The following is a 57,671-nucleotide window of genomic DNA, read 5'->3' on the forward strand; positions in this document are numbered from 1 at the left end:
GCGAAATTAGTATCGGATGCGTGCTTTTTGTCCGGGCTCAGAAAAATTGAAACTGTATTGGATGGAGAATCTCAGGAAGTATGGAGACCAAAGCATGTTTTTCATTATATTCAGTGGAAAGATATCAAACCGGAATTTGTCATTGATATTTCGGAGCATCTTAATACAAAGTTGGAAGCTTGTATGGCATACAAAACTCAGTTTTATGACCCAACGTCTAAAGAACCTGAGACTCCAATTACCACAAAAGACTTTTATGAGAGCTTAACTTACCGCGCTCAGGATTTAGGGCGATTATCGGGAGTTGCTTATGCTGAGGGGTTTACGTCTGAGAGATTAATTTCTTTGAAAAATTTTGATGGAATTGTTTGGTAGTTGAGGAAATTGTCCTATATTTGCACTCAGAAAACGGTGATTGTAGCTCAGTTGGTTAGAGCGTCGGATTGTGGTTCCGAAGGTCGTGGGTTCGAGACCCATCATTCACCCAAAGAAAGTACACTTTTTGAAAGTGTACTTTTTTATTTTGTACCTATTTCAGTACCCACTGAAAGTTTCTTTTTTCTACTTTTTTTTCAAATTTTTTCACGTATTACGTTTATAATCTTGGGCCAACGTATAAAAATGGTATTTGCAAAATAATAAGACAGCTATGAGAAATCTTAAAAAAAATATTCATCATAACATTCAATAGAAGCGGGCATTTAGCCCGTTTTTTTTATGCATAGATAGTTTTAGAGCATAAAAAAAGCATCTTTTTCAGATGCTTGTGTTTTTAGATATTCTTTTTTTAAACCTCGTCGTCAGAATCAATGGTGAAAGATCTGCTTTTGAAGTCTTTGTCATGTTTTTCTGAAATTACATCCTCACCCTTTTCATTAATGATGAAATCTGTGGACTCATTAAACATCTCCTGGAAACTCTTAAAATCTTCCTTGTAAAGGTAAATTTTATGCTTCTCGAATGTAGCTTCCCCATTCTCTCCGAAATTCTTCTTACTCTCAGTGATTGTAAGATAATAATCTCCTGCTTTCGTCTCGCGCACATCAAAGAAATAAGTTCTTCTCCCTGCTTTTAACACCTTCGTGAAAATCTCATTTTCATGGCGTTCCTTGTATTCACTCATTGTTAGATATTTTTTAATCTTGTTAAGAACAAATATAAAAGAATTCTTTTAATCACAAAATTTTTTTTATGATTTATTTAACAATTGAGAATGAAATGGCTATGCGGTTACAGAATTGGCAATTTCGGTCAGGTTGATAATCTGATGGGCTTTTTGTGCGCTAGACTCTCTGTGTGTGATAATTATGGAAGTTGCGTTACTGATTTTTTTATCAATATTTTCCAAAATATTCTGCTCCGTTTCAGTGTCTAAAGCGGACAAAGAATCGTCAAAAATAATGATATTAGGGTCCTTAATTAAGGCTCTTGCGATACAAATTCTTTGCTTTTGTCCCCCCGAAAGCATTACTCCGCGTTCACCCACAAGTGTTTTATATTGGTCTTTAAACTCTACAATATTTTTGTGAACATCTGCAATATTGGAATACTCTACTACTTTCTCGTGAGAAGGATGATCAATGGCAAAACCGATATTATTTTCAATAGAATCAGAGAATAAATAGCTCTCCTGAGGAATATATCCGATAAAGTTTCTGTAGTTCTCCAGATTATGGTCCTTCAGGTTTTTACCATCAATTAAAATTTCTCCTTCAGTAGGATCTATTAATCGGCATAATAACAAAGCAATTGTTGATTTTCCACTACCTGTTTTCCCCATAATAGCCAATGATTCCCCGGTTTTTACTTTGAAACTTAGATTGTCCAGAGCTTTGATTCCTGTATTTGGATATACGTAAGAAACATTTCTGAATTCTATATCTCCTTTGATCGGATAGTTTTCAAAATTAGTATTAATAATTTCTGATTTTTTATCCATAAATTCATTGATCCTCTGCATAGATGCTTCAGCTCTCTGGTTGACAGAAGTTACCCATCCTACCATAGAGAAAGGGAAAATCAGGGTGTTGATATACATGAAGAAATCGGCAATCTTACCAATGCTTAATTCTCCTGCAATATATTTTGTTCCTCCAATCCAGATAATGGCAACATTTAATAACCCGATGACAAAAAGAATAATGGTGAAGAAATAAGCTTCTGTTTTAGCAAGATCCAAAGCTTTATTTTGATAATCGGTAACTTTGATTCCGTAGTTTTTTTCAATGTATTTTTCTCTGGCGAAGAATTTTACCACACGGATTCCGGAAAAGCTATCCTGAACAAAAGTTGAGATCGCAGACTGGCTTTTCTGCATGATCTTCGACTTTTTGTTGATAATAGAACTTACCTTATAAATAGCAAAAGATAAAATAGGAAGTGGAAGTAAGGTCCACATTGTCATGGAAGCATCCGTTTTTACCATGTAAATAGCGGTAATCAGCACCAATACAATTAAGTTCGCTACATACATCACTCCGGGACCAAGATACATTCTTACGGCAACAACATCCTCACTTAATCTGTTCATTAAGTCTCCGATGGTAGTTTGTTTATAATCCGTTAAAGATAAATCCTGATAATGTCTGTAGATTTTATTTTTAAGCTCGTATTCTATCCTTCTGGATGCGACAATGATGGTTTGTCTCATCATAAAGGTGAAGAATCCGGTTAAGAGAGAACATCCTACAATAATTCCAACATAAATCAGAACCTGATTGTTAAAGCCAAGATTCCCACTTTTTGTAAGTTCATCCACAGATTTTCCTACAAACTGAACCTTATATATATTAAAGAAATTACTGGCAATGATAAATAGTACCCCCCAAAACAACAATATTTTGTGTTTCCAAAAATAGGGGTTTAAGGTTTTAAGCGCTTTCATATAGTTGCACAAAATTACAAAAATGTCATCACACTACGAATTTCATCAATTTTAAATTTTGTATCTTTGCACCCATAAAAAAGCTCTTTGAATGTTAGGAAGACGACAAATCCGTGAAAAAGTAGTACAGACCGTGTATTCTTACTACCAAAATCCTGTAAAATTTGATGTTTTAGAGAAAAACATGTTTGCCGGGATAGAGAAAATCTATTATCTATACATCTATCAGCTCAACTTTTTGGTGGGTTTGAAAGATTTGGCAGAAAATCAGATCGAAATTGGTAAGAATAAATTTCTTAAAACTGATGCTGATATTAATCCTAACCAAAAATTCATCAATAACCAGGTATTGCTTAAGCTGGAAGAAAATCCTGAAAGATTATTTTTTACAGGGCAGCACAAGCAGTTGAAATGGGATATGCATGATGATTTATTGGTAAAAACTTTCCAGAGAATTACTGCCGGGAAACGTTATCAGGATTTTATGAAAGAAGAAGGATATTCTTTTGAAGAAGATCAGAAATTTATAGGTAAATTATTTCTAAGATATATTGCTGAAAATGAAGATTTTCATGATTACTTAGGAGATAAGGAACTTTCATGGTACGATGATATCCATATTGCCAATTCAATGGTACAAAAAACAATCGGTTTCCTGAGAGAAGATGAAGAAAGCAGAACTTTGATCAAAATGATTAAAGATGAAGAAGATAAAACATTCGCTGCAAAATTGTTAAGAGATACCCTGAACAACTGGGAAAACAATGAAAAGAAACTGGAAGAAAGACTGGAAAACTGGGATTTGGAAAGAGTTTCTCTAATGGATAAAGTAATTTTATCTACAGCAATTGCAGAACTTGATAACTTTGCTTTCACACCTTCAAGAGTAATCATTAATGAATATATTGAAATTGCAAAAGTATTTGCTACAGACCGTTCCAATATCTTCATCAATGGTATTTTAGATAAATATTGTAAAGATCAAAATAGAATATAAAATGAAAAAGACGTTATCAATTATCGCCTTGTCAATTATAGGCTTTGGGTTAGTTTCATGTAAAAAAGAAAACAAAGAAACTCAAAGTGCTGAAACTGCAACTACTGATTCTGCAGCTGTTGTGGCTCCGCTAACTACTGATTCTGTAGCAGCACCTGTAACTGGTGAAGCAGCAGCTCCGGTTTCAAACGAACCATCTACTTCTGTAGCTTTATCTGAAAACAGCTTCGATTTTGGAAAAATCAAAAAAGGAGATAAAGTAGAGCACGTATATGAAATTACCAACACAGGTAAGAATCCATTAATCATTTCTGAAGTGAAGCCAGGATGCGGATGTACAGCTCCTGATTTTACAAAAGAGCCTATCATGCCTGGTAAAAAAGGAAAAGTTACTTTGCATTTCGATTCTTCAAGCTTCGACGGAAACGTTCAGAAGTATGCAGACGTTTTTGCTAACGTAGAAAAAGCTCCAATCAGATTAACGTTCACAGCGAACATTCAACCATAATATTTAAAATATGTTGACACTATTTTTACAGGCACAGGGTGGATCATCACCTATGATGCTGATCATGATGGGGGTAATGTTTGTAGGGTTTTATTTCCTGATGATCAGACCTCAGATGAAAAAACAAAAGCAGGAGAAAAACTTTCAGGAAAACCTTAAAGTGGGAACAAGAGTAGTTCTTACATCAGGTCTTCACGGAAGAATTGCTCAGGTTCAGGATGACGGTTTTGTTATCGAAACATTATCCGGAAAACTGAAATTTGAAAAAGCTGCAGTTTCAAGAGAAATGACAGAATCTCGTTTTGGAGATAAAGCAAAAGCTGCTGAGAAGGCAGATGATAAAAAAGAAACAGCAACTGAAGAAAAGAAATAATTCAGTCTGAAAATATTTAGCTGCGGCGGGTGAACAAAGTTCACCCGCCGCAATTTTTTTATACGGGTTTGAAAAATTGTGTCCATTTGTGAAAAACAATTAGGGAAATTAGTGTTTAATAAAAAATTATCTTTGCTTCATGAATCAAAACACAAACAAAACAGTTCTTATTCTGGGAGCCAATTCAGATGTTGCAAAGCAATGCATAAAACAATATGTGGATAAAGGGTTTTCCGTAATCGCAGCTTCCAGGAATACAACCTCTTTGAATGATTTCATTGATTCAAACAATCTGGACCGCTCCAAAGTTTCTGTTTTGTATTTTGATGCTGCAGATTTTAATTCTCATCAAAAATTTTATTCTGATCTTTCCATCAAACCTCATATTGTGGTTTATGCTGCCGGTTTTTTAGTAGACAATCAAAAGGCACTGACTGATTTCAAAGGAGCGAAACAAATGATGGAAGTTAATTATATGGGTGGAGTTTCTATCCTGAGTATTATTGCAATGGATAAAAGCAATACCAACCTGGAAAGAATAATCGGGCTCTCTTCCTTGTCCGGAGTAAGAGGGAGAAAAAGCAATTTTGTCTACGGAAGTACAAAGGCTGCGTTTACCCAGTTTCTGGCAGGATTGAGACAGGAACTAGCTTCCCGAAGAATTATTGTGAATGCTCTGGTTATTGGCTATATCAGAACAAAAATCAACGAAGGACTGGAACTGAATGAATCTCTGATCATGGAGCCGGATTATGTGGCGAAATTTATTGTCAACGCCGGAAATTCCTTTACCATTGTTCCGAATTTTAAATGGAAAATTATCTACCATATTCTTAGACTTTTACCGGAAAGTCTGGCTGCAAAATTACCTTAATTCTGCTGTTGAGAATATTTTTGAACAAAATCCTTGAAAGTATCATAATCAGAGCCAGTAAAACCTGATGTAGTAAAGATGAGAGTGATTTTGTTTTGCAGCAGGTTTAAAATAATATATTTTCCAATTATTTTATAACTTGTCTTATTCCAGTGGGAGCCTACTATATTGGTTGGTTTCTTAATCGTTACAGATTCTTCATTCAGAATTATAAAACTTGTTTTTTCCTGTATCTGTTTCAGATCATTGATGCGTTTTTCAATCAAATGGCTGGTTTGCTTTTTTGATACAAGGTATTGAATAATTACTAAACAGATATATCCGATACATAGAATCCCTAAGAATTTGAAAAGATAAGAAATGATACTCTCATTAAGCTCGCTGATAGGTAAAAAACCAATTAATAAAAAGAGTATTGCACAAATGGTTACTATTCTTAATTTGGAAAAATGTTTTCTCCATGTGTATTGAAAGAAAAATTTTTGACTTTCTCTTTCCCTGTTTTCGTTAAAAGTAACTTCAAGTTGAACAGAATTATTCATACGTTCTCATAAAAAGATTCTGATCAAAAATAAATAATTAATAAGAAGCTTATAAAATATTTTCTCTGAATAATTGAACTTCGGTATCGTTTTTGTAATTCTATGACCCAAAAATTATTTCTTCCTGCAAGATTCAATTTCTGAATGATTATTGAGTAAAGCAGAAATATTCTTTTCTGCTGTTAATCTATTTTTAAGGATAAAATATAATTTACTTTCACTCTACAGTGCAAGGTGAATTTCTTTTTTTCAATCCTGCAGAAGATGTCAATGTTTCATTGATATAAATAGTAAAACACATAGTATAAAATGGACGATTTAGAACTGAACAAGATTCAACAACACTGGGACACTTTAATTTCTTCAGCAATTTCATGGGCACCGAGAATTTTTACTGCAATCATTTCTGCATTATTGATTTATCTTATCGGATCATGGATGATCAGGATGATTAAAAAACTGGTGGAAAAAGGTTTCAAAAAAAGAAATATGGAAGCTTCGTTGCAGCATTTCCTTTTAAATATTATCAACTGGGGACTTAATATTCTGCTGTTTATTGTTGTTGTGACTCAACTTGGAGTACAAACATCTGCGTTTGTTGCAATGATTGGTGCCGCAGGTTTAGCGGTAGGTTTAGCTTTACAAGGTTCCTTAACAAATTTTGCTGGTGGAATCTTAATTCTACTATTAAAACCATTTAAGATTGGTGATTTTATTTCTACCAATTCAGGGGTTTCAGGGACTGTAGATGCTATTGATATTTTTCATACAAAACTAATCACCCCACAAAACCAACTGATCGTTATTCCTAACGGAGTAGTTTCAAATAACAGTATTACCAATTTTACCCAACTGGGGACAAGAAGAACATCACTGGATATCGGAATTGCCTATGATGCGGATCTTAGACAGACCAAAGATATTTTAATGAATGTCATTAAGAATAATCAATATGCTCTTGCAACGCCTGCTCCACAGGTGGTCGTTACGGAACTTGGAGACAGTGCTGTCAATGTATCTGTAAGAGTAAGTACTTCCACTGAAAATTTCTGGACGATGAACGAAGAACTAATCATCGGTTGTAAAGAAGCTCTCGATAAAGCAGGAATCGGAATTCCTTTTCCACAACGAGATATTCATGTTTACAATCAATAATTATATTTAATTTTTTTTAAGAAGCTCCTGCATTATTGTAATGTAGGAGTTTTTATTTAAAAAAAATGGTAATATTTTTACTTCTCTTTTTTAGAATATTCCTGAAGATAATCTAATAAAATTTTATATTCATTCTCCTTAAACTCAGGTTCTGTAAAAATGAAATTAATATTTTTATTAACCATATTTAAAATAAGGTATTGATCAACCATTTTATAATGAGTTTTATCCCAGACACAGTTGATTGTATTGAATGGATTTTTAACAGTAATGCTGTCCTTGTGAAGGGTTATAAAACTGATTTCCTCATGTTTTCTTCTAAGATTTTCAATTTGTTCTTCTATCAAATTGAAGGTTTTATTTCTGGTACTGAAATATTGATATAAAAGAAGGAAAATATATCCTATAAATAAGAAACTACCATATTTAAAAATAACGGAAACGGGACCAAGATTCAAAGATTTTAAAGGAAGAAATCCTAATGCGAGGAATAGTACAGCATATAGGATTGCTTTTTTGAGTTCAACGAAGTGCTTTTTCCAGGTATACTGAAAGAAAAATTTCTGATTTTCCCTCTCTACATTTTCTTTGAAATATAATTGTAATTTGATAGGCTCCTCCATGATTAAAAATTTTGCTGGCAAAAATAGAGAAATTAACCAATATTCTGTAGTAGCTCCAAAGCATTCATCATATCAATTCCATTACCCAAAACCGGTTTGAACAAGTCACCTTTCTTTTTAATTCTGTCAAGAGCATTATTAATATTAAAATCTGTTGGCTTCAGACCAGGCTTTAATTCATCCCAATCCAAAGGCATAGAAACTGATGCTCCCGGTTTGGGTCTAAGACTGTATGCGCTTGCCAAAGTTTGCCCGGTTCTGTTCTGCAGGTAATCAAGATAAATTTTTTTGTTATCCCTTTTTTGAAGACTTCTTTCTAAAGTGGTAATCTTGGGCTGTTTATCATTCACCTGCTTCATAAGAATATGAGCGAAATCTTTTACCTGGCCAAAATCATAATGAGTTCCCATAGGAATATAAATATGAATTCCCGTACTTCCCGAAGTTTTACAATAACCTTTTATTTTAATAGCTTTTAAAACTTCATTCACCTGAAGCGCTGTTTCAATCACCTCATCAAATGTGTTTTTTGAAGAAGGGTCAAGATCTAAAACCAGATAATCCGGATTCTCAAGATCCGGTAAAGAACTGTTCCATGGGTTCAGATCAATACAACCTAAATTATTCAGATAAGCTAAAGTAGCTTTGTCGTTGCAGTAAATATAATCGATGTATTTATCATTCGATTCAGAATAGACCTGTGTGGTTTTTATCCAGTCTGGAATGTGATCTCCGGCATCTTTCTGATAAAAACCTTGTTCCTCAATTCCATTGGGAAACCGATTGAGAGAAAGGGGGCGATTTTTTAAATAAGGGAGAATATAACGTGCTATAGACTGGTAATATTCAATGACATCTCCTTTTGTAATGCCATCTTTAGGGAAATAAACTTTATTCTGATTTGTCAGTTTTACGGGATGTTTATCCAAAGTGATCTCTTTTTCTTTCTCATTAATCTCTGCTTTTTTTAATACTGCTTTTGATTTCATTTCTTTAGATTTTTCGGTGAAGGATGATTCTTTAAGATCTTCCGGATTTTTATCTTCTCTGATTGTGATAAAAACAGGATGTCTGAAGATTCCGTCCAAAGTTATTTCTGAATATTTGATTTCACATACAAGGTCAGGTTTTACCCATGTTACCGGCATATTGGTCTTTGGAATATTTTCGAAAGGAGAAGATTTTATAATTAATTTCTGAAACCTTTTATAAAGCTCTTTCAAAGAAGTGTTATTAAATCCGGTACCCGTATGGCCACAATAAATAAGTTTTTCATTACTATATTTTCCTAAAATCAAGGCCCCGAAACTTTCCCGTGAACCTCTTGGCTCTGTGAACCCACAAATAATGACTTCCTCTGTCTTGGAAAATTTGATTTTAAGCCAGTCGCTGTTCCTGCTGTTTTCAAGATATAAACTGTCTGCCCGCTTTGCAATCATACCTTCCAGTTTCATTTTTTTCATCTGAGCAAAAAGTTCAATACCTTTTTCAGGAATATGATCACAATATTGAATACTGTCAGTTTCAATTAAAGCTTCTTTCAAAAGTTCTTTTCGCTGGATAAGAGGAATTTCTTCAGTAGAATGACCATTCAGCCATAAAAGGTCAAAAACCTGATAAACAAGAGCTGTACTGGGATTATCCCCGATTTGTTGTAAAAGCTGAAAATTAGGCTTTCCCTGTTCGTCGTAGGCTACAACTTCACCGTCAACGATCATATGATGTTTCTGTTTACCGAAGTCCTGAGTAATTTTGTCAAATTTTGATAAAAAAGAAACTCCGTTCCTGGAATAGAAAAGTGGAGTGTCACGGCTGAGGTCAGCAATAGCTCGGTAGCCATCCCATTTTATCTCAAAGATCCAGTCTTTATCATTAAAGGCTTTATCTGAAAGTTTGGCCAGCATAGGTTTGATAAAGGACTTTAATTTTTTCTCGTTTGTTAAAGAATTAAATTTCCTGAAGGGCTTTTCAGAGATTATAACTTCTTTTTTTCTTTTATTTTTAAGCTTTTTTTTTCCTCTAAAAATTGGGTGACCAATGATTTTGGTGAAGTGTTTTCTTCAGCATTGTAAGGACTTTCTGCAAATTCGTCATTATGTTTGATGAGCAACCATGAGTTGTCATCCGTATTTTTCATTTTAACCAAAGCGAATTCTCCTTTCAGTTTTTTGCCGTGTAAAATAAATTTTAAAGAACCTGCATGTAATTCCTTCAGAAGTTCTTTTTCATGTGAAAGTTTAGAATTTTCTTCCAAAGGTTCATAAGTTCCGCTGTCCCATACTTCCACTTGTCCGGCACCATAATTTCCTTCCGGGATATTTCCTTCAAAATCTTTATAATCGTATGGGTGATCTTCCACCATCATAGCAAGCCGTTTGTCTTTCGGATCTAATGACGGACCTTTCGGAACGGCCCAGCTTTTCAATACACCTTCCATTTCAAGCCGGAAGTCATAATGAAGCCTGGTAGCGGCATGTCTCTGGATCACAAAAATCAGTTTGTCTTTACTTTTTTTTGTTTCTCCTTTGGGTTCGCTGGTTTCATCAAACTTTCTTTTTTTATGATAATCTTTAAGAGCCATTATGATGCGGATTTGGATTTGGAATTGCTAAGACTTGCTTTTAACTGTGCCATCAGGTCAATCACTTTACCTTCTTTTGGAGGCTGAACTTTTTTGGCTTTTATACTTTTGCCTTTTGCTTTCTGTTTAATGATTTTCATCAGTGCATCAGAATAAGTGTCCTTATATAACGCAGGATCAAATTCCTGAGAAAGTTGTTCAATAAGATTGACGGCCATTTTAAGCTCTGCAGGTTTCGGAGCCTTTTGAGCGGGGATTTTTAAGTCTGTATAATTTCTTATTTCCTGATCAAATCTCAGACGGTTCAGGACCAGTATTTCTTTATTGTAAGGACGGATCATTCCGATGGCTTCAGTCTCACGGAGAACAAATGTTCCGATTCCTACCATGGATGTTTTTTCAAGCGCTTTCAGTAAAAGTCTGTAGGCGCTTTCTCCATTTTTCTGAGGTTCCAGATAATAAGGGGTTTCAAAATACACACTATCTACTTCCTCTTCTTTGACAAATTGGTCAATGGAAAGTATTTTTGTCTTTTCGGGGCTTGCTGTTTCGTAATCCTCTTCATCAAGAACGATATATTTTTCGTCCATGAGATAACCTTTGACGATGTTTTCCCATTTAACTTCTTTTCCAGTATTTTCATTTACTCTCTTAAATCGGATATTGGAAAAATCAGATTTGTCAAGCATATCGAGATCTAATTTTGTGGTTTCTGTTGCTGAGTAAATTTTAACAGGAATGTTTACTAAACCGAAGCCAATGGCGCCGTTCCAAATTGCTTTCATTGTCTTACGTTTTTAAAAATCAAGCAATTAACATGCCGTTGAAAGCCTGTGTGGTACCTTTAAGTAGGTTTGTTGCCAAATGACAATTGTTTTTAGCAATCACTTTCATATCTTTATATTTCCGCAATCCGTGGATAAAACAGAAATATGGAAGAGCTTTTTACTTATATCAAAAAATTCGGAATACTGAATCCTCAGGAGGAACTTTTGATTGCTGAAGGAATTCAGGAAATCAAGATAAAGAAGGGAGAACCTTTTGTAGAGGCCGGGAAAGTAAGTCAAAGAATTGCTTTTGTAAAGGAAGGGGTTTTCCGCTCTTTATACTATAACAAACAGGGTGACGATTTTACCCGGTATTTCATCTATGAAGGTAGATTTATAGGAGATTTTCAAGGTTTTACCGATCAGCTGCCTGCTCATGAAGATATTGAAGCTATTACAGATGCTGTACTGCTGGTGATTGATCTTAAGCATTTTAAACTTCTGGAAGAGAAAATTGCTGTATGGCCTGTTTTGTTTGCAAGAATCCATGCTTTTGTTGTTGAGAATAAACTAAAGGTTGCCAGTATCATGCTCAATCAGGATGCGAAATCCCGTTACATTCATTTTTTAAATCATTATCCGGGGCTTGCCAACAGAGTTCCGCAATCTATGCTGGCTTCGTATCTTGGAGTCACTCCTTCTTCACTGAGCCGTATCAGAAGAAATATCGTATAAGATTTTGTGGGAGAGTAATAGGTTTGGATAGTTGTTACTAACTTCTAACATCTAGCTTCTAATTTTTCAAAAAATCTCTTTTTGTCAAATGACAATGCTCTTTCTTGTTGACTGTCATAGCTTTGTCCCATAAAATTTAAAGTACGAATATGGATATTGTATTAGGATTACAATGGGGTGATGAAGGAAAAGGAAAGTTTATTGATCTGATCAGTGAAAATTATGACATTACAGCGCGTTTTAATGGTGGATCGAATGCTGGACACAGCATAGAGAGAAACGGACGAAGAATTACGCTTAAAATGATTCCTTCGGGGATCTTTATGAAAGGAGTGCAGAATGTAATTGGTACAGGAACTGTTCTTGATCCTGTAAGTTTCAAAAAAGAAATTGCAAATCTTCAGTTATTTGATGAAACGGTTCAGCCGGAAAGTAATGTGATTATTTCATTGAAAGCTCACTTTGTGCTGCCTACTCATAAGCTTCTGGATGTTTTTATGGAGGAAAGTTCTGATTATACAACCATCGGAACTACCAAAAACGGTATTGCGCAAGCTTATTCAAATAAAATCTTAAGACAGAATGTAAGAATAGGAGATATGTTTGCTCCTGACTTTAGAAGCAGAGTACAGCACATTTTAGAAAGAGATTATAAGATGCTGACTGCAGGAGGTATGACGCTGCCTTCTCTGGAGGAAATAAGCAATGAATTTTTTGAAGCCGTAGATTTTCTGAAAAGATTCAAATGTACGGAGACTGAAATATATTTAAACAATGCTCTGGCAGAAGGTAAGACAATCTTAGCAGAAGGATCTCAGGCTGCTATGCTGGATATTGACCACGGAACATATCCGTATGTAACTTCTTCTTCAACTACTGCTTCAGGAGCGAGCAGCGGATTAGGTGTTTCACCGAAAAAGATCGGTGAGATATTCGGGATTGCAAAAGCATACTGTACAAGAGTAGGGAACGGAGTTTTTCCAACTGAATTATTTGATGAATTAGGTGAACAGATCAGAACAAAAGGAAACGAGTTTGGTTCCAATACGGGACGTCCGAGAAGAACAGGCTGGCTGGATCTTCCTGCTTTGAAGTATGCCGTAATGATCAATGGGGTAACTCAGCTGGTGCTGACAAAGGCTGATGTTTTAAGCGGACTGAAATCCGTAGCAGTTTGTACTCATTATGAACTGGAAAATGGAGAGATTGTAACTGCTTCAGGTTTGCTTCCTGAAAACGGAAAACCTATACTAAAATGGATGAATGGCTGGGAGGCTGACTTCTCTGCAATGAAAAGTCCTTCAGAATTACCAAAAGAAGTCATCGGGTTTCTGTCATTCTTGGAAGAAGAATTGGGAATTCCTGTGGCTTATCTTTCAACCGGGCCGGGAAGGAATGAAATGTTGAAATTAATCTAATAGATAGTTGTAGAATAGAAAGAGGTTAGGGAGTTTATTTCCTAACCTCTTTTTTGTATGAAGAAATTTAGTTAACTTTTGTAAGGATGAAGCGTTGCTTTGTAGAAGTCTGAACCGTTTGATCAGTTGTGCCGATTACAATAGGAGTAAGATTGGTTGTTGTACCATTTTTCACCTCTAATCTCAATGCTGGTGCGTTCTTTGGAGCAAATCCAAATCCATTATTTCCTAAATTGAATAATAACCATTTTTGAGAATCTGTATTAGCATTGGTTCGTAATTCAACAGCTGTTCCATTCGTTGTCCCGTTACTTTTCACGGTTAATACCTTTGTAGGATCCAATATAGATTTGATGGTATAATAACCATGATCTGATTTGGTGAAAGTAAATCTCTGGTTACTCCCTGTAGAAGCGGAATACAGAATGATGCTGGTGCCGTCTGTAGTTGAACTTCCTGAAACATCTACATTTTTATCACTTGCTAAAGCTGTTCTCATTGTATACGTTCCGTTGACGGCAGAAGTAGCATTTACAGGTCCATACAAATGATTGATACCAGCATAATCACCCGCAGACAACCCTGTTCTTTGCTTGGTGAATGTAGATCCATCCAGCTTAGTCATTACTGGCTGACTTGAGTCTATAGCAAAATCTGTAGACTGATACATCATGACTGAACCGAAATCAAAAGCACCATGTCCTGCGTAATCATTGTAAAGATTGAAGTTATGACGGCTTCCTTCTACGGCTTTGTTAACATCTACAATGATGTACTGATCTCTATCCGGGCGGCACTGTTCATGCATGATTCCCATAGAATGCATGATTTCGTGGGCAATAATAGCGGGATAAGTAATATTATAAATTTTTATACCGTTAACTCTGTTTTTTTGCCATCCAAGTGGAGAACTGTTGGATGTTGTATAAGTAAAGGTGATATATTCTGTTTGGTTGGTTCGTTCAACAAACTGCATACTGGTTTGTGAAGAAATCATATCAAACGCTTTGTTGATATTGGTCAGGAACGTATTATAATTCTGAGTACTCAGACTTCCCTGGCTGGGTAATGTATAATAAACGGTTGCATCCGGCCATGTCTTAATAAAAGAGCTTACAATGGTACTTTTCTCTGCTGTTGATGTTCCGGGATTGGCCTGCTTTTGTAATACATTAAACTGTTCGGGGCTAATCGTAATATCTTCTGCGTAAAAATATTCTCCATTTATTTCATTAACATACGTGAATTTTCCGTCAATAGATAATTTGTGAATCTTTGCATTGTCCAGCTTTGTGGTTGCAGGATCGATTGAATCAGTTTGAGGATTTTCAATGTCCGACCTACATGAATTCAGTGCCAGAACAAGGCATCCTGATAATAGTAATAGTTTGCTTTTCATATTATTTAATATTGGTTTGGTGATCAAGGTTTTAAAATATGAACAGCTATATTATTATCATACGCATGAGATTATAAAAATACATCAATTCCTAAGTTTTGATTAAGTCTTCATTATAATTCAGCTGTGTAACGTAAATATATTAATAAAAATCATATTTACATATAACATAATATAATGATTGTTTTGTTGGGTTTTTATTTGAAAAATGTATTTATTTCGTTTATATAAATGTTTTAATTTAATTTTTACTATTAAATTTTAAATTAAGTTATTTCACGAATATTTGACATAGTGTGTTGAAATACATATTTCACTGGTGTAAAGTTTGTTTTGTTAGCAAATTGATAAATTATGGTAGGATTTGTAATGTTTTTTGATTCTAAATAATGCTATTTTATTACTATTTATTTTTCAAGAATAGTATCGTCAGTATAAAACATCAGGAAGTTCAGGGTGAACTTAAGGCTCCTGTAATAAGAATATAAAAAAAGCGGGGCAAATACCCCGCTTTACATTTATGCTTTTAAATTCAATTGTAATTCTAATTCGTCGAGCTGTGCATCAGCAATCGAAGCAGGTGCATCGATCATTACATCTCGTCCTGAATTGTTCTTAGGGAAAGCGATATAATCTCTGATCACTTCGTTCCCGTCAAGAATGGCTACCAAACGGTCAAACCCGAATGCTAAACCTCCGTGTGGCGGAGCACCATATTTAAATGCGTTCATCAGGAATCCAAACTGAGCTTCTGCTTCTTCTCTGGTAAATCCTAATAAGTCAAACATTTTAGACTGAAGATCTCTGTCAAAAATTCTGATAGATCCACCTCCGATTTCGTTTCCGTTCAGAACCATGTCATAAGCGTTGGCTCTTGCTTTTCCAGGATCTGTTTCCAACAAGTGGATATCTTCCGGCTTTGGAGACGTGAAAGGGTGGTGCATGGCGTGGTATCTTTCAGTATCTTCATCCCATTCCAATAGAGGGAAGTCAACAACCCAAAGCGGTGCAAATACATTTCCTTTTCTTAGCCCCAAACGGTTACCAAGTTCCATTCTCAATGCTGAAAGCTGAGCTCTTACTTTATTTTCGTTTCCGGAAAGAATCAACATTAAGTCGCCTTCTTTTGCTCCGAATTTTTCGATGATTTTTGCTAAATCTTCTTCGTTGTAGAATTTGTTTACCGATGAGGTTTTTACTCCGTCATTCTGGAATTTTGCCCAAACCATTCCTGAAGCTCCGATCTGAGGACGTTTAACCCAATCCACAAGTTCATCGATCTGCTTTCTCGTATAGTCTGCACATCCTTCTACATTGATTCCTACTACTAGCTCAGCGTCATCAAATATTTTAAAGTCTTTTCCTTTTACCAGTTCATTCAGTTCTACGAATTCCATTCCGAAACGGATATCCGGTTTGTCATTTCCGTATTTTTTCATCGCCTCTGCGAAAGTCATTCTTGGGAAAGCTCCGAATTCCTGACCTGTAATATCTTTTATAAGAGTTTTAGTCATTCCTTCGAATACGTTCATAACGTCTTCCTGCTCTACAAAAGCCATTTCACAGTCGATTTGTGTAAACTCCGGCTGTCTGTCAGCTCTTAAATCCTCGTCACGGAAACATTTTACAATCTGGAAATATTTATCCATTCCACCTACCATTAAAAGTTGTTTGAAAGTTTGTGGAGACTGTGGCAATGCATAAAACTGTCCAGGGTTCATTCTGCTTGGTACCACGAAATCTCTTGCTCCTTCCGGAGTAGACTTGATCAAAACAGGAGTTTCCACTTCAATGAAACCTTCGTCAGATAAATAATTTCTTACTTTCTGTGCCATCTTGTGACGGAAGATCAGTTTATCTTTTACCGGATTTCTTCTGATATCCAGGTAACGGTATTTCATTCTTAATTCTTCACCACCATCCGTTTCATCCTCAATAGTGAAAGGTGGAAGCTGAGAATCATTCAGAATCGTCAGTTTTTCTACCAGAATTTCAATTTCCCCGGTTGGAATATTAGGGTTTTTGCTTACTCTTTCAATAACTTTTCCGGTAGCCTGAATCACAAATTCACGGCCCAGTTTTTTAGCTTCCTCCATCAATTGAGCAGAAGAGCGGTCCTGGTCAAAAACCAGCTGGGTAATTCCGTAACGATCTCGAAGATCTACCCAAATCATAAATCCTTTATCACGGATAGTCTGTACCCATCCTGATAGTGTAACTTCTTCATTCAGATTTTTCAGAGATAGCTCTCCGTTGGTGTGTGATCGAAACATAATTATTTGTTTAAAGTTCAATGTTTAAGGTTCAATTCCGAACCTTGAATTTTTCGTTGGCAAAGATAAGATTTTTGCAGGTTTTATAAATAAAAAAAACTCCCTTTCGGAAGTTTCATATATTGTTTTTAGATTTTTTTAGATTCTATTACCACCTTTTGCGATCAGAATTCTCTTTACTTCTTCACTACCTTTTGTTTCATCAGCTACTTCAAGAGGAGTTTTATTCTGACATTTTTTATTCACATTCGCTTTGTTATCCAAAAGGAAGTTGATAATATTCTTTCTGTCAGACATTACACTGAAGCCAAGGGGTGAATAAAGTATATTTCCCACAAGGAAACATTTGTTGTAATCTCCCGGAGCAAACTGTTTTTTGAATGTTGCTATATCATCAGAATAAATGGCTTTCATCTTTTCCTGACTCATCTTCTGGGCAGAGAACATGCTGCCGGACAGTAACATTCCAAATAGAAAAGTAGTAGAGATTATTTTTTTCATAAGGATAATTTTTAAGAATATACAAATCTAAATTAAATTTTATTACCAATTGCTAAGTTTTTCTAATAATTGGATTTGTATTTTTGGGATTACATAAAATATTAATTGCGAAATGACAAAATATGTTGAATTTTTGAAAAAAGCATTCAGCGGTGAAGAAACTGATTTTACGAAAGTGAATATCAGAAGTGCTGTGCTACTTTTAGCGATTCCTATGATGCTTGAAATGGCTATGGAATCTGTGTTTGCGCTTGTGGATCTCTATTTTGTCGGTCATCTGAAAGAAAGCGGTTTTGCTATCCAGACGGTAGGACTTACCGAATCTGTACTTTCGATAATGTATTCTATTGCCATTGGGATGAGTATGGCGGCTACAGCTTTGGTAGCAAGAAGAATTGGTGAGAAAAATCCGGAACAGGCTTCCAGAAGTGCAGCACAGGTATTACTCGTTTCCTTTGCGATTACTTTTATTTTAAGCTTGTTGGGGGTGATCTTTGCAGAAGAAATTTTAATCCTGATGGGTTCAAAACCGGAAGCAGCAGCTTATGGGAAGAATTTTACCAGAATTATGATGGGAAGCAGCACGATTATTATGCTTTTGTTTTTAATTAATGGGATTTTCAGAGGAGCCGGAAATGCTATGATTGCCATGAAAAGTTTATGGATCGCGAATATTGCCAATATTATTCTCTGCCCGATTCTGATAAAAGGCTTAGGGCCTGTTCCTGCTTTGGGGCTCACGGGAGCTGCTTTGGCAACAACAATAGGACGTAGCATTGGTGTTATTTATCAGCTGTATCATCTTTTGGTAGCCGATACTCAGATAAGAATTAAACTTCCTTATTTTAAACCGAATTATACATTAATCAAATCCATTATAAAAATTGCAACTCCCGGAATTTTTCAGTTTGTCATTGCTTCATGCAGTTGGATTTTCCTTGCAGAACTTGTAGCAACTACAGGAGGAGAGAATGCATCGGCGGGTTATCAGACCGCTTTAAGACTAATGATGTTCTTTATGCTTCCAGCCTGGGGATTGAGTAATGCTGCCTCTACGTTGGTAGGACAGAATATGGGAGCGAATGAAATGCTGAGAGCAGAACAGTCGGTGATGAAAACCGTGAAATATAATGTCATTTTTATGCTTGTGGTAAGTTTGATTTTCCTTTTTATGGGGAACTTTTTAGTTAGTTTTTTTACTCAGGAAATGGCGATTAAAGATTTTGCTAAAAATGCACTTCAGATTATGAGTATAGGATTTATTTTCTATGGAATCGGGATGGTGATGATCAATGCCTTTAATGGAGCTGGTGATACATGGACTCCTACCTGGGTTAATCTTTTTGGTTTCTGGCTGTTTCAGATTCCGCTGGCTTATTTCTTATCAAAATATCTTGACATGGGCCCCAAAGGAGTTTTTATATCAATTCCTGCCGCAGAAACATTGATAACCATTGTTGCTTTTATCTTATTTAAAAAAGGAAAATGGAAGACGATAAAAGTGTAGAATGTATGGATGATGGAAACTTGAAGAGGGGAGTACTGGCAGCCTGAAATATTTAAGCTAGCCTTTTATCAATAAGATGAAGAAAATAGAACTAATTTGATAACAGAGAATCAAAATAGCAACCTGATAGTAACTTCCATCCTCCAGCTTCCTTCTTGTTTAAAAAAGGAAAGTGGAAGACTGTGAAGATTTAGAGGGCTGGGTGTTGGAAGCTGGAAGAGAGGAGTAATTGCTGTCTGGAATATTTAAGCTAGTCTTTTTTTGCAAAATGAAAAAAAATAAATGATCAGCCGGTTGAGAATGGAAAATAGCAACCTGATAGTAACTTCCAACATCCATCCTCCAGCTTCCTAACCTAATTTATAAAACTTTAACAGCTTCATTAATTGGATTTTAGTATTGTATTTTCTAAATTCGTAGAACAACAAATACATAATACTATGGGAAAAGGAGACAAAAAATCAAGAAGAGGAAAAATTAATTCCGGAAGTTATGGTAAAAGAAGACCTAAAAAAGCTTCAAAATCATTTCCTGCTTCTGCAGAAAAATCTAAAAAGTAATTAAAAATAAAAAAGACCGAAGATCATATCTCCGGTCTTTTTTTATGAAAATTAAATTAATTATTTACCTCCCAAAATATTACCAAGGATGCTGCCTAAACCGCCGCCACCTTGTTGTTGGTTTCCACCACCACCCAATACACTTCCCAGGATATCATTCAAAGGATTTCCTGATGATTGAGATTGTCCGCTACCTCCTAAAACACTTCCAAGAATGTCATTCAAAGGATTAGACTGCTGAGCTTGTGCCTGATTGGAAGCATTTCCAAGGATTCCTCCTAAAAGATCTCCTAAGCCGCCAGCTCCTACATTGCTCTGTTGTTTTTGCTGTCCGATATAACCCATTACTACAGGTGCAAGCATCGCAAGGATAGGACCTATTTTATCTATTGAAATTCCAGTGTTCTGTGACAGTTGGTTTTCAACAGTACTTTTTTGCCCACCGAAGATATGATCAAGAATAGATCCTCCTTCAGCCTGTCTTGCCTCAATTTGTGAAGCATCATTTAAAATACTTCCGTTGTGGTCTTTATCTAAAGCATTATTTAAAGCTTCTGCTTCTTTAGCGTCCTGAGATTTATTTCTAAGATAAGAAATAATAAGAGGGGTAGCAACTGCTAATAGGGCGATTACCTGGTTTTTACTGATTCCGAATTTGTTTTCAGCCTGTTCAGCAACCTGGTTGCCTGTGTTCCCTGTAAGTAGGTCAATTAAACTCATTTTTTGTGTTTATTTAGTATTAATTACACCAAAGTTATCAAAAAATATGCCTTACAAATTGACCGCCTTTCATAATTATTGTTAAAGTTTCTGAGAGCGTTTCAGAAGACTTTAGTTTTTAATGATAGGAACGTTTGAACACGCTTCTCCGAACATCAGAGATTTTACAATAGGTTTCAGTTGTTCTACCAATTCAATATAAGCATTTTCAGGAATTTCTTTATCTGAACATCCTTTTACAAGCACTCTTTTTCCTCTCATTTCCTCAAAATCATGAGTCTGGATGGCATTATGCATTAAAATAACTTCCAGATCCTCGCGGTTTCCAAAAACTACTTTTTTTGCTACATCGGTAATCTTTGCTGTTAAAACAAAATAAGCCCAAAGAGGAATAATAGTGTCTACGGAATTGTAAATGTATACGTAAGTGTCTTTATATTGTTCCGTATCGATTGCATCTACCTTTTCACGGAAATCTTTTTCTTTCAGGATCATTTCCTGCCAAAGGAAATCTTTAAGGTCAATACCCTTTCTTTCCCCTTTTGGCAGTAAAGTGGTAAGGTCAAAATTGATAAGGCCGCTTTCTGCAACTTTATTCCGGATTTCAAATTCTTCTGACATTTTTTATCATTATCTTTGAACAAATTTACGAATTAAGATCATATCTATCTTAATTTGTTCTCTATCCTTACTATAGAAATGAAGTATTATATTATTGCAGGAGAAGCTTCCGGTGACTTGCATGGAAGCAACCTGATGAAAGCCTTAAAACACAAGGATCCACATGCGGAATTTAGATTTTGGGGTGGCGACCTGATGAAAGCTCAGGGCGGAACGTTGGTAAAGCATTACCGTGATCTTGCTTTTATGGGATTCCTGGAAGTGGTGATGAACCTCCGTACTATTCTGAATAATATTAAATTCTGTAAAGAGGATATTCAGAAGAACAGACCTGACGTTTTGATTTTGGTGGATTATCCGGGATTCAACCTGAGAATTGCCAGATTTGCCAAAGAATTGGGAATAAAAGTTGTTTATTATATTTCTCCACAGCTTTGGGCTTGGAAAGAAGGCCGCGTAGAGATTATCAAAAAATATGTGGATGAAATGATGGTCATTCTTCCTTTTGAAGAAGACTTTTACAGAAAACATGGAGTGCATTCTCATTTTGTAGGTCATCCGTTGCTGGATGCTATTTCGGATCTTCAGGAAATCAGCATTGAAAAATTCAAATCAGAGCATGGCTTGAACGAAAAAGAAATTATCGCATTACTTCCGGGGTCCAGAGAACAGGAAGTAGAAAAGATGCTTGAAATAATGCTTTCCGTAAGACCGCAGTTTCAAAACTATCAGTTTGTGATTGCCGGAGCCCCAAGTCTTCCAAAAGAATTTTATCAGAAATATGTAGATGATAATGTTCATTTTGTTTCTAATAAAACCTATGATCTGCTAAGATGTTCAAAAGCTGCTTTGGTGACTTCCGGAACAGCTACGTTGGAAACCGCTTTGTTGAATATCCCTGAAGTGGTGTGCTATCGTGGAAGTAAAATTTCCTATGCTATTGCTAAAAGATTGGTGAAAAATATCAATTATATTTCTCTGGTTAATCTGATTATGGACAGAGAAGTGGTGAAAGAATTGATTCAAAATGATCTGAATACTAAAAATCTGGTAGAAGAGCTCAATAAAATTTTGTCAGGAGAGAAAAGGGATCAGGTTCTGAATGACTATAGCCTTCTGAGAGAAAAGCTTGGCGGAAAAGGAGCCAGCGATCATGCTGCTGAGGTGATATTGAAAGTATAGTTTATACCGAGTTTCTGATTATTAATCTACTTTTAACTATGAATTATTGTAACCGTTTTCTGTTATTCCTGACTTTTATATTGTTTTTCACAAACAGTTTTGCCCAGCAGAGCAGTGCAAGAGATAAAGTTCAGATATTTTATTACGGCTGGTATGCCAATCCTGCAACAGATGGAGATTATCAGCACTGGAATCATGAGATCCTTCCTCACTGGAGTAATCCGAAGTGGAATAATCTGGGACATCATAAAGGAGGAGATGATATCGGAGCTAATTTTTACCCGGCTCTTGGCAACTACAGTTCCAATGATCCGAAAACCATCGGGCAGCATATGAAAATGATCAAAGACTCTGGAGTAGGAGTAGTTGTTGTAAGCTGGTTGGGAAAAGATTCGTTTACGGATAAAAGTCTTATCAAATATTTAGATATTGCAGATCGGTTTGATTTAAAAATAGCATTCCACATTGAGCCCTTTTATAAAAATACTTCAGAATTAAAAGAGCAGCTTTCTTACCTGATAAAAACGTATTCTCATCATCATGCATTCTATAAAAAAGAAGGAAAACCTCTGTTTTATGTGTATGATAGCTATAAAATTCCTAAAGAAGAGTGGAGGAAAATACTATCCAAAGATGGAGAACGAACAGTCCGAAACACAGATTTAGATGCTCTTTATATCGGACTTTGGGTTGAGAAAGATGATGCTAAATTTTTTGATTCGGCAGGCTTTGATGGTTTCTATACCTATTTTGCCAGCGAAGGATTTGTATATGGAAGTACAACGGCTAATTGGGATTTTATGGCCAAATATGCTAAAGATCATCATCTGATTTTTATTCCGTGTGTAGGTCCTGGTTATTCTGATACAAGAATCCGTCCGTGGAATGAAGCGAATTTCAAAAGCAGAGATCATGGAAAATATTATGAGAAAATGTTTGATGCTGCCAGTAAAGTAAATCCGGAGTTCATTGGAATTACATCATTCAATGAATGGCATGAAGGAACGCAAATAGAGCCTGCTATTCCTAAAAAAGCAGGAGATTTTAAATATGAAGATTACGGGAAAGATCCTTTATTTTATATCAAAGAAACGAAGCGTTTGACGGATAAATTTTTGAAAAAGAGATAATATACTTTTAAACGTAATTTTTAGTAAAAAAAATTAAGCGTTCTGTTAACATTTTTAATGAAGACAGAGCGCTTATTTAGTTTGTAAAGAGATCATGAATTTCCCATTCATTGCCTATTTTAAAAGAATAATTAATGGATATTGAACAAACAGCCTCTTCTTATTCTCTCAGTAAGCTTTATTCTTGGAATTCTTTTTCAGGATAAAGTGGTATTAGTAAAGACTGTTGTTCATGGAGTGGGAGTAGTCTGCTCAATATTGTTGATTTTAATCTGTTTTCATTCTTATCTTCTGCATAAAACCAAAACAGTTTTACTGATGCTTCTGCTGTTTGGAGCAGGAATTGTTCTTCATTTCTATAACACTTCTTCACCAGTTGATAAACTTCTGGTCAAGAAGCATGAAACGGTTTTATTTAAGATCTCTCAGAAACTAAATTCTTCGGAAAAGTATAGAAAATATGAAGGCATTGCACAGGCGGGAAATGCATGTTTTAATTCAATTTTTTATGTTTCAAAAGATAGAAAAGAGTTTGATTTTATTCACTACTACAAAGCCGAGGTTTACATTACAAAACCTCAGATTCCATCATATGATTTTCAATTTGATTATGCCCAATATCTGAAAAGAAAACATATTGATTACCAGGTTTATCTTTCAAAAGTAATTATATCTGCAGAACGGAATGACTTAACGTGGGCAGATCAGCTTAGGCAATATAGGTTTGAGGTTCTTAACAAAATAGATAAAACAGAAATTTCAGAAAAAACTAAAGAATTTCTGAAAGGTATTATTCTGGCAGACCGAACAGAAATTGATGCAGACACTGTTAGAGATTTCAATAAGTCCGGGTTGGTTCATTTTCTGGCTATTTCCGGAACTCATATTGTGGTTGTTTTCGGGATGTTCTACTTTTTTTTGATTCGATTTGTTCCTTTACAATTCAGAAAATATGCGGTTACTTTCAGTTTGATTTTTATCTGGTTGTTCGCCGCTTTTATTGGATTGGGTAATTCAGTATTGCGATCTTGTATCATGCTGAGTGTTTATTTTATTTTTGTTTTGCTTCAGCGAAAGCCAGATCTGCTTCACTCACTAGCCTTGTCTGCTTTTTTTATTCTAATCGGAGATACGCAACAGCTTTTTGATGTAGGATTTCAGCTTAGCTTTTTGGCTGTTTTGGGAATTTATTGGCTGAATCAGCCTCTGCTGAAATACTTCCCAAAACAGGATAATTATATTAAAAAACTTCTGTTTAACACGATTACCATATCTTTATCTGCACAGTTGGCAACACTTCCTCTGGTGTTGTACTATTTTCATCAGTTTTCATTGATATCAATCATTGCCAATTTTGTTATCGTTCCTTTTTCTGAATTAATTATTATTTTCTCTTTTTTAATAACAGTTCTTATTTCTTTTGGGATTGATTTTGAACTTATAAATGGTATATATGACGGGATTATTCAGTTTTTGCTGAAGGTGATCCATTGGTTTGCTGAGGTTGACGTGCTGTTCTTTGAAAATATTCCAATGAATGGGATAGAAGTGATGTCATTAGCAATATTTGTCTATTTACTAAGAGCAGCTATACTGAAATTCAATATGAAAAATACGATGGGATTGATGATGGCAGTGCTACTATTTCTAATGATAAGAAGCGGAATCACGGCTTTTGAAAATCAGAAGGAAGAGATATTGGTTCATCATTTTAACAGAAACAAAATTTTTTCAGTGAAAAATGGGGCCAGAGTCTGTTTCTGGATTTCGGATATGAAAAATAAGACGAAGATTTTACAGTATATAGTCAATCCATATTGTGCTTCCAGGAGAGTAGATCATTTTGAGATAAAAACCTTGTCACCCTCCATTCAAAAAGTGGTTTTCAGGAATAAGATTTATGATCTGAAATGATGGTTCTGAATTTAGCCATTTTCCTGTATTTATAATGGGCGAAAATCTTATTTAGAAAGATTACAAACTGTCTATTTGTGAGATTTCTCACTTTTCGATATTGTTAAACTTTCTTAATTTTGTGGAAATTCAAATTTAAACTTATATGGCAGGTTTAACGAGTTCTACGATAGGTAGAAAATACGCTATGGCATTATCAGCTATGTTTTTGCTGATTTTTCTTATACTGCATTTGACAACCAATTTGTTATCAGTTCTAAACAAGGATGCATTCAATACAGCATCTGACTTTATGGGCTATAATCCTTTTGTGCAGTTCTTAATGCAGCCTATTCTTGGTTTTGCAGTAATTTTCCATTTTGTAATGGGATTTGTGCTTGAGATCAAGAATAATAAAGCGCGTCCGGTAAAGTATGCAGCTAACAACGCATCTGTGAATTCTTCATGGATGTCCAGAAATATGATTATTTCAGGAGCTGTTATTTTAGCTTTCTTGGCGCTTCACTTATATGATTTCTGGCTACATGAAATTAATTACAAGTATGTAGAAGGATTGACTCCTGATGCAGAACGTTTCTGGCCGGAACTTCATGAAAAGTTTGCTGATCTTTGGAGAGTGGCTTTGTATGTAATCTCTTTTGTTCTACTAGGATTACACTTAGCACACGGATTTCAGTCTTCATTCCAGTCTATCGGTGCGAGACATCCAAAATATACGCCGGTGATCAAAGCTTTCGGGACATGGTATTCAATCCTTATTCCTGCAGGATTTATCATCGTAGCAGTTTTCCATTTTATAACTCAATAATATCAATATACTAGTATGAGTAAATTAGATTCAAGAATTCCAGCGGGTCCTCTTAAAGACAAGTGGAAAAATCATAAAGACCATATGAACCTTGTTGCACCAAACAACAGAGATAAGATTGATATTATTGTTGTAGGTACAGGTTTGGCAGGAGGTTCTGCTGCAGCTACATTAGCTGAGCAAGGATATAATGTGAAAGCATTCTGCTACCAGGATTCTCCAAGAAGAGCGCACTCTATTGCAGCTCAGGGAGGGATCAACGCAGCTAAAAATTACCAGGGAGATGGTGACTCTACTTACAGATTATTCTATGATACCATCAAAGGTGGTGACTATAGAGCAAGAGAGGCCAATGTTTACAGGTTAGCTGAAGTTTCTGCAAATATTATTGACCAGTGTGTTTCCCAGGGGGTTCCTTTCGGGAGAGATTACGGCGGTCAGCTGGATAACCGTTCATTTGGTGGGGTTCAGGTAAAAAGAACTTTCTACGCAAAAGGACAAACAGGACAGCAGTTATTATTAGGTGCTTATTCTTCAATGAGCCGTCAGATCGGTAAAGGAAGAATCAAAATGTACAACCGTCATGAGATGTTAGATCTTGTTATTGTTGACGGAAAAGCAAGAGGGATTATCGCAAGAAACCTTGTAACAGGTGAAATTGAAAGACATTCTGCTCACGCTGTAGTAATCGCTTCTGGAGGATACGGAAACGTATATTTCCTTTCTACCAATGCAATGGGATCTAACGTTTCTGCTGCATGGAAAATTCACAAAAAAGGAGCTTACTTCGCAAACCCTTGCTACGTACAGATTCACCCGACTTGTATTCCTGTTCACGGAACACAGCAGTCTAAACTGACTTTGATGTCTGAATCATTAAGAAACTCCGGAAGAATCTGGGTTCCTAAAAAACACGAAGATTCGGTAGCAATCAGAGAAGGTAAATTAAGACCTGAAAATATTAAAGAAGAAGATAGAGATTATTATTTGGAAAGAAGATACCCTGCATTCGGTAACCTTGTACCTAGAGACGTTGCGTCCAGAGCTGCTAAGGAAAGATGTGATGCTGGATTCGGAATCGAAAATAATGATACTCAGGAAGGTGTTTACCTTGATTTCTCTACAGAGATCATGAAAAAAGGTAAAGAATCCGCTATCGAAAAACATATTCATAATCCTACAGATCAGCAGATCTATGATTTAGGTAAGAGCTGGGTAGAGGAGAAATACGGTAACTTATTCGTAATGTACGAAAAAATTACTGCTGATGATCCTTACAAAACTCCAATGAAGATCTATCCTGCAGTTCACTATACAATGGGTGGTGTATGGGTTGATTATAACCTTCAGTCTACAATCCCAGGTTGTTTCGTAATCGGTGAAGCTAACTTCTCAGATCACGGTGCAAACAGATTGGGTGCTTCTGCATTGATGCAGGGTCTTGCTGACGGATATTTCGTACTTCCTTACACGATTGCAGATTACCTTTCTGCAGATATCAGAACAGGAGCTATTCCTACGAACTCAGGAGCGTTTGACGAAGCTGAAAAAGGAATTAAAGAAAAAATTGATTTCTTCTTAAATAACAAAGGAACTCACTCTGTAGACCATTTCCACAAACAATTAGGAAACATTATGTGGAATAAAGTTGGAATGGGAAGAACTCCTGAAGGATTAAGAGAAGCAATCAAAGAAATTGAAGAAGTAAGAAACGATTTCTGGAAAAACGTAAAAGTACCAGGTGAAGGAGAAGGTATGAACACTGAGCTTGAAAAAGCATTCAGAGTAGCAGACTTCCTTGAACTTGGACAATTAATGGCTATCGATGCACTACACAGAAATGAATCTTGTGGTGGACATTTCCGTGAAGACCATTCAACTCCGGACGGAGAAGCGGAAAGAGATGACGTAAACTACAAATACGTCGGAGCTTGGGAATATCAAGGAAACGATATCAACACAGAAGTGTTGCATAAAGAAGAATTGATATACGACAACATCGAGGTTAAAACTAGAAGTTATAAATAATCTCCAACCTATAAATATAACATTATGAGTGCAAAAAAAGGCTTACATCTTACGCTGAAAATTTGGAGACAAAAAAATAGTAAAACTAAAGGTCAGTTTGAGACCTATAAAATATCAGATGTATCTACAGACTCTTCATTTTTGGAGATGTTGGATATCCTGAACGAAAACTTAATTAACGAAGGAAAAGAACCTATCGCTTTCGACCACGATTGTCGTGAAGGAATTTGCGGTATGTGTTCTCTTTACATCAATGGTAGAGCTCACGGTCCTGATACGGGTATTACAACTTGTCAGCTTCACATGAGAATGTTCAAAGATGGTGAGACGATCGTTATTGAACCTTGGAGAAGTGCTGCTTTCCCTGTAATCAAAGATTTGATGGTAGACAGAAGCGCATTCGACAGAGTAATGGCAGCAGGAGGATTCATTTCTGTGAACACTTCCGGTAATACATTGGATGCTAACGCTATCCCTGTTCCTAAAGAAGATGCAGATAAAGCAATGGATGCTGCAGCTTGTATCGGATGTGGAGCGTGTGTAGCTACATGTAAAAACGGATCTGCAATGTTATTCGTTGGAGCAAAAGTTTCTCAGTATGCATTACTTCCACAAGGTAGAGTAGAAGCTAAGAGAAGAGTTCTGAACATGGTGAAAGCTATGGACGAAGAAGGATTCGGAAACTGTTCAAATACCGGAGCTTGTGAGGTAGAATGCCCTAAAGGTATTTCTCTTGAAAACATCGCGAGAATGAACAGAGAATACATGGCTGCTCTTGCAGATCAAGGATAGAATTGATTCAAATACATAAAAAATCGCCTTCATTTTTGGAGGTGATTTTTTTATGAAAAAGATAACCCTGTTAAAGTTTGTTAACTTATTGACTGATCTTCGTTATTCTTTATTTATTAAGTATATATTTGGAAGGTAATTGAATCGTTTTCTGAAAAAACTTTCAAATACTTTTTACCGTCAAAAAGATAACTTTCAATAATTGGAATATCCCTTTTGAATGGTAATAATAAAATTTTTAAAAAAAATAATTAGTGTGAATTAGCAAGCCCTAAAAAGCGTATTTTTGTGTAATATTAAAAATTGAAATGAAAAAATATCTTTTATTGTTTATCATCACATTCTTTGTGATGTCTTGTTCAAAAAAAGTAGAAGTAAAAGGAAAAATTACTGGAAGCTCACCATTAGAAAGAATTGAATTTGTAGAAGCTTCAGGAGTAGGAACCCTGCCTTTGATTAATATAGGTCTTGATAAAGACGGAAACTTTTCAGGAAATTTTGACGCTCCTAAAGATGGAATGTACGTAATCAATTACGCTGGCAGACAAAGCCTGATCTATCTTGAAGGTGGCCAAAAAGTGAATATCTCAGGAAACGGAGCAACTTTCCCAAATGAATATGTGATTACCGGAGATGCTAAAAAGAATAATGACTTCCTTACGGCAAGTATGAAGTTCTTGGCAGACTACGGAGGTAAAGTTAATTTACCTGTATTAATGGGTGGAGACGAAGCTGCATTTTTGAAAGGGATGCATAAAATTGAGGCAGATATTAATAAAAATGTAGATGACCTTGCAAAGAAAAATAACCCAAGCAAAGGATTATTGGAATGGAAGAAAAACGATGTGAAAGTAACCATTCTTAACTTGCTTGCGAACTATGAAATGTCCCATGGTCCAATGTCTGGAAATCCTTCTTTCAAAGCTTCTAAGGCTTTCAAAGATTACGAAACTCAGCTGGAAACAGACAAAGATGGAATGGTAAAAACTATTCCTCTTTACAGACAATATCTTCTTGTAAAAATGACTCCGGATTTCCAGAAATATGCTGAAGCAAACAGCAAAGGAAAAACAGGGATTACAACTTCTGAGATGTTCGCTCAGTATTTAAAAACAAAAAAAGATTTATCTCAAACAGCAAAAGATTATCTTCTTGCATTTGTAATGGCTCAGGCTGATATCCATCCAACAACTCCAGCTGCCAATATTGACAAGATTAAAAAGATCATCGATTCAGATATTAAAGATGCTACCATTAAAAGTGACCTTTTAAAAATGCAGGTAGCTATTACAGGGCTTAAAATCGGAGACGTTGCTCCTGAAGCAGCATTAGCAAAACAAGATGGAAAATCATACCAGCTTTCTGAAAACAAAGGAAAACCTTATATGTTATTCTTCTATGCTTCATGGAATCCTTACATCAGCGAAGCTACAGTACCTGTATTAAAAGAAGTGGTAAACTTTTATAAGTCTAAAATGAATTTTGTATTTGTAAACGTTGACGATACAAAAGATCAATTCATTAAAACAAGCAATTCTTTATTAAAAGGAATTCAGGGAGTGAATGTTTATGGAGAAGGAGGATTGAACTCTGACATTGCTAAGAAATATGGAGTATACGGGTTCAAGTTACCTTGCTTTGTTATTATTGATAAAGATGGTAAAATTGCCAGCAGATCTTTCGTAAACCTTGGTGAGCAGGAATTAGTGACTATTTTGGATAAACAAACAGGTCTTTCAGCTCCGAAGGTAGATCCAAATGCACAAATGCAGCCGCAATTACAGCTTGATCCATCTGCAATGCAGCAAGCACCACAGCCAGCAAATCCACAGCCGGCTCCAACAAAATAATAAACTTTAACATAGTATAGAAACCTTATCTTCGGATAAGGTTTTTTTTATTGTATTTTTGCAAACTGGAACGTAAAAGTTTCAATTAGGAAAATAGAAAATTTTAGAATGAGTAGGAAGAAAAAAAGAGATCTAACTCTTGAAAATATAAAATTGTTGACTGCCGGAGCAAAAGGCGTAGCAATAGGAAAAACAGAGGAAGGTAAAACCGTAATGGTAACAGGCGCAATTCCAGGAGATATTGTGAATGTGAGAGTGAAAAAAGCGAAGTCTAAATACTATGAAGGCGAAGCAATTGAAGTACTTGAAAAATCACCATACAGAGTTGAGCCTAAATGTATCCACTTTGGTACTTGCGGAGGATGCAAGTGGCAGAATATGAGTTATGAAAAACAGCTTGATTTTAAACAGGAAGAAGTCTATAATAATATCAAAAGAATCGGAGGAATTGATGAGTTTGAAACTGTGCCAATTCTAGGATCTGGAGAACAATATTTTTATAGAAATAAAATGGAGTTTTCCTTCTCCAATGCAAGATGGCTTACTCAGTACGAAATTAGTTCTGAAGAAAATTTCGGGAGTAAAGATGCTTTAGGTTTTCATATTCCCGGGATGTGGAGCAAAATTCTTGATTTGAAAGAATGTTTCCTTCAGGAAGATCCTTCTAATGCTATTAGACTGGCTGTAAAAGAATATGGGGTTAATACTGGCCTGGATTTCTTTGACGTAAGAAATCAGGAAGGATTCTTAAGAACCTTAATGATGAGACAGAACTCTCATGGAGAATGGATGGTTCTTTTCCAACTTTACAGAGAAGAAAAAGAAAACAGAGAAAAGCTTTTTGAGTTCTTATTAGAAAAATTCCCGCAGATTAAAACATTGGTATATGCCATCAATCCTAAACAGAATGACTCTATCTATGATTTAAATATCAACGTATATTTCGGAGAAGGATATCTTATGGAAGAGATGGATGGGCTGAAGTTTAAAATTGGACCAAAATCTTTCTTCCAGACCAACTACAAACAGGCGTTGGAACTATACAGAAAAACCCTGGAGTTTGCAGATCTGAAAGGTGATGAAGTAGTATATGACCTTTATACAGGAACAGGAACCATCGCACAATATGTAGCAAGAAATGCAAAACAGGTAATCGGAATAGAATCTGTACAGGAAGCAATAGATGCGGCAATAGAACATGCTGCATTGAACGGTTTAACAAATACAACGTTCTATTGTGGAGATATGAAAGACATTTTCAATGATGAATTCATGGCTAACCACCCTAAAGCAGATGTGTTAATCACAGATCCACCAAGAGATGGAATGCATCAGAAGGTTGTAGAACAGATCCTTAAGCTTTCACCGGAAAAAGTAGTTTATGTAAGCTGTAACTCTGCTACACAGGCGAGAGATCTTGCTTTAATGAAAGACCATTATACTTTAGTAAAGATCTTACCGGTAGATATGTTCCCACAAACACACCATGTTGAGAACATTGCGTTGTTGATTAAAAAATAAATTATTTAAATTTGAATTTCAAATCTTAATATGAAGTATTTTAAATTTCTCATAGCAATCTGCTTTTTAGGAATGCTTGTTTCCTGTGGAGGCGACGATGATATTTGTGAAAGTGGAGAAGGAACTCCAAGAATGAAGGTGGCCTTTAGAGATATAGATAATGGAAAAGAGACGACTCTGGATTCATTGTATGTCGCAGTAGACTATGGTGCAGGAAAGGTAGATCTGGGTGTAGCTGTAAAGACTGATTCCAGGTTAATTCCTCTACGGGTAGACAGTTCACCTTATACAGACGTTTATTTTAAACTTACGAAAAAAGGGGCAGAATCTAAAGTAAGAATTAATTATACAACGAAGTCAACCTATGTATCTCCGGGATGCGGAATCAAAAAGTATTACGAGAATTTAACTTCAGAATTAGTAACTCCGGATCCAGTTCAGAAAGTGGAGGTCGGACAAAATCAAATAGAGAATGAAGACAAGACTAATCTTTACCTTTCTTTTTAGTTTATTTGGAATAATAAGCTGGGCACAAGATAAAAAGAAGGAAGCAGAGAAGAAGGTTCACGAAAAATATGAGCCTAATTTTATGGTTGGCCTTGATGTATTGAATACCGGAGCCGGATTTTTTTCGGATAGAAAACTGTATCAGGGATTTATTTCTTCAAAAATCAAAGGAAATATTCATGCTATTGCAGAAGCAGGTTTTGAGAAAAACGTATATCAGAAAAATGGCTATGATGCTAAGGCAAGCGGTCCTTTCGTTAAGTTGGGTGCATTCTATATGCTCGCAAAAGATGCTGAAAATGAATTCAACGGATTTTATGCCGGAGGAAAAGTGGCAGGATCTTTCTATAATCAGGAATATATGGCGATTCCCGTTCGTGGATTTGGAGGAAGTAATTCTTCTGAAGCATTTCCTTCATCCTCACAGTCTTCTTTTTGGTTGGAAGGAACTATTGGAGGTAGAGTACAGTTATTCAGTTCCAATTTTTATATAGATGTAAATCTTCAGCCAAGATATATGGTATATACTTCTAAACAGGATGACATCACTCCAATGATTGTTCCTGGTTTTGGAAAAAGTTCTTCAAAGTTTAATATGGGATTTGCATGGAATATAGCTTATAAGTTCTAGAAATAACAGCTTTTGCCATTTAAAATAAAAAAAACACAACCTTTAGAATGTTCTAAAGGTTGTGTTTTTTTTAATGAATACTGCTTATAATTTATAAAAAAGAGAACCCTTGACTTTTACACTATATAGAATATAAAACTAATCTTATTCTTTGGTTTGTATTTTTTTTAATGAATATGTTTTTTAGGTGTATAATATTAAAAAATATTAAGTTATTTTATTTGTGTGAGTTATAAAATAGCTATATTTGGCGGAAATTATAATTGTGTTTTAATTTATGAAAAGAGTATTTACTGCTTTAATGTTTACTTGTATAGGAGGGGCAGTGTTCGGCCAATGGACACCAACTTCTCTTAAAAAAGGAGACGACAACAAAAGAAGTACAGGATTTAGAGTAGATCAATCTAATGTAAGAAGTAACGGGTACTATAAACTGGACCTGAACTTACTGAGATCTCAGCTGAAGAATGCACAGGAAATGGGAGCAAACTCCACTCCTGTAGTAATTTCTCTTCCTACGATGAGCGGGAAGATTGAAAGGTTTAATGTATATAGTTTTCCAGTAGTTGTAAAAGAACTGGCAGACAAGTATGAATTAGGATCTTATGTTGGAACAAGTGTCGATGACCCTACCAAATACTTAAGATTCAGTATCGCTCCTAATGATTTTCAGTCAATGATCATCCATGGAGATAAATATGAATTTATTGACCCTGCTTCAACAGACAAGTCAGTATATGCTGTTCATCCTAAAACAAAAAAGGAAAAGAACGGTTTCTTGTGTTCTACAGAAGAATCTCCTGCTGCTAAGAAGGAAATAGATGCTTTATTAAAAAATGGACAGTCGTTCACTAATCAGCCAACAACTTTTAACAAAAGTTCTGATAAGAAATACAGAACAATGAGACTGGCAATGTCCGTTACAGGTGAGTACACGCAATACTTTATGGGACTTGCTGGTGTACCTGCTACTGCTACGGATGATCAGAAAAGAGCTCCTGCTATTGTTGCGATCAACAATACTCTAACCAGAGTAAATGGAGTTTTTGAGAAAGACTTTGCATTGCATTTGAATTTACAGAACTTTCCCAATGTAATTTATATTGATCCTGCTACAGATCCCTATGCTGCTGCTGCAACGGGAGCGGGTGGAGCATGGAATGCACAGCTTCAAACAGCTTTGACAAATAATGTAGGAAATGCTAACTATGATATCGGACATTTATTCGGTAAATCTGGAGGTGGAGGAAACGCCGGATGTATCGGATGTGTATGTATTAATCCTACAACTTCAGTTCCTAAAGGAAAAGGTTCAGGATTTACTTCTCCTGCGAATGGAATTCCATCAGGGGATAGCTTCGATATCGACTATGTAGCCCATGAGATGGGTCACCAGTTAGGAGCTAATCATACTTTCTCTCATAATCTTGAAGGAAGTGGAGTAAATATGGAGCCAGGTTCAGGAACTACCATTATGGGATATGCTGGTATTACCGGTCCTGATACAGATGTTCAGCAAAACTCTGATCCTTATTTCCATAAAGCAAGTATCGGTCAGGTACAAGCGAACTTAATTGCAAAAACTTGTGACGTAGAAACTACAATTACCAATAACCCACCGGTAATTACTGATCTGCCAACATATACTATACCAAAAGGTACTGCTTTTGCGTTGACGGGTAGTGCTACAGATCCTGAAAATGACCCAATGACATATTCTTGGGAAGAAGTAGATGATGCCTTAGTTTCTATTGATAAATATAACTTAGGAAATACAACATCAGGAGCTTCATTCAGATCTGCTGCTCCAAACGCAAGCCCAACAAGATACTTCCCGAAATTTACGTCTGTAATGAACGGAGTATTAAATAATGCAAACAATACTTGGGAAGCTGTATCTACTACGGCAAGAACTACAAATTTTGCATTAACAGTAAGAGATAATAATTCCAATGTAGCTGAGCAACAATCTGCTTTTAAAGTTCAGACTATTGTTGTAGGAGATAATGGGCCTTTCAGATTAGCTAACCAATATGCTGATGTGAATACTCCAACTCCGGTTCAATGGATTGTTGCCAATACTAATGCAGCTCCTTATAATGTTGCTAATGTAAAAATTGATTATACTACAGATAACGGAACAACCTGGACGGTATTATCAGCATCAACACCTAATGACGGATCTGAAAACTTTACTTTCCCTTCTTCATTGAACGGTCAGACTATTAAAGTAAGAGTTTCTTCAATAGGGAATGTTTTCTATGCAGTAGGACCTGTAAGTATTGCACCTCTATCTGCTTGTAGCAGTGCTGCACCAACTAACGTTGTTGTAAGCAACATTACGGTGTCTTCAGGAAGTGTATCTTGGATGTCTTATACAGGCGCAACTTATAAAGTACGTTATAGAAAAGTAGGTACAACTGTATGGACTGAAGCTGATACAGCAGTTCCTTCAATCAACTTAAGTAATTTAATTGATGGTACAACGTATGAAGTTCAGGTAGCTTTAGTTTGTGGTACTACAGTAGGAACATATTCTGCATCTGTAAACTTCAGTACACCTGCACTTGCTTACTGCGCAGCTGCTTCAACAAGTTCAGACTATGAGTATATTGCCAATGTGACACTTGCGAATGTAAATAACACTTCTGTAAATAGTACCTATACAAACTATACAACAAATACAGCACTTCAAGTTAACCTGGTAAAAGGAACTACTTATCCTATTTCAGTTACAGTAGGGAACTCCGGTAGTGCTGATTATGATACGGTAGCTGCATTTATAGACTTTAACAAGGATGGTGTTTTCAGTGATTCAGAAAGAGTATTGAATTATCCTGTAACATTAACGCAGCCATCAACTGTAGTAAGCGGAAACGTTACAATTCCAGCAAATGCAGTAGAAGGACAGCCGTTAAGAATGAGAGTTGTAGCATTCTATGTAGGTGCTGGAACTGGAGGAGGTAACATTGGTTTATCATTACCTTCAGATTATGTTTGTGGAGAACTTTTCGATGGTGAGGTTGAGGATTATAACGTAGTTATTACAGGTAATCTTGCTACTTCTGAAAGTGCTGTTAAGAATAATGGTATTCAGATTTATCCAAACCCTGCAACTGATGTTCTAAACATTACTAAAGTTTCAGATAAAGCAACTTATAAAATCTATAGTGCTGCCGGACAATTAGTAGATAGAGGAAATATCAATAATGGAAAGGTTAATGTTTCAGCTTTAGTTAAAGGTGGTTACATTATTACAATAGATGATAAAGGAATTGAACAATTCAAATCTAAATTTATCAAAAAATAAAGATAACCTTTAAATATTAGTAAATCCCCGGGAACTCCCGGGGATTTCTTTATTTAGAGCATAAGTGATGAATTTGTTATTTTTTTATAAAAAAAACATAAATGCACTTATAAATTAATAATAAAAAATGATTAGATTTGTGTGATTAATATTATAATGAAAACATTATGAAGAAATTCTTTACCTCTTTAATTCTGTTTCTCTGTTTGATTTGTACAGGCTTTGTATCCAAAGTCTCGGCTCAGGCAGGACAGATCGGGACAGGAACGGGTACCTCTGTGTATCTCCCCATACGTTCCTACTATGGGTATAGTTATTCCCAGCAGATCTATACGGCTGCGGAACTTACGACTGCCATTGGTACGTCGAACTATATCACAGCTATAAAGTTTTATTCCACTACTGTTGCAACCTCTCAGGCTGTATATAAGGATTGGGTGGTATACATGGGAAATACAACCCAGACTGCCTTTACATCCAATACAAACTGGGTGCCGCTAAGTTCTCTGACTCAGGTGTATGCCGGAGATTTACCTAACTTAACGAATGGAAACTGGGTAACGCTTCAATTAGCTACACCATTTTTATGGAATGGAACAGACAATCTTGTGGTTGCTGTAAATGAAAAAACTCCAGGTTACGCATCTTCACCAGGTACGGCTTGGGGATCTTATAATGCAGGGGCAAACCGAGGGATCATCTATTATGAAGATGGAACGAACCCAGATCCTGCTGCACCTCCTTCTGCAAAAGACAGACTTGCAGATATTCCAAGAATCCAGCTGGAAAGTCACCAGTTGCCAGCGTGTTCAGCAGCACCGCCTACTAATATTACAGTTTCAAACCTTACAACAACTTCAGCTAACGTAGCTTGGTATCTTTCTGCAGGAGCTACTTATGTTGTAAGATACAGACCTGTATCAGGTGGAGCTTGGACAACGATTAACGTTACAACTCCTTTGGTTGGGAATCAGCTGATTACCGGATTAACTGAGCAAACTCAATATGAAGTTCAGGTAGCAACTGTCTGTGGAGGCTCTCAGGGAGCATTCTCTTCCAGCGTCAACTTTACAACACCGGCTCTTACATATTGTGCTTCCGGTGCTACAAGTACATTTATTGATGGATATATCAACCAGGTTTCTGTGAATGCACAAGGAGCGCCATCAATGAACAGTAACTCTGATCAAAGTGGTTATACAGATTACAGTACAGATCCTACGAGAGTAGTTACTTTAGTAAGAGGTGGTACTGCTACAGTTTCTGTTTCAAAAACTTGGCCAGGGTATCAATATAGCTTCTTAACGGGAGTTTGGATTGACTTTAACCGTAATGGTGTTTTTGAAGCAAATGAAAGAGTACTTACTTCACCAAGTAATACAACAACTCCAGTTACAGCTACATTTACAGTACCAAATGCTGCAGGTGGTGTTTACACTGGAAACCTGACTACAAAAATGCGTGTTGTATTAAACGAATACAGCCCTATCAACGCTTGTGGAACATACTCTTATGGTGAAACTGAAGACTATGCAGTAAAATTTATAGATTTATCACCTTGTACTACAGCACCACCATCTAATATTACAGTAAATAGCATCACTCCTTCTTCAGCTAATGTTACTTGGACATCAGCTACAGGAGCTACTTATATAGTAAGATACAGAGTTTCTCCTTCTGGTGCTTGGCAGCAGATTGCTGTAAATACACCATTAATCAGTAATCAAATACTTACCGGATTATTGGAGCAGACTACCTATGAAGTACAGGTTGCTACTGTTTGTGGAGGAACAACAGGTGCATTCTCACCAAGTGTTACCTTTACAACACCAGCTCTTACTTATTGTACAGCAGGTCCTACAAGTAATACTGCGACAAGCGGATATATTAATAATGTAACTGTTACTCCTACGAATACTCCTATTATGTTGAGTAATTCCGGATCTGACAATTATAAAGATTATACAACAGATGCTACAAGAGTAGTGATCTTTGAAAGAGGTTCAGCAAATAATAAAATTTCTGTAAACAAATACTGGCCAGGTTCTCCTACATCTTATGGAGTTTCAGCATGGGTAGATTTTAACAGAAACGGAACATTTGAAACCAGTGAAAGAATTCTTAATACTACCTATAACACAACTACCCCTGTAACGGCTACTTTCGCAGTACCTACGGTTGCAAGTGGTAACGTATATACAGGAACTCTTCCTACTCGTATGCGTGTAGTAATGAGATATTTTGATAATGCTAATCCTTGTGGTACATTCAGCCAGGGAGAAGTAGAAGATTATGCAGTAAAATTTGTAGATGCTCAGCCTTGTTCAACAGCTGCTCCAACAAATATTACCGTGAATAATATTGGTGCTACTACAGCAACGGTATCATGGGTTGCTACTGCGGGTGCTACATATAATATAAGATGGAGAGTTGCTCCAAGTGGAGCTTGGCAAACAGCTACAGTTCCTGCTGGTCAGAACTTCTACGGAATTACTGGTCTTACAGAGCAAACCAATTATGAAGTTCAGGTTTCTACAACTTGTAACGGTTCTACAGGGTCTTACTCATCATCAGTAGCATTTACAACACCTCCATTGTCTTACTGTCCTATGACAGGTACCGGAACGAATGACCATATTTCGAATGTAACAGTTACCTCTTCGAATCTTGGAGTTCCACCAATGAATAATACTTCAGTACAGACAAACTATACAAGCTATACTACAGCTGAGACTCTTGTTACTTTAGATGTAAATTCTCAAAATAACAAAATCTCTGTTGCAAAAGGTTGGACAGGTGCAACAGGTAACGATGCTGTAACAGCTTGGATTGACTTTGACAGAAACGGACAGTTTACAGATGCTGAGAGAATTCTAATTTCTCCAGCTAATACAACGACTCCGGTTACAGCTACTTTTGCTGTTCCTTCAACTGCTTACACAGGACCATTGACAACTACTATGAGAGTTGTACTGAAACGTACAAGTGCTCCTACAATGTGTCAGAATGCAGTAGATGGAGAAGTGGAAGACTATAGAGTAAGAATCAGACCTTGTAGCAATGCAACTCCTAATGCTCCAACATTTACAACAACGCATACAACAGCTACTGTTACTATCACAGGAGCAGGAGTGAGCTATGTGGTGAGATACAGAGTTCAGGGAACAACAGCTTGGACGCAAGTATATGCTTCAGCACAATTGGGTAACCTTCCGTTAGTAATCAGCGGATTGACACCTGCTACTACTTATGAAGTAGAGGTAGCAGCTATTTGTGGAGATATCGTTGGAACAGCAACTCCAATCAAGACATTCACTACAAGATGTGATCCTACTCCTCCAAATGTAACAGTAAGTAACATTACTCCAACAACAGCATTAATTACGTGGTCTCCGCTTGCAGCAAGCTCTACGTATACAATGAGATGGAGAAAAGTAGGTACTACTGCATGGGCTACTATAAGTTTACCAGCAGCTCCAGCCAATACTTATGTATTAGGAAGTGTAACTCCTCTAGAGCCATATACAACTTATGAAGTACAGATTGCTAACCAGTGTAATGGTGAAACAACGCTGAACCCATATTCTAACCCTAAAGTATTTACTACAGAAAGAATATGCCAGATTCCGCCTCCAGGATTAACAATTACTCAATTGCTTCCTACATCAGCGGCAATCCAGTGGGATCCGTTCCCGGGAGCAACGTATGTTCTTAGATATAGAAAAGTAGGTATTCCAAGCTGGACAGAAGTACCGTCATTAGTTAATAACATTGTATTGACAGGTCTTACAGAATTAACGAAATATGAAATGCAGGTAGTGAATATCTGTAATGGTACGCCAGGAAACTATACTCCTCCTTACTACTTTACAACTCCTACAGTAATCTACTGTAAGATGAAGGCTGAAAACTCTACAGGAGAGTATATTTCTAAAGTTACCGTGAAGCCTACAGGTAAGAACACTATGGAGAATGAATCCAGAGCATCTACTTATACAGATTATACCGGAGTTCCTAAAACATTCATCGAGATGATCCAGGGATCAACTGACAATGAGATCATCATCGAGAAAAAATGGACAGGAAACACTTACAACGAAGGAATCGCAGTTTGGATTGACTTCAACAGAAACGGAGAGTTTGATATCAACGAAAGAGTATTTACTTCTTCACCAAATTCAAACAGCCCTGTTTCAGGAAAATTCAATGTACCTGCAGATGCTTTTGTAAGTATGACAGACTATAAGTACGTAGTGATGAGAGTAGCAATGTCTAGAGACGGTATCCCTGTAAACTGTGCTGACTTCAAAAACGGAGAAGTAGAGGATTACACGGTAAGAATCTCTAAACCGACTGTTGCTAATCCAATTGATCAGACAAGTGTTATGATTTATCCTAACCCGGTAAGCTCAGTATTGTTTGTGAAAAATGTTAGCAAGAGAGCTAAATATAAGATCTACAATGCTGCTGGGCAGGTAATTGCTGACGGTATCTTACTAAACAACCAGATCAATGTAAGCAGATTGATTAACGGTGTGTATGTTATTGATATCGACGATAACGGTAATACTACCCAAAAGAAATTTATCAAAGAATAAGTCATTTAAATTTCAAATAGAATAAGCCTCCAGAAATGGAGGCTTATTTTTTTTTGTCTATAAGATTCCATAACAAGTCTTTTGAACAGTTAAAAACTTTTAAAGTGGTTATTTTAATATTAAAAACGTAAACAGGGTAAATAGTGTTTTATTTAATACGTATTAGCTACTTGTTGTGTTAAAATGATGTTTATTTGTTTTTATTTTATGAAATTAATAATAGTTTTGAGTACTCAAGTAAAGTGTCATTTTCTTCAAATGTTATTATTAATCAAAACAATTTATACAAAATGAGTAAAATTCTATTCTTTTTAATTGATGCACACTTCTGTCTGTTAAACATTCAAAAGTGGGAAGTTGAAACTGCTGGTTCTGGCAAGGTAACTTATCTGGCTTTGTTGAATCAAAACATTGTAAAAGCAAAAATAATTTGTCAAAACAAAGTAAATTTTTCTTAGATGGGAACAAGACAATCTATTGTGTTTAAGTTATTAAGTATCTTTATTGTTGCTTTAGTACTTGCATCCTGTAATGTGATTGCTCCTGCTCCTTTTCCTTATAAACAAGACTTCAGTGTTGATGATGGGGATTTTACTTTTGTGAATGGTACTCAATCAAATAAATGGGAACATGGCAGTGCGGCAGGAAATCCTTCTGATGCTATTTATATCTCCAATACAAATGGAGGTACAAATGCCTATAATGCAAGTTCTGCCAGTATTGTTCATACTTATAGAGATATTGTTATTCCTGCAGGAACTACCAATACTGTTTTATCTTTCAATTGGAGAGCTGCAGGAGAAAATGATCGGGATTATCTTACAGTATGGCTTGTGCCCACTTCTTTTACTCCGGCAGCAGGGACAAGTATTACCGCAGGAGCTGGAAGAATAAAAGTAGGTTCTAATTTTAATACACAACCAGCATGGCAGACCTATACTAATGCAAATTTGAATGTAAGCAGTTTTGCAGGATCAAATCTTCGTTTAGTATTTGAATGGAGAAATAATAATAATAGCGGAGCTCAGCCACCAGCTGCGGTGGATAATATTTATCTTGGAAGATGTTTTCTTCCTGCACCTATGCCTGTAACTTTAATAACATCTACTACAGCACAGCTGAATTGGACCGCTCCGGCTTTACCTCCGGCTAATGGGTATGAATATTATCTGACAACAACAAATACTCCCCCTAATCAAAATATAGCATCTACCGGTTCTTCCAATACTGTTTCTGCAAACTTATCTCAGTTGTTGCCAAGTACTACTTATTACTGGTGGATACGTTCTGTGTGTGGTACTAATCAAAGCCTATGGGTTTCGGGAGGAAGTTTTACAACATTAGCATGTAATACTGCAGTTCCAATAGCTACTGTAGCTGGGATAACTCATAGTTCTGCTTCTGTACGATGGCCTCGTAATAACGGTGTAGGAAACTACCAGATAAGGTACAGGCCTGTTGGAACTTTAAACTGGATAACGAACAATCAGGCTGCTGCTTTACCTCCACAGGTAATGAATACTTTTAGTATGGCTAATTTATTACCCGGTACATCATATGAAGTTGAAATTGCAGCAATGTGTAATGGAACAGCAGGAGTTTATTCTCATAATGAGTTTGTAACAAGATGTGATCCTGCTCCTCCAAATGTAATAGTAAGTAATATTACATCAACATCTGCTTTGATCGAATGGTTGCCGGTTTCATCATTGTCTACTTATGTAATGAGATGGAGAGAAGTAGGAACGGCAGTATGGAACCCGGTACCGCTGCCAGTACCTCCCGCCAATACGTTTAATCTTACGGGGTTAGGCATCAATAAAACATATGAAGTACAAATTGCGAATCAATGTGTTGGAAGTACAGTTCTAAATCCATATTCTAACCCTAAAGTATTTACTACAGGAAGAATATGCCAGATTCCACCTCCAGGATTAACAATTACTCAATTGCTTCCTACATCAGCGGCTATTCAGTGGGATCCGTTCCCGGGAGCAACGTATGTTCTCAGATATAGAAAAGTAGGTATTCCAAGTTGGACAGAAGTACCATCATTAGTTAATAACCTTGTATTAACAGGTCTTACAGAATTAACGAAATATGAAATGCAGGTAGTAAATATCTGTAATGGTACGCCAGGAAGCTATACTCCTCCTTACTACTTTACAACTCCTACAGTAATCTACTGTAAGATGAAGGCTGAAAACTCTACAGGAGAGTATATTTCTAAAGTTACCGTGAAGCCTACAGGTAAGAACACTATGGAGAATGAATCCAGAGCATCTACTTATACAGATTATACCGGAGTTCCTAAAACATTCATCGAGATGATCCAGGGATCAACTGACAATGAGATCATCATTGAGAAGAAATGGACAGGAAATACTTACAACGAAGGAATCGCAGTTTGGATTGACTTCAACAGAAACGGAGAGTTTGACATCAACGAAAGAGTATTCACTTCTTCCCCAAATTCAAACAGTCCTGTTTCAGGAAAATTCAATGTACCTGCAGATGCTTTTGTAAGTATGACAGACCATAAATATGTAGTGATGAGAGTAGCTATGTCAAGAGACGGTATCCCTTTAAACTGTACAGACTTCAAAAACGGAGAAGTAGAGGATTATAAAGTGATTATTCAAAAGAAACAAGTCCTTAACTTACTTGATCAGAATGAAATTCTGATTTATCCGAATCCGGTAAGCACTTTATTATATGTAAAAAATATTAGTAGAAAAGCTAATTATAAGTTATACAATATTTCCGGCCAATTTATATCAGGTGGAATTATCCTAAATAATAAAATTGATATGAGTAAATTGATTAACAGTGTGTATATAATATATATTGAAGATAACGGAAATACCATCCAAAAGAAGTTTATAAAAGAATAAGTCATTTAAATTTCAAATAGAATAAGCCTTCATTTATGGAGGCTTATTTTTTTATTAAAATATCTCATTGGAAATATAATCCTCAGGAATTATTTTTTGCAGAAAAAAACTCGTTAGAAAAGCTTCTAACGAGTTCTTATTTATTCAATACTGAAAACTACTTTTTCAGTCTGTTCTTTTAGTTCTTCCAGATTGGTATTATTGTAAATGATACAATCCGCCATTTTAATTTTATCCCTTTCAGGCATCTGTTTCTCCATGACAGCTTCTACCTCGCGATAGGTTTTGTTATCCCTGTCCATTACTCTTTTAATTCTGATATTATCCTCAGCAGTTACTAAAAGAGATTTATAACATTGTCTGTTAAGTTTCAATTCAAACAATAAAGCTGTTTCTTTAAAAACTAAATATTTGGTTTGTTTCTTAACCCAGTTTTCAAAATCTATTCTTACAGCGGGGTGGATGATCTCATTCAATTGCTGAAGCAGATCTTTGTTATTAAAAACTTGATCAGCCACAAATTTTCTGTCATATAACCCATTTTCATCATAAGATTCTTCGCCAAGAAGTTCCTTGATTTTTATTTTCAGGTCTTCACTCTCATTGACAATGGCTTTAGCTCTGTCATCGGAATAATAAACCGGAAAACCGAATTCCTCTATAAAGCGTGCTACTGTAGTTTTTCCAGAACCTATTCCTCCTGTTAAACCAATGATCTTGGGTGCTGGTTCCGGCTCTGTCTGCTGTGTTTCTGAATGTAATTCTTCCATGATTAAAAATTAATATCCAAAAACATCATTAAAGCTAAACGTCTCATCAAGTCTCACTCCTTTCTCGGTCATTTTAAGACTTGCAAGTTCATGATGAGCATCGTGTTCAAAGAACAGTAAATATTCATTGTCTACACACTGCTTCAGGAACTTTGCTTTCTCTTCCATTGTTAAAAGAGGTCGGGTATCATATCCCATCACATATACCGGGTTGATATGTCCTGCTGTAGGAATAAGGTCTGCCGCAAAAACAACAGTTTTTTCCTGATACTGGATTACCGGAAGCATTTGTTTTTCTGTATGCCCGTCTACGAAGATAACGTCCATTTTAAGATCAGGAGCGAAACCGTAGTTTCCGGTAGTAGGAAGTGGCAAATAGTTCAGTTGCCCGCTTTCCTGCATTGGCATAATGTTTTCCTTCAGGAAACTGGCTTTTTCTCTTGCATTAGGCTCTGTTGCCCATTGCCAGTGATTTTCATTCGTCCAGAAGTTGGCATTTTTGAAGGCTGGTCTGTATCCGGTTCTATCATCATTCCATTCAATAGCTCCACCACAGTGATCAAAGTGAAGGTGGGTAAGGAATACATCCGTAATATCCTCCTTTACAAAGCCGTATTTTTTAAGATTTTTATCAAGAGTATCATCTCCCCAAAGAGAGTAGTGGCCGAAAAATTTATCATCCTGTTTGTTTCCAAGACCGCAGTCTACCAGGATCAGTTTTTTTCCATCTTCAATAAGCAGAGAACGTGTTCCCAGCTCGATTAGGTTTTTTTCGTCTGCAGGGTTCGTTTTTTCCCACAGACTCTTCGGGACGACTCCGAACATAGCACCGCCGTCCAGTTTAAATTTTCCACATTGTATTGGATATAACTTCATATGTATATTTTGATTATTTTTTTATTGCTTTCATTTTCTCCGCAATTTTTCTTGCGTTATCATCAGCTTGTTCAAGCTGAGTAATGATGTTGTTAAAATCATTCTCTTTTCTGTTCTGAGAAAGTTTTTGTTTGATAAATATTTCGGTTGGAATAACTTTAATCCCAAAAGCACCCTTCATTTCTTTTTCTACAAATTCTTTTCCCATGTCTTTCACCATCATTGGGCATTGTTGAAAACTTTCATATTTAGACGTTAATTTATCCAAATGAGCATACAGCTCATCATGATTCATTATTTCAACTTTTCCATGAATCTGCACTGCCTCGTAATTCCAGGTAGAAACATTGATATGATCATACCAGCTGCTGGATATATAAGTGTGAGCTCCCAGAAAATCACAAAGAACTTCATCTCCGTTTTTTAAAGTTTTGGCCTGCGGGTTAGCTCTTGAAATATGAGTTTCAATATAAATATTTTCAGGATCATCTTCATTAAGCATCATCATAGAATGAGTGGCCCGTATCTTATCTACGGAAGAAATCAGTAAAGCAAAAGAATTTTCTTTGATGATCTTCTTCATCACATCCAAATCTTCACTTCTGTATAACTTAGGTATAAACATAAACTAATCAATTCTCATTAACCTTAAACTTTGAACCTTGAACTCAAAACTTTGAATTAAAATAGCTCTCCCGGGTTTCTAGGCCTTGTAATATTTAAATGCTTGTAAGCCTTGTCAGTAACTTCTCGTCCTCTTGGAGTACGGATAATAAACCCTTCCTGAATCAAAAACGGTTCATATACTTCTTCCAGCGTTTCAGGATTCTCTGCAATAGATGTTGCCAGAGCAGAAATACCAACAGGTTTTCCTTTAAAGTTTTCAATCATGACACGCATGATTTTATTGTCCATTTCATCCAGTCCAAATTCATCTACATTAAGAGAATCCAAGGCATATTTTGTAATCTTGATTTCAATTTCACCATTTCCTTTGATCTCAGCGAAATCACGTACTCTTCTCAGTAATGCATTAGCAATCCTCGGTGTTCCACGGCTTCGTCTCGCAATTTCGATCGCTGCGTCTTCATAAATAACTACTCCTAAAACCCTTGCACTTCTCTGAATAATCATAGACAAAAGTTCAACAGAATAATATTCCAGTCTGCTTTGAATTCCGAATCGGGCAAGCATTGGTTTTGTAAGCATACCACTTCTTGTCGTAGCACCTACGAGAGTAAAAGGATTCAGCCCTATCTGTACACTTCTTGCATTAGGACCTGTTTCCAACATGATATCAATCTTATAATCCTCCATTGCAGAATACAGGTATTCCTCTACTACAGGAGAAAGACGGTGAATCTCATCAATGAAAAGAACATCATTTTCTTCCAGATTGGTCAATAAACCAGCTAAACTTCCAGGTTTATCCAATACAGGACCCGAAGTAACCTTACAATTTACCCCAAGTTCATTAGCGATAATATTGGCTAAAGTCGTTTTACCAAGCCCCGGTGGACCATGTAATAAAACATGATCTAGTGCTCCGCCACGTCTTTTCGCAGCGGTAACAAAAACCTCAAGGTTCTCCAGCGTCTTTCTCTGTCCCGCAAAATCTTTAAAGCTCTGGGGACGGATCTGTTCTTCCTGCATCAGCTCCTCTCGTGAGTAGTTTTCCTTATCTGGATGTAAAAAATCTGGCATTAATTCATTTCATTTACTTCAAAGATAGCAAATTTAGACAAAGGTTGAAGGGCAGATTGAGAAAACGTTGAGATTGATAGAGAGGTTTATGCCAGGGTTGAAAATGAGAATAGCTAAGATTTAAATAATTGGGATATTTTAAGTATTTTTGAGAGGAGAAATTATTCATAAAAATTAATGAAATTTTGAATGTTTAGAAAAAGAATACTGATAAAAAATGAGTCAGCTTGAATCTAAACATCGCATTAACTTTAAACTAATGAAATTAATAGGACCATTTAAGCAGGTGGTAACGCTTGCTAACTTACCCTTAAGAGGAAAACTTTCCGATGAGCAGCTGGAAATTATTGTAGACGGAGGAATTGTAGTAGATCAGAATACCATCCGGAAAGTTGGAAATTTTGAAACATTAAAAACAGAAAATCCTACCATAGAAATTGAACACATTGAAGGAGAACAGGTTGTTCTTCCTGCTTTTGTAGATTCACATACCCACATTTGTTTCGGAGGAAACCGTGCAAATGACTTTGCCATGCGAAATGCAGGGAAAACCTATCTGGAGATTGCAGAAAGTGGCGGTGGAATCTGGAGTTCCGTGCAGCATACAAGAAATGCTTCAGAAGAAGAATTGTTAAAAACTTTAGGAGAAAGAATCAACTTTTTGGTTGATCTGGGAATTACGACCATTGAAGTGAAAAGTGGATACGGTCTGGATGTGGAAAACGAGTTGAAAATGCTTAGAATTATTAAAAAAGCACAGAGTGAAACTAGAGCTACTTTAGTTCCAACCTGTCTTTCAGCCCACCTAAAACCAAGAGATTTTGAAGGAAGCAATCCCGAATATCTGGAATATATCATCACCGAAATTTTACCAAAAGTAAAAGAAGAAGATTTAGCGAATAGAGTAGATATCTTTATCGAAAAGTCTGCTTTTCAACCTGAAGAAAGTAAAGAATTCTTACTTAAAGCAAAAGAATTAGGCTTTGAAATTACCGTTCACGCAGATCAGTTTACCCCTGGAAGTTCAAGAATTGCCGTAGAAGTAGGAGCGAAGTCTGCAGACCATTTGGAAGCAACAATAGATGAAGATATTCAGTTCTTGGCAGAATCTGATACGGTGGCAACAGCCCTTCCGGGAGCGAGTTTAGGATTGGGTGAGAAATTTACTCCGGCAAGAAAATTATTAGATGCGGGCGCTATTGTAGCCATTGCTAGTGACTGGAATCCGGGATCTGCCCCAATGGGAAATTTAATTACCCAGGCATCAATTTTAGCCACTTTCCAGAAACTAACTACCGCTGAAGTTTTGGCTGGAATGACTTTCCGTGCTGCATATGCCCTTAACCTTGAGGAAAGGGGACAGCTGGAAGTAGGAAAAAAGGCAGATTTTGTCACTTTTAAAACCAATAATTTCCAGAATGTACTTTACAATCAGGGAAGCTTAAATGCAGAACATGTATACATTGATGGAAGTCAGATTTAAAATTATAAATTAACCATACTTTGTCATTGAATAAGCTATTTGAGATCTTCTTATTCAATGACATACAATAGGCAAATGACTGAATAATGAGTAATATTTGGCAAGGCAGATTGGACGGAGAAGAACTTCTCTATCACAGATTATTTCAAAGAGTAAAAGAAGAACGTAATTACGACAATATTTCTACAGGAGATTTTGCATTGCATGGTTTTGCTGTAGATGAAGGAGTGAGGAGAAACAAAGGCCGTCAGGGAGCGAAAGATGCTCCGGATGTGATCAGGAAAAATATGTCTAATTTTCCGGTAATTCTTCCGGACTTTTCAATGCTTGACTTTGGGAATGTTACCTGTGAGGATGGTCATCTTGAAAATACTCAGAATAATCTTGCCAAAAATGTGTCAAAAGTACTTTTGAAAGGAGGAAAATCCCTTGTTTTGGGTGGAGGTCATGAAGTGACTTATGCTCATTATTTAGGCGTTAAAACAGCCTTCCCGGAACAAAAGATAGGCATTATTAATATTGATGCTCATTTTGATAACCGACAGCCGGAAAATGGAGTAGGGCCAAGCTCAGGAACCGGATTCTGGCAGATTGCTCAGGAAGGTCCTATCAATTCTTTGCATATCGGAATTCAGAGAAACTCCAATACGTTGAAGCTTTTTGATACGGCCCATCAGTATGGGATGAAATATATTCTTGCAGACGAATTATTTTTTGAAAATCTTACGTCTATCTATCAGCGTATTGATGAGTTGCTGGATAGTGTGGATTATGCCTATCTTACCATTTGTATGGATGTCTTCAATGCATCTGTTGCTCCCGGAGTCTCGGCTGCAGCATATAATGGTATCTTTGCAGATACAGCCTTTATGCATTTTTACAGACATATCTTAAAAAATAAAAAATTACTGGCGCTGGATGTGGCAGAAGTTAATCCTTCTTTTGATATCCAGGACAGAACAGCAAGACTGGCAGCATGTCTTGTGAATGAATGGCTAATGATGTAAGAAAGTTATATTCTTCCGATAGAGAAAATCATTATTTTATTGACCCTTAAGGAATGGAATTTGCTAATTTCACCGTGCTTTTAAAATAAAAGCGCTCATAAATTCATTAGCTGAATTTAAAACAGAAATTTATATTATGGAACAATTAATTGAAAGCAAGCTTATTAAAGCAGATAAAGCGTTTTCAGTGTGGAGAAAAGTGCCGTTTGAGGAAAGGCAGAAGTTAATTGCAAAAGCAGCGGAAATTTTAAAGAATAATTCGGAGAAATTTGGGAAAATAATTACTACAGAAATGAATAAACCCATTTCAGAATCTATTGCTGAAGTGGAAAAGTGTGCTTTAATGATGAATTATTATGCCACTGCTGAAAATATATTAAAACCAGAAAAAGTTGATTCAGAATTTGCTTATTCTGAAGTTCATTATGCTCCGAAAGGAGTGATCTTAGGTGTAATGCCGTGGAACTTTCCTTTTTGGCAGGTGCTGAGATTTGCTACTCCTGCAATTCTAGCAGGAAATACAATCGTTTTGAAACATGCTTCAATTTGTTTCGGAAGTGGAAATGCCATTGAAGAAGTACTTCTGGAAGCAGGTTTTCCTGAAGGTATTTTTCAGAATCTTGAAGTAGGGCATAAAGCTGTAAAAGAAATCCTTGAACATGATGCTGTAAGAGGTGTAAGTCTTACAGGGAGCGGAAAAGCTGGAGGTGAAGTAGCTTCAATAGCTGGTTTAAATATCAAAAAATCTTTACTTGAATTAGGCGGAAGTGATGCTTTCATTATTTTCGATGATGCAGATCTTGAAGCAGCAGCAAAAGCAGGAGCAAAATCCAGACTTCAAAACTGTGGACAAACCTGTACTGCAGCAAAAAGATTTATCATAGATGAAAAGATTGAAGATGCGTTTTTACCAATATTCATTGAAGAATATAAGAAATATGAGATCGGAGATCCTTTGGATAAAGAAACCAAACTGGCAGGGATGGCAAGACCGGACCTTGCTGATGAATTGGAAGCTCAGTTCAACAGAGCATTGGAAAACGGTGCTGAAATCATCATCCCTCTGGAAAGAGTTTCTGAAAATGAATTTAGTCCTGGTTTAATCAGAGTTCAGGAAGGAAATCCAATTTTAAAAGAAGAACTTTTCGGACCTCTTGGTATGGTTATGATTGCAAAAACTGATGAAGAAGCTTTACAGATGGCGAATGATATTCCTTTCGGACTTTCCAATTCTGTCTGGACTCAAAATAAAGACCGTCAGCTATTCTTCATTGAAAACCTTGAATCTGGAACAGTCAATATCAATCGTATGACAAGTTCTGATCCACGTTTTCCATTTGGAGGATCAAAAGCTTCAGGATATGGAACAGAACTATCCTTATTAGCTTTAAAAGAATTTGTGACCGCTAAGACGATTGTAGGTAACTAAATTAGGTATAATGTCATTCCGGGGAACAGAGGAGTCTCAGAGATTCTTCACTTCACTCCGTTTCGTTCAGAATGACAAATTACGTTTATAAGTTAACAGTAAACCTTAACTATAAATAAAAACTCCCGAAAATTCATTTCCGGGAGTTTTTTTATGCTTTGACAAAAAGTAATTTTGCTTATTGCTTATTGCTTATTGCTTATTGCTTATTGCTTATTGCTTATTGCTTATTGCTTATTGCTTATTGCTTATACTGTCGTAAGTCTCAATGTATTTGTTTTTCCGCCTTCATATGATGGAGTAGCATTGATGTTGATTACGAAATCTCCGGTTTCAATGTAACCATAGTTATGCGTTAACATATTTACCTGAATGATCGTTTCGTCAGTAGACTTCTTCATGTCATAGTAATAGGCATGTACACCCCAAAGAAGGTTCAGCATGGTAATTACTCTTCTGTTACCACTATATACGATGATGTGAGAGTTTGGTCTGTGTGCTGCAAGCTGGAAAGCTGTATACCCTGAATGAGTAAGCGTTACAATGGCAGAAACGTTGGTTGTTTTAGCAATTCTTACTGCTGCAAGACAAACCCTGTTTGTAATGAATCTTTCATCGATACAGTTGTAATCTTTTTCGATAGGCTCATTTTTGTGCTGATAGAAATGAGTAGTTTCGATATTCTTTACAATTTTAGCCATGTTTTCCACAACCTGTACCGGATATCTCCCTACAGAAGTTTCCCCGGAAAGCATTACGGCATCAGCTCCGTCCAATACAGAGTTGGCAACGTCATTTACTTCCGCTCTTGTTGGTGTTAAGCTATTGATCATGGTTTCCATCATCTGAGTAGCAATAATTACCGGCTTGGAATAGAATCTTGCTTTTTCTACCAGGTTTTTCTGGATTGCAGGAACTTCTTCCATTGGAACTTCTACTCCAAGATCTCCACGTGCAACCATTAATCCATCACATTCAAGAAGGATTTCCTCAATATTTTTAACGCCTTCTGGCTTTTCAATTTTCGCAATAATAGGAGTCTTGAATTTACCGTTCGGATGTTTTGCAATTAATTCTTTCAGGTCAATGATGTCCTGTGCATGACGAACAAAAGAAAGAGCAATCCAGTCTACCTCCATATCAAGCATGAAATTAGCATCCTGAATATCTTTTTCTGTCAATGCAGGAAGAGAAACGTTTGTATTAGGTAGATTAACCCCTTTTTTGGAACTTAACGGACCTCCCTGAATAGTTTTTGCTTTTACAGTATCTTTTTCATTAGTTTCGATAACCTCCAACATTAGTTTCCCATCATCAATAAGGATTCTTTCCCCTACTTTTACATCTTGTGGAAACTGTTGGTAAGTCATGTACACCTTTGTGGAATCTCCCTCCATCTTTTCATTGGTGAAAGTAAGAATATCACCCGGGTTCAGGTAAGATCCCTCCTTTACAACTCCCACTCTCAGCTTAGGACCCTGAAGGTCTCCAAGGATTCCTACAGAATAACCGTACTCATTGTTTAGCTCTCTAATTATTTCAATATTTTTTCGAACTAAGTCGTAATCTGCATGGGAAAAATTTATTCTGAAAATATCAACACCCGCTTTCATTAAATCTAACATTACCTCCTTCGACGATGAAGCAGGTCCTAGTGTTGCGATAATTTTTGTCTTCTTTAAATACTTATTCATAATACTGGATAATTTGATAAAGTTCCTCATCAGAACTCAGTGTATAATCTTGAATTGGAAACACAAGATTTTCAGGGAGCAAAATTACGGAAAAATCAGGAAACTGTTCCGAACTATGCAGAATATATTCCACATCTACCTGATTATTTAATAAAAATTTAATGTTTTCTTCTTCTGTAAAGAGTTCTGTCTGAATTTTTTTTTGCTTACTTTCAGAAGATTTATTGGAAATGAAGGTAAAACAAGTCTTCGTATACTTGTGGTAGGCTTCAAATCTTGGAAAAAAATAATCATAATAACCTCCATGAAAGACAAGATCTTTCTTTCTTGAAAAATTGAGGTTGTTGGTTTGATTTATTTTGTAGAAAAACTCATGAGCAGGTACATCTTTGGCTAATCTTACCAATCCTATGGCAATATCTTCAAATTCTATATCATCAAGATCATAAAGTTTTTGAATTTCCAAGTATATTTTCTTTTTTGTTTAAAATATAAAATGCTCTCTGTGCTGCTTTTTCCTCTGCTTTCTTCTTGGAAGTCTCTGTTGCATTAGCAATTTTTTCGTCTCCCAGCCATACATGACACCTAAATACGATAGATTTATTAGCCTGTATTTCCTCGCAGGTTTCGTACTTTATATTGACCTTCTTCTTTTGGCTCCATTCGAGCAAGAGACCTTTATAACTTACAATTTTGTTTTCAAGCTTATTGATCTCGGAAGGGGTCAGCAATTTTTCCAAAATAATCCTTTTACAGGCATCATAATGGAAGTCTAAATAAACAGCACCGATTAAGGCTTCAAACAAATTTCCAGAGATATTTTCTCCCAAAGCTGATGAGCTGTTTTGCTTTTGCAAAAGGCTGGTAAGCTTGAGATCTTCTCCTAATTTATTGAGGTTTTTCCTATTAACAATCTTAGATTTCATTTGTGTCAGATATCCCTCATTGGCCTGAGGATAAGTCTGGAACAAATGACAAGAAATAATTGTACCCAAAACAGAATCTCCCAAAAATTCAAGTCTTTCGTAATTGCTGTCTTGATTTTTAGAAGAATTTTTCAAAGAAAAAGCTTCGCGGTAAAGAGCAATATTCTGTACCTCTGTACCCAAAACTTTTCTAAGCTCGGTACTGAGAAAATATTCTCTCTCCGTTAATTGTCTTTTTCTTTTTTTGAGAAGGAATTTAGAAAAGTATTTCTGTAACTCCATTCATTGAATTTAGATTTTCTTAAATAGAACGCAAGCGTTATGCCCGCCAAATCCAAAAGTATTGCTCATGGCTACTTTTACATCTTTCTTAACAGCAGTATTGAACGTAAAGTTGAGTCTGCTGTCAATATTTTCATCATCAGTAAAATGGTTGATGGTTGGAGGAACAGTACCATGAATAATAGTTCCCAATGCAGCGATAGCTTCAATAACTCCTGCAGCACCTAAAAGGTGGCCAGTCATTGATTTTGTAGAATTAATCTGAATGTCATAAGCGTGCTCGCCTAATAATTTAGAAATTGCATTGGATTCTGCGATGTCTCCTAATGGAGTAGATGTACCATGCATGTTGATATGATCTACTTCATCAGCAGTTAAGCCTGCATCTTCCAGACAACTTTTCATTACCAGATAAGCGCCAAGGCCTTCAGGATGTGGAGCAGTCATGTGATGTGCATCAGCACTCAGACCTCCTCCCAGTAATTCTGCATAAATTGTAGCACCACGTTTTACAGCGTGCTCGTATTCTTCAAGAACAATACATCCTGCCCCTTCTCCTAATACAAATCCATCTCTGTCTTTGTCAAAAGGTCTTGAAGCTGTTTTAGGATCGTCATTTCTTGTAGAAAGTGCCATCATTGCGTTGAATCCACCGACACCACTTGCTGTAACGGCTGCTTCAGAGCCTCCGCACACAATAACGTCTGCTTTTCCTAACTGGATTAGCATTTTGGAATCAATTATAGCATTTGCTGAAGATGCGCATGCAGATACAGTAGTATAGTTTGGCCCATGAAACCCATATTCAATTGAAATATGCCCAGGAGTGATATCTGCAATCATTTTTGGGATAAAGAAAGGGTTGAATCTCGGAATTTCCGTATTGGCCCATCCTAAAACTTCAGTTTCAAAAGTCTCTAATCCTCCGATTCCAGAACCCCAGATTACACCAACTCTGTTTTTATCTACATTGTCTTCAATAATTCCGGAATGCGCTACTGCTTCTCTTGCAGCAACAAGTCCCAATTGAGTATTTCTGTCCATCTTTTTAGCCTCTTTCTTATCGAAATGCTGTAACGGATCGAAATTTTTTACCTCGCAAGCGAACTTTGTTTTAAAGTTTGTGGCATCAAAAAGAGTAATCGGAGCGGCACCGCTCTCACCTTTCACAAGATTTTCCCAGTATTCTTTTGCATTATTTCCTATTGGTGTTATTGCTCCAAATCCGGTTACAACTACTCTTTTTAATTCCATAAACTTTGTTTAATTTCTTTTTTGTTGAAGAATATTATTTATTTACTACTTCTTCGATGTAAGCGATAGCGTGTCCTACAGTAGTAATTTTTTCAGCTTGGTCATCAGGGATCTGAATGTTAAATTCTTTTTCAAATTCCATGATTAACTCAACTGTATCTAGTGAATCAGCTCCTAAATCGTTAGTGAAGCTAGCTTCAGGAGTTACTTCTGTTTCTTCAACGTCAAGCTTATCAGCGATGATAGCTTTTACTCTTGATGCAATGTCTGACATAGTAAATTATTTTTTTAATTGTTAGATGGTGCAAATATATAAAATTCTTTACGATAAAACATTTTTTTAGTCTTTTTTGTGGACCAGAAGCTTTTATTTTGGGTTGTTTCTGTTTAGTCTTTTCGTTTTCAGTAGGTTATATTTAATATGTGTAAAATATTGAAATCTAAATTGAATAACGGTAAAATGTTTTACAATAAGAAAGTTTGAGATCGGGTAGAATTTTATCTTAATATGAATAAAACCCAATGGGTAATTGTAAAATTCTATAGCATTATTGAGTTCATTTTTTTGTCGTAAACAATGAGAAATAAGAAAAATCACCTATTTAAATAGATGATTTTCTTTAAGAAATAAATATGAAATCAATGTTTTTTAATTTACTAGTCTTTTTCTTTGGCATAATAAACTGAATAAGGAGAATCTGTAATTCTTCGCATTAGTGTGTCATTAATTTTATAAACTCTAAATTCAGAATTACTATATAAGCTCCCTGTAGTGGGTCTATATGTTATTAAATAAACGTATCCACTACTTGATGATGCTTCATGCTCAACTGCCCATATTATATTTGTAGTTTTCGATTTGTTTATTTGATCATTGAGACTGGAATTGTCATTTAATGAAATAATGTCATCTTTAGTAAATTTTAAGCGTGTAGTAGGAGTCTCTGTTGTATGCCATGTGCCTTGTATCCAGAGTGGTGGGTTGAAGTGTTTAGTTTGAACAGGTGCTGTTGGTTCTTCTTTTTCAAGTAGATTATCATTATCTCCAGAACAACTTAAAACTAAAAATAAAAATGCAAAAAGGGATATTGATAAAGCGTTCTTTGTAATTTTCATAAAATGGATTATTAGTTATTCAATGAATTACTATTCTCTTTTTATTAGAGAATAAAGAATATTAATGTAAATATATGGATTTATTCTAATTACCAAATTATTGAATTTTGAGAGTCTGTAATCTGCAAGAAACAAATAAAAAAACCGCTTAAATAAAATAAGCGGTTTTTGTGGAGTTGGAGGGATTCGAACCCTCGTCCAAACAAGCAATACATAAGCTTTCTACATGCTTATTCTACCATTGGTTTTCGACTGGAGGCAGAGGATAGACACCCAACTACCAGTTTATCTTCTAAAGTTTTCGAACTTTAGCCAAAGCTTCTAAAGCCTTATTTCCGCATTCCTATATCCCAGAATCAAACGCCGCAGAACAGAGCATTTGTGGAATATCTTGCTTCCCTACTGAAATCTTCGGGAAAACGCTTGATCTACTATACTTCGATATTAAGCTGCAAGAGCGAACTCTTCGTTGCCAGTTAAAATTTTGTAGCAAGGGATTATAGAGATCGCGCTACGGTTCTCTGCATGCTTACTTACCCATTGGTCTTGCTGTCGAAACCAGTCAACCCCATGAATAAAGTGATGGCAAAGATAGTGCTTTTTGTTTACATTTCATTAATGTACGTGGTTTTAATAGAAATTAGGAAACAAAATGAGTATCCTGAAGCTATTAATAATTGAATATCCAGTTATTGTGGATAAAATATTATTGTTTGTCAACAGGCTTTAATACAAGGTTTTTTTTAAGACTTAAGATGGAAGAGTGATTGTTTGTTGCAATATATTTTGTGTTCTCATAAAAATTGTCTAGTTTTGCAATCCAAAATGAGATGTAAAATATGTTAATAATTCCAGTAAAAGATGGTGAATCCATCGACAGAGCTTTAAAAAAATACAAGAGAAAATTTGATAAAACAGGAACTGTTC

General features: G+C 36.1%; 49 protein-coding genes, 1 tRNA gene and 1 other RNA gene (2 of these 51 cut by a window edge). 28 read left to right on the top strand and 23 right to left on the bottom strand.

Features of this window, described 5'->3' with window-relative positions; translation table 11 throughout:
- Nucleotides 1–375: the 3' portion of a bacillithiol biosynthesis deacetylase BshB1 gene (gene bshB1, locus NK356_RS02745; RefSeq protein WP_034693038.1), read on the top strand. The gene continues 345 nt to the left of window position 1, outside the view; 375 of the gene's 720 nt are visible here — the last part of the coding sequence; its start codon lies off the left edge, out of view; its stop codon occupies nt 373–375.
- A 35-nt stretch (nt 376–410) separates the two neighbouring features.
- Nucleotides 411–486, top strand: a tRNA-His gene (locus NK356_RS02750).
- Between the two features lie 301 nt (nt 487–787).
- Here NK356_RS02750 and NK356_RS02755 read toward each other — a convergent pair.
- Nucleotides 788–1,123, bottom strand: a complete 336-nt coding sequence (locus NK356_RS02755) for a DUF3276 family protein (RefSeq protein ID WP_027375472.1) — start codon at nt 1,121–1,123, stop codon at nt 788–790.
- Between the two features lie 99 nt (nt 1,124–1,222).
- Nucleotides 1,223–2,884, bottom strand: a complete 1,662-nt coding sequence (locus NK356_RS02760) for an ABC transporter ATP-binding protein (RefSeq protein WP_253316210.1) — start codon at nt 2,882–2,884, stop codon at nt 1,223–1,225.
- A gap of 91 nt (nt 2,885–2,975) precedes the next feature.
- On the opposite strand from NK356_RS02760, the gene NK356_RS02765 reads away from it, so the two are divergent.
- The 4 genes from NK356_RS02765 (at nt 2,976) to NK356_RS02780 (ending at nt 5,636) form a co-directional block, all read left to right on the top strand.
- Nucleotides 2,976–3,881, top strand: a complete 906-nt coding sequence (locus NK356_RS02765; protein ID WP_034693040.1) for a transcription antitermination protein NusB — start codon at nt 2,976–2,978, stop codon at nt 3,879–3,881.
- 1 nt (nt 3,882) lies between these two features.
- Nucleotides 3,883–4,389 (top strand): DUF1573 domain-containing protein, encoded by a 507-nt coding sequence (locus tag NK356_RS02770; RefSeq protein ID WP_034693041.1) that lies wholly within the window; start codon nt 3,883–3,885, stop codon nt 4,387–4,389.
- A 10-nt stretch (nt 4,390–4,399) separates the two neighbouring features.
- Nucleotides 4,400–4,762, top strand: coding sequence for a preprotein translocase subunit YajC (gene yajC, locus NK356_RS02775; RefSeq protein ID WP_034693042.1), 363 nt, complete (start codon nt 4,400–4,402; stop codon nt 4,760–4,762).
- A gap of 139 nt (nt 4,763–4,901) precedes the next feature.
- Nucleotides 4,902–5,636 (top strand): SDR family NAD(P)-dependent oxidoreductase, encoded by a 735-nt coding sequence (locus NK356_RS02780; RefSeq protein ID WP_253316211.1) that lies wholly within the window; start codon nt 4,902–4,904, stop codon nt 5,634–5,636.
- On the opposite strand, the gene NK356_RS02785 is transcribed toward NK356_RS02780, so the two are convergent.
- Nucleotides 5,633–6,178, bottom strand: a complete 546-nt coding sequence (locus NK356_RS02785; protein WP_034693045.1) for a hypothetical protein — start codon at nt 6,176–6,178, stop codon at nt 5,633–5,635. The two genes, NK356_RS02780 and NK356_RS02785, sit on opposite strands and share 4 nt — an antisense overlap.
- A 309-nt stretch (nt 6,179–6,487) precedes the next feature.
- Here NK356_RS02785 and NK356_RS02790 point away from each other — a divergent pair, with 309 nt between their 5' ends.
- On the top strand, nt 6,488–7,333 hold the full coding sequence (locus NK356_RS02790; protein ID WP_034693047.1) for a mechanosensitive ion channel family protein: 846 nt from the start codon (nt 6,488–6,490) through the stop codon (nt 7,331–7,333).
- Between the two features lie 77 nt (nt 7,334–7,410).
- On the opposite strand, the gene NK356_RS02795 is transcribed toward NK356_RS02790, so the two are convergent.
- The 4 genes from NK356_RS02795 to NK356_RS02810 all read right to left on the bottom strand — a co-directional run bounded on the left by NK356_RS02795 (nt 7,411) and on the right by NK356_RS02810 (nt 11,322).
- Nucleotides 7,411–7,956 carry a hypothetical protein gene (locus NK356_RS02795; RefSeq protein WP_034693049.1) on the bottom strand — a complete coding sequence of 182 codons (546 nt, stop codon included), beginning with the start codon at nt 7,954–7,956 and terminating at the stop codon, nt 7,411–7,413.
- Between the two features lie 32 nt (nt 7,957–7,988).
- Nucleotides 7,989–9,860: a DNA ligase D gene (ligD, locus tag NK356_RS02800; protein WP_253316212.1), complete on the bottom strand. Its 1,872-nt coding sequence runs from the start codon at nt 9,858–9,860 to the stop codon at nt 7,989–7,991.
- A gap of 71 nt (nt 9,861–9,931) precedes the next feature.
- Nucleotides 9,932–10,537: a DNA polymerase ligase N-terminal domain-containing protein gene (locus NK356_RS02805; protein ID WP_034693052.1), complete on the bottom strand. Its 606-nt coding sequence runs from the start codon at nt 10,535–10,537 to the stop codon at nt 9,932–9,934.
- The gene (locus NK356_RS02810) at nt 10,537–11,322 is read right to left on the bottom strand and encodes a Ku protein (RefSeq protein ID WP_253316213.1); all 786 of its coding nucleotides are present in this window, start codon (nt 11,320–11,322) and stop codon (nt 10,537–10,539) included. The genes NK356_RS02805 and NK356_RS02810 overlap by 1 nt, the downstream gene beginning before the upstream one ends.
- 147 nt (nt 11,323–11,469) lie before the next feature.
- Here NK356_RS02810 and NK356_RS02815 point away from each other — a divergent pair, with 147 nt between their 5' ends.
- Both NK356_RS02815 and NK356_RS02820 read left to right on the top strand, forming a co-directional pair.
- A complete protein-coding gene (locus NK356_RS02815) occupies nt 11,470–12,039 on the top strand; it encodes a Crp/Fnr family transcriptional regulator (RefSeq protein ID WP_253316214.1) in 570 nt (189 codons plus the stop codon).
- A gap of 149 nt (nt 12,040–12,188) precedes the next feature.
- The gene (locus NK356_RS02820) at nt 12,189–13,457 is read left to right on the top strand and encodes an adenylosuccinate synthase (protein WP_034693056.1); all 1,269 of its coding nucleotides are present in this window, start codon (nt 12,189–12,191) and stop codon (nt 13,455–13,457) included.
- A gap of 67 nt (nt 13,458–13,524) precedes the next feature.
- Here NK356_RS02820 and NK356_RS02825 read toward each other — a convergent pair whose 3' ends face one another.
- The 3 genes from NK356_RS02825 to NK356_RS02835 form a co-directional block, all read right to left on the bottom strand.
- Complete coding sequence (locus tag NK356_RS02825; protein ID WP_253316215.1) at nt 13,525–14,856, bottom strand: M12 family metallopeptidase; 1,332 nt, start codon at nt 14,854–14,856, stop codon at nt 13,525–13,527.
- 518 nt (nt 14,857–15,374) lie between these two features.
- The gene (gene aspS, locus NK356_RS02830; RefSeq protein ID WP_034693059.1) at nt 15,375–17,129 is read right to left on the bottom strand and encodes an aspartate--tRNA ligase; all 1,755 of its coding nucleotides are present in this window, start codon (nt 17,127–17,129) and stop codon (nt 15,375–15,377) included.
- A gap of 138 nt (nt 17,130–17,267) precedes the next feature.
- Nucleotides 17,268–17,630, bottom strand: a complete 363-nt coding sequence (locus NK356_RS02835) for an ankyrin repeat domain-containing protein (RefSeq protein ID WP_034693060.1) — start codon at nt 17,628–17,630, stop codon at nt 17,268–17,270.
- 112 nt (nt 17,631–17,742) lie between these two features.
- On the opposite strand from NK356_RS02835, the gene NK356_RS02840 reads away from it, so the two are divergent.
- The gene (locus NK356_RS02840) at nt 17,743–19,137 is read left to right on the top strand and encodes an MATE family efflux transporter (RefSeq protein ID WP_034693062.1); all 1,395 of its coding nucleotides are present in this window, start codon (nt 17,743–17,745) and stop codon (nt 19,135–19,137) included.
- Between the two features lie 440 nt (nt 19,138–19,577).
- The gene (locus NK356_RS02845; RefSeq protein WP_079243310.1) at nt 19,578–19,697 is read left to right on the top strand and encodes a 30S ribosomal protein THX; all 120 of its coding nucleotides are present in this window, start codon (nt 19,578–19,580) and stop codon (nt 19,695–19,697) included.
- A 60-nt stretch (nt 19,698–19,757) separates the two neighbouring features.
- On the opposite strand, the gene NK356_RS02850 is transcribed toward NK356_RS02845, so the two are convergent.
- Entirely contained in the window at nt 19,758–20,417 is a 660-nt protein-coding gene (locus tag NK356_RS02850) for a DUF937 domain-containing protein (RefSeq protein WP_253316216.1), read from the bottom strand.
- A gap of 111 nt (nt 20,418–20,528) precedes the next feature.
- On the bottom strand, nt 20,529–21,038 hold the full coding sequence (locus NK356_RS02855; RefSeq protein WP_034693067.1) for a DUF2480 family protein: 510 nt from the start codon (nt 21,036–21,038) through the stop codon (nt 20,529–20,531).
- Nucleotides 21,039–21,116: 78 nt separating this feature from the next.
- Between NK356_RS02855 and lpxB the strand changes: the two genes are divergently transcribed.
- The 13 genes from lpxB (at nt 21,117) to NK356_RS02920 (ending at nt 44,203) form a co-directional block, all read left to right on the top strand.
- Nucleotides 21,117–22,220: a lipid-A-disaccharide synthase gene (gene lpxB / locus NK356_RS02860; protein WP_253316217.1), complete on the top strand. Its 1,104-nt coding sequence runs from the start codon at nt 21,117–21,119 to the stop codon at nt 22,218–22,220.
- A 38-nt stretch (nt 22,221–22,258) separates the two neighbouring features.
- On the top strand, nt 22,259–23,350 hold the full coding sequence (locus NK356_RS02865) for a glycoside hydrolase family 99 protein (protein WP_034693071.1): 1,092 nt from the start codon (nt 22,259–22,261) through the stop codon (nt 23,348–23,350).
- A 141-nt stretch (nt 23,351–23,491) separates the two neighbouring features.
- Nucleotides 23,492–25,264 carry a ComEC/Rec2 family competence protein gene (locus tag NK356_RS02870; RefSeq protein ID WP_253316218.1) on the top strand — a complete coding sequence of 591 codons (1,773 nt, stop codon included), beginning with the start codon at nt 23,492–23,494 and terminating at the stop codon, nt 25,262–25,264.
- Between the two features lie 145 nt (nt 25,265–25,409).
- Nucleotides 25,410–26,072 carry a succinate dehydrogenase cytochrome b subunit gene (locus tag NK356_RS02875; protein WP_034693075.1) on the top strand — a complete coding sequence of 221 codons (663 nt, stop codon included), beginning with the start codon at nt 25,410–25,412 and terminating at the stop codon, nt 26,070–26,072.
- Nucleotides 26,073–26,087: 15 nt separating this feature from the next.
- Entirely contained in the window at nt 26,088–28,100 is a 2,013-nt protein-coding gene (locus tag NK356_RS02880; protein ID WP_034693078.1) for a fumarate reductase/succinate dehydrogenase flavoprotein subunit, read from the top strand.
- Between the two features lie 24 nt (nt 28,101–28,124).
- On the top strand, nt 28,125–28,892 hold the full coding sequence (locus NK356_RS02885) for a succinate dehydrogenase/fumarate reductase iron-sulfur subunit (protein ID WP_034693080.1): 768 nt from the start codon (nt 28,125–28,127) through the stop codon (nt 28,890–28,892).
- A gap of 308 nt (nt 28,893–29,200) precedes the next feature.
- Entirely contained in the window at nt 29,201–30,742 is a 1,542-nt protein-coding gene (locus NK356_RS02890; RefSeq protein WP_034693082.1) for a TlpA disulfide reductase family protein, read from the top strand.
- Nucleotides 30,743–30,850: 108 nt separating this feature from the next.
- Nucleotides 30,851–32,263 carry a 23S rRNA (uracil(1939)-C(5))-methyltransferase RlmD gene (rlmD, locus tag NK356_RS02895; protein WP_034693084.1) on the top strand — a complete coding sequence of 471 codons (1,413 nt, stop codon included), beginning with the start codon at nt 30,851–30,853 and terminating at the stop codon, nt 32,261–32,263.
- 30 nt (nt 32,264–32,293) lie between these two features.
- The gene (locus NK356_RS02900) at nt 32,294–32,770 is read left to right on the top strand and encodes a DUF6452 family protein (protein ID WP_034693086.1); all 477 of its coding nucleotides are present in this window, start codon (nt 32,294–32,296) and stop codon (nt 32,768–32,770) included.
- Entirely contained in the window at nt 32,736–33,401 is a 666-nt protein-coding gene (locus tag NK356_RS02905) for a DUF6048 family protein (RefSeq protein WP_034693089.1), read from the top strand. Before NK356_RS02900 ends, NK356_RS02905 begins: the two co-directional genes overlap by 35 nt.
- 277 nt (nt 33,402–33,678) lie before the next feature.
- Entirely contained in the window at nt 33,679–36,711 is a 3,033-nt protein-coding gene (locus NK356_RS02910; protein ID WP_034693090.1) for a reprolysin-like metallopeptidase, read from the top strand.
- A gap of 167 nt (nt 36,712–36,878) precedes the next feature.
- Nucleotides 36,879–41,309, top strand: a complete 4,431-nt coding sequence (locus tag NK356_RS02915) for a GEVED domain-containing protein (protein ID WP_253316219.1) — start codon at nt 36,879–36,881, stop codon at nt 41,307–41,309.
- A 458-nt stretch (nt 41,310–41,767) separates the two neighbouring features.
- A complete protein-coding gene (locus NK356_RS02920) occupies nt 41,768–44,203 on the top strand; it encodes a fibronectin type III domain-containing protein (RefSeq protein ID WP_253316220.1) in 2,436 nt (811 codons plus the stop codon).
- A gap of 140 nt (nt 44,204–44,343) precedes the next feature.
- Here the strand turns inward: NK356_RS02920 and coaE are convergent, their stop codons facing one another.
- From coaE to ruvB, 4 genes are read right to left on the bottom strand one after another with little or no spacing between them, the layout of a single operon-like run.
- Nucleotides 44,344–44,973 carry a dephospho-CoA kinase gene (gene coaE, locus NK356_RS02925; protein WP_253316221.1) on the bottom strand — a complete coding sequence of 210 codons (630 nt, stop codon included), beginning with the start codon at nt 44,971–44,973 and terminating at the stop codon, nt 44,344–44,346.
- 9 nt (nt 44,974–44,982) lie between these two features.
- A complete protein-coding gene (locus NK356_RS02930; protein WP_253316222.1) occupies nt 44,983–45,849 on the bottom strand; it encodes an MBL fold metallo-hydrolase in 867 nt (288 codons plus the stop codon).
- Nucleotides 45,850–45,862: 13 nt separating this feature from the next.
- Nucleotides 45,863–46,474 carry an FMN-binding negative transcriptional regulator gene (locus NK356_RS02935; RefSeq protein ID WP_253316223.1) on the bottom strand — a complete coding sequence of 204 codons (612 nt, stop codon included), beginning with the start codon at nt 46,472–46,474 and terminating at the stop codon, nt 45,863–45,865.
- A 56-nt stretch (nt 46,475–46,530) separates the two neighbouring features.
- The gene (gene ruvB, locus NK356_RS02940) at nt 46,531–47,553 is read right to left on the bottom strand and encodes a Holliday junction branch migration DNA helicase RuvB (protein WP_253316224.1); all 1,023 of its coding nucleotides are present in this window, start codon (nt 47,551–47,553) and stop codon (nt 46,531–46,533) included.
- Between the two features lie 259 nt (nt 47,554–47,812).
- Here ruvB and hutI point away from each other — a divergent pair, with 259 nt between their 5' ends.
- From hutI to NK356_RS02955, 3 genes are all read left to right on the top strand, one after another.
- Nucleotides 47,813–49,036, top strand: a complete 1,224-nt coding sequence (gene hutI, locus NK356_RS02945) for an imidazolonepropionase (RefSeq protein WP_253316225.1) — start codon at nt 47,813–47,815, stop codon at nt 49,034–49,036.
- Nucleotides 49,037–49,122: 86 nt separating this feature from the next.
- Nucleotides 49,123–50,043, top strand: coding sequence for a formimidoylglutamase (hutG, locus tag NK356_RS02950; protein WP_034693105.1), 921 nt, complete (start codon nt 49,123–49,125; stop codon nt 50,041–50,043).
- Between the two features lie 136 nt (nt 50,044–50,179).
- The gene (locus NK356_RS02955) at nt 50,180–51,472 is read left to right on the top strand and encodes an aldehyde dehydrogenase family protein (RefSeq protein WP_034693108.1); all 1,293 of its coding nucleotides are present in this window, start codon (nt 50,180–50,182) and stop codon (nt 51,470–51,472) included.
- 248 nt (nt 51,473–51,720) lie between these two features.
- Here the strand turns inward: NK356_RS02955 and pyk are convergent, their stop codons facing one another.
- The 7 genes from pyk to ssrA all read right to left on the bottom strand — a co-directional run bounded on the left by pyk (nt 51,721) and on the right by ssrA (nt 57,314).
- Entirely contained in the window at nt 51,721–53,166 is a 1,446-nt protein-coding gene (gene pyk / locus NK356_RS02960) for a pyruvate kinase (protein WP_034693110.1), read from the bottom strand.
- Nucleotides 53,159–53,632: an IPExxxVDY family protein gene (locus NK356_RS02965; RefSeq protein WP_034693113.1), complete on the bottom strand. Its 474-nt coding sequence runs from the start codon at nt 53,630–53,632 to the stop codon at nt 53,159–53,161. Before NK356_RS02965 ends, pyk begins: the two co-directional genes overlap by 8 nt.
- Entirely contained in the window at nt 53,610–54,374 is a 765-nt protein-coding gene (gene rnc / locus NK356_RS02970) for a ribonuclease III (protein ID WP_034693116.1), read from the bottom strand. The genes NK356_RS02965 and rnc overlap by 23 nt, the downstream gene beginning before the upstream one ends.
- Before the next feature lie 9 nt (nt 54,375–54,383).
- Nucleotides 54,384–55,628: a beta-ketoacyl-ACP synthase II gene (gene fabF / locus NK356_RS02975; protein WP_034693118.1), complete on the bottom strand. Its 1,245-nt coding sequence runs from the start codon at nt 55,626–55,628 to the stop codon at nt 54,384–54,386.
- 34 nt (nt 55,629–55,662) lie between these two features.
- Entirely contained in the window at nt 55,663–55,902 is a 240-nt protein-coding gene (locus tag NK356_RS02980) for an acyl carrier protein (protein WP_002976354.1), read from the bottom strand.
- A gap of 383 nt (nt 55,903–56,285) precedes the next feature.
- Nucleotides 56,286–56,744, bottom strand: a complete 459-nt coding sequence (locus NK356_RS02985) for a hypothetical protein (protein WP_034693121.1) — start codon at nt 56,742–56,744, stop codon at nt 56,286–56,288.
- A 168-nt stretch (nt 56,745–56,912) separates the two neighbouring features.
- Nucleotides 56,913–57,314, bottom strand: a transfer-messenger RNA (tmRNA) gene (ssrA, locus tag NK356_RS02990).
- 269 nt (nt 57,315–57,583) lie between these two features.
- Here ssrA and rpsU point away from each other — a divergent pair.
- Nucleotides 57,584–57,671, top strand: partial view of a 30S ribosomal protein S21 gene (gene rpsU / locus NK356_RS02995; protein ID WP_034693154.1) — the 5' end (the start) only. The gene runs 110 nt beyond the window's last position; the window shows 88 of its 198 coding nt (coding positions 1–88); its start codon is at nt 57,584–57,586; its stop codon lies beyond the right edge, outside the window.

It is taken from the genome of Chryseobacterium sp. S0630 (assembly GCF_024158915.1).
GTDB lineage: Bacteria > Bacteroidota > Bacteroidia > Flavobacteriales > Weeksellaceae > Chryseobacterium.

Coding starts and splice junctions, on each gene's coding strand:
- NK356_RS02805 (WP_034693052.1), bottom strand. CDS start 10,537: ATGGCTCTTAAAGATTATCATAAAAAAAGAAAGTTTGATGAAACCAGC.
- NK356_RS02920 (WP_253316220.1), top strand. CDS start 41,768: ATGGGAACAAGACAATCTATTGTGTTTAAGTTATTAAGTATCTTTATT.
- NK356_RS02890 (WP_034693082.1), top strand. CDS start 29,201: ATGAAAAAATATCTTTTATTGTTTATCATCACATTCTTTGTGATGTCT.
- NK356_RS02845 (WP_079243310.1), top strand. CDS start 19,578: ATGGGAAAAGGAGACAAAAAATCAAGAAGAGGAAAAATTAATTCCGGA.
- rlmD (WP_034693084.1), top strand. CDS start 30,851: ATGAGTAGGAAGAAAAAAAGAGATCTAACTCTTGAAAATATAAAATTG.
- NK356_RS02835 (WP_034693060.1), bottom strand. CDS start 17,630: ATGAAAAAAATAATCTCTACTACTTTTCTATTTGGAATGTTACTGTCC.
- NK356_RS02905 (WP_034693089.1), top strand. CDS start 32,736: ATGAAGACAAGACTAATCTTTACCTTTCTTTTTAGTTTATTTGGAATA.
- coaE (WP_253316221.1), bottom strand. CDS start 44,973: ATGGAAGAATTACATTCAGAAACACAGCAGACAGAGCCGGAACCAGCA.
- fabF (WP_034693118.1), bottom strand. CDS start 55,628: ATGGAATTAAAAAGAGTAGTTGTAACCGGATTTGGAGCAATAACACCA.
- NK356_RS02985 (WP_034693121.1), bottom strand. CDS start 56,744: ATGAAAATTACAAAGAACGCTTTATCAATATCCCTTTTTGCATTTTTA.
- aspS (WP_034693059.1), bottom strand. CDS start 17,129: ATGTTTCGATCACACACCAACGGAGAGCTATCTCTGAAAAATCTGAAT.
- pyk (WP_034693110.1), bottom strand. CDS start 53,166: ATGAATAAGTATTTAAAGAAGACAAAAATTATCGCAACACTAGGACCT.
- NK356_RS02865 (WP_034693071.1), top strand. CDS start 22,259: ATGAATTATTGTAACCGTTTTCTGTTATTCCTGACTTTTATATTGTTT.
- hutI (WP_253316225.1), top strand. CDS start 47,813: ATGAAATTAATAGGACCATTTAAGCAGGTGGTAACGCTTGCTAACTTA.
- yajC (WP_034693042.1), top strand. CDS start 4,400: ATGTTGACACTATTTTTACAGGCACAGGGTGGATCATCACCTATGATG.
- hutG (WP_034693105.1), top strand. CDS start 49,123: ATGAGTAATATTTGGCAAGGCAGATTGGACGGAGAAGAACTTCTCTAT.
- rnc (WP_034693116.1), bottom strand. CDS start 54,374: ATGGAGTTACAGAAATACTTTTCTAAATTCCTTCTCAAAAAAAGAAAA.
- NK356_RS02880 (WP_034693078.1), top strand. CDS start 26,088: ATGAGTAAATTAGATTCAAGAATTCCAGCGGGTCCTCTTAAAGACAAG.
- NK356_RS02910 (WP_034693090.1), top strand. CDS start 33,679: ATGAAAAGAGTATTTACTGCTTTAATGTTTACTTGTATAGGAGGGGCA.
- NK356_RS02765 (WP_034693040.1), top strand. CDS start 2,976: ATGTTAGGAAGACGACAAATCCGTGAAAAAGTAGTACAGACCGTGTAT.
- NK356_RS02955 (WP_034693108.1), top strand. CDS start 50,180: ATGGAACAATTAATTGAAAGCAAGCTTATTAAAGCAGATAAAGCGTTT.
- ruvB (WP_253316224.1), bottom strand. CDS start 47,553: ATGCCAGATTTTTTACATCCAGATAAGGAAAACTACTCACGAGAGGAG.
- NK356_RS02980 (WP_002976354.1), bottom strand. CDS start 55,902: ATGTCAGACATTGCATCAAGAGTAAAAGCTATCATCGCTGATAAGCTT.
- NK356_RS02885 (WP_034693080.1), top strand. CDS start 28,125: ATGAGTGCAAAAAAAGGCTTACATCTTACGCTGAAAATTTGGAGACAA.
- NK356_RS02915 (WP_253316219.1), top strand. CDS start 36,879: ATGAAGAAATTCTTTACCTCTTTAATTCTGTTTCTCTGTTTGATTTGT.
- NK356_RS02825 (WP_253316215.1), bottom strand. CDS start 14,856: ATGAAAAGCAAACTATTACTATTATCAGGATGCCTTGTTCTGGCACTG.
- NK356_RS02760 (WP_253316210.1), bottom strand. CDS start 2,884: ATGAAAGCGCTTAAAACCTTAAACCCCTATTTTTGGAAACACAAAATA.
- NK356_RS02820 (WP_034693056.1), top strand. CDS start 12,189: ATGGATATTGTATTAGGATTACAATGGGGTGATGAAGGAAAAGGAAAG.
- NK356_RS02755 (WP_027375472.1), bottom strand. CDS start 1,123: ATGAGTGAATACAAGGAACGCCATGAAAATGAGATTTTCACGAAGGTG.
- ligD (WP_253316212.1), bottom strand. CDS start 9,860: ATGCTGGCCAAACTTTCAGATAAAGCCTTTAATGATAAAGACTGGATC.
- NK356_RS02875 (WP_034693075.1), top strand. CDS start 25,410: ATGGCAGGTTTAACGAGTTCTACGATAGGTAGAAAATACGCTATGGCA.
- NK356_RS02850 (WP_253316216.1), bottom strand. CDS start 20,417: ATGAGTTTAATTGACCTACTTACAGGGAACACAGGCAACCAGGTTGCT.
- NK356_RS02780 (WP_253316211.1), top strand. CDS start 4,902: ATGAATCAAAACACAAACAAAACAGTTCTTATTCTGGGAGCCAATTCA.
- NK356_RS02815 (WP_253316214.1), top strand. CDS start 11,470: ATGGAAGAGCTTTTTACTTATATCAAAAAATTCGGAATACTGAATCCT.
- NK356_RS02840 (WP_034693062.1), top strand. CDS start 17,743: ATGACAAAATATGTTGAATTTTTGAAAAAAGCATTCAGCGGTGAAGAA.
- lpxB (WP_253316217.1), top strand. CDS start 21,117: ATGAAGTATTATATTATTGCAGGAGAAGCTTCCGGTGACTTGCATGGA.
- NK356_RS02770 (WP_034693041.1), top strand. CDS start 3,883: ATGAAAAAGACGTTATCAATTATCGCCTTGTCAATTATAGGCTTTGGG.
- NK356_RS02935 (WP_253316223.1), bottom strand. CDS start 46,474: ATGTTTATACCTAAGTTATACAGAAGTGAAGATTTGGATGTGATGAAG.
- NK356_RS02855 (WP_034693067.1), bottom strand. CDS start 21,038: ATGTCAGAAGAATTTGAAATCCGGAATAAAGTTGCAGAAAGCGGCCTT.
- NK356_RS02930 (WP_253316222.1), bottom strand. CDS start 45,849: ATGAAGTTATATCCAATACAATGTGGAAAATTTAAACTGGACGGCGGT.
- NK356_RS02785 (WP_034693045.1), bottom strand. CDS start 6,178: ATGAATAATTCTGTTCAACTTGAAGTTACTTTTAACGAAAACAGGGAA.
- NK356_RS02795 (WP_034693049.1), bottom strand. CDS start 7,956: ATGGAGGAGCCTATCAAATTACAATTATATTTCAAAGAAAATGTAGAG.
- NK356_RS02810 (WP_253316213.1), bottom strand. CDS start 11,322: ATGAAAGCAATTTGGAACGGCGCCATTGGCTTCGGTTTAGTAAACATT.
- NK356_RS02790 (WP_034693047.1), top strand. CDS start 6,488: ATGGACGATTTAGAACTGAACAAGATTCAACAACACTGGGACACTTTA.
- NK356_RS02900 (WP_034693086.1), top strand. CDS start 32,294: ATGAAGTATTTTAAATTTCTCATAGCAATCTGCTTTTTAGGAATGCTT.